Origin of the sequence: Alcaligenes phenolicus, assembly GCF_032063905.1 — a bacterium.
GTDB classification, from domain to species: Bacteria; Pseudomonadota; Gammaproteobacteria; order Burkholderiales; family Burkholderiaceae_B; genus Alcaligenes; species Alcaligenes phenolicus.
In genome coordinates this window covers 1-56,717 of the sequence record NZ_DAMBOE010000004.1, presented here as the reverse complement: position 1 = coordinate 56,717, position 56,717 = coordinate 1, and the positions used below count along the sequence as shown (strand labels likewise).

At 54.5% G+C, this 56,717-nt stretch carries 55 protein-coding genes, 1 tRNA gene, 1 pseudogene and 2 riboswitches (1 of these 59 running past the window's edge); of the genes and pseudogenes, 25 read left to right on the top strand and 32 right to left on the bottom strand.

Annotated elements, in window-relative coordinates; genetic code table 11:
• Positions 1–468, top strand: partial view of a sulfite exporter TauE/SafE family protein gene (locus U2949_RS09860; protein ID WP_321287449.1) — the 3' portion only. It extends 237 nt beyond the left edge of the window; only the last 468 of its 705 coding nucleotides appear in the window; its start codon lies beyond the left edge, outside the window; the stop codon is at positions 466–468.
• On the opposite strand, the gene U2949_RS09855 is transcribed toward U2949_RS09860, so the two are convergent.
• The 8 genes from U2949_RS09855 to U2949_RS09820 form a co-directional block, all read right to left on the bottom strand.
• Positions 465–1,502: a LacI family DNA-binding transcriptional regulator gene (locus U2949_RS09855; protein WP_321287446.1), complete on the bottom strand. Its 1,038-nt coding sequence runs from the start codon at positions 1,500–1,502 to the stop codon at positions 465–467. The genes U2949_RS09860 and U2949_RS09855 overlap by 4 nt on opposite strands.
• A 183-nt stretch (positions 1,503–1,685) precedes the next feature.
• Entirely contained in the window at positions 1,686–2,144 is a 459-nt protein-coding gene (locus tag U2949_RS09850; RefSeq protein ID WP_080655460.1) for a PEGA domain-containing protein, read from the bottom strand.
• 487 nt (positions 2,145–2,631) lie between these two features.
• A complete protein-coding gene (locus U2949_RS09845; RefSeq protein WP_026482697.1) occupies positions 2,632–3,252 on the bottom strand; it encodes a LysE family translocator in 621 nt (206 codons plus the stop codon).
• A 220-nt stretch (positions 3,253–3,472) separates the two neighbouring features.
• Positions 3,473–4,807 carry an MFS transporter gene (locus U2949_RS09840; protein ID WP_321287444.1) on the bottom strand — a complete coding sequence of 445 codons (1,335 nt, stop codon included), beginning with the start codon at positions 4,805–4,807 and terminating at the stop codon, positions 3,473–3,475.
• Positions 4,808–4,877: 70 nt separating this feature from the next.
• A complete protein-coding gene (locus U2949_RS09835) occupies positions 4,878–5,648 on the bottom strand; it encodes a 1,6-dihydroxycyclohexa-2,4-diene-1-carboxylate dehydrogenase (protein ID WP_321287441.1) in 771 nt (256 codons plus the stop codon).
• A gap of 64 nt (positions 5,649–5,712) precedes the next feature.
• Positions 5,713–6,720 carry a benzoate 1,2-dioxygenase electron transfer component BenC gene (gene benC, locus U2949_RS09830; protein ID WP_026482700.1) on the bottom strand — a complete coding sequence of 336 codons (1,008 nt, stop codon included), beginning with the start codon at positions 6,718–6,720 and terminating at the stop codon, positions 5,713–5,715.
• Positions 6,721–6,735: 15 nt separating this feature from the next.
• The gene (benB, locus tag U2949_RS09825; RefSeq protein WP_026482701.1) at positions 6,736–7,224 is read right to left on the bottom strand and encodes a benzoate 1,2-dioxygenase small subunit; all 489 of its coding nucleotides are present in this window, start codon (positions 7,222–7,224) and stop codon (positions 6,736–6,738) included.
• Positions 7,225–7,227: 3 nt separating this feature from the next.
• Complete coding sequence (locus U2949_RS09820) at positions 7,228–8,580, bottom strand: Rieske 2Fe-2S domain-containing protein (RefSeq protein ID WP_321287437.1); 1,353 nt, start codon at positions 8,578–8,580, stop codon at positions 7,228–7,230.
• Positions 8,581–9,033: 453 nt separating this feature from the next.
• Between U2949_RS09820 and U2949_RS09815 the strand changes: the two genes are divergently transcribed.
• On the top strand, positions 9,034–9,972 hold the full coding sequence (locus U2949_RS09815; protein WP_026482703.1) for a LysR family transcriptional regulator: 939 nt from the start codon (positions 9,034–9,036) through the stop codon (positions 9,970–9,972).
• Positions 9,973–10,202: 230 nt separating this feature from the next.
• Here U2949_RS09815 and U2949_RS09810 read toward each other — a convergent pair whose 3' ends face one another.
• The 6 genes from U2949_RS09810 to U2949_RS09785 form a co-directional block, all read right to left on the bottom strand.
• The gene (locus U2949_RS09810; protein WP_321287435.1) at positions 10,203–11,264 is read right to left on the bottom strand and encodes an NADH:ubiquinone reductase (Na(+)-transporting) subunit F; all 1,062 of its coding nucleotides are present in this window, start codon (positions 11,262–11,264) and stop codon (positions 10,203–10,205) included.
• 15 nt (positions 11,265–11,279) lie between these two features.
• Positions 11,280–11,642 carry a phenol hydroxylase subunit P4 gene (locus tag U2949_RS09805; RefSeq protein WP_226348816.1) on the bottom strand — a complete coding sequence of 121 codons (363 nt, stop codon included), beginning with the start codon at positions 11,640–11,642 and terminating at the stop codon, positions 11,280–11,282.
• 65 nt (positions 11,643–11,707) lie between these two features.
• Complete coding sequence (locus tag U2949_RS09800; protein ID WP_021446663.1) at positions 11,708–13,213, bottom strand: aromatic/alkene/methane monooxygenase hydroxylase/oxygenase subunit alpha; 1,506 nt, start codon at positions 13,211–13,213, stop codon at positions 11,708–11,710.
• An 18-nt stretch (positions 13,214–13,231) separates the two neighbouring features.
• Positions 13,232–13,504, bottom strand: coding sequence for an MmoB/DmpM family protein (locus U2949_RS09795; protein WP_003800437.1), 273 nt, complete (start codon positions 13,502–13,504; stop codon positions 13,232–13,234).
• Positions 13,504–14,511: an aromatic/alkene monooxygenase hydroxylase subunit beta gene (locus tag U2949_RS09790; protein ID WP_257723065.1), complete on the bottom strand. Its 1,008-nt coding sequence runs from the start codon at positions 14,509–14,511 to the stop codon at positions 13,504–13,506. The genes U2949_RS09795 and U2949_RS09790 overlap by 1 nt, the downstream gene beginning before the upstream one ends.
• A gap of 23 nt (positions 14,512–14,534) precedes the next feature.
• The gene (locus U2949_RS09785; protein WP_009454452.1) at positions 14,535–14,807 is read right to left on the bottom strand and encodes a phenol hydroxylase subunit; all 273 of its coding nucleotides are present in this window, start codon (positions 14,805–14,807) and stop codon (positions 14,535–14,537) included.
• A gap of 351 nt (positions 14,808–15,158) precedes the next feature.
• Between U2949_RS09785 and U2949_RS09780 the strand changes: the two genes are divergently transcribed.
• The 5 genes from U2949_RS09780 (at position 15,159) to U2949_RS09760 (ending at position 18,524) form a co-directional block, all read left to right on the top strand.
• Positions 15,159–16,862 (top strand): sigma 54-interacting transcriptional regulator, encoded by a 1,704-nt coding sequence (locus U2949_RS09780; protein WP_321287432.1) that lies wholly within the window; start codon positions 15,159–15,161, stop codon positions 16,860–16,862.
• Between the two features lie 46 nt (positions 16,863–16,908).
• The gene (locus tag U2949_RS09775) at positions 16,909–17,226 is read left to right on the top strand and encodes a hypothetical protein (RefSeq protein WP_257723067.1); all 318 of its coding nucleotides are present in this window, start codon (positions 16,909–16,911) and stop codon (positions 17,224–17,226) included.
• Positions 17,227–17,234: 8 nt separating this feature from the next.
• Positions 17,235–17,555 (top strand): TM2 domain-containing protein, encoded by a 321-nt coding sequence (locus U2949_RS09770; protein ID WP_026482708.1) that lies wholly within the window; start codon positions 17,235–17,237, stop codon positions 17,553–17,555.
• Between the two features lie 56 nt (positions 17,556–17,611).
• A complete protein-coding gene (locus tag U2949_RS09765) occupies positions 17,612–18,148 on the top strand; it encodes a hypothetical protein (protein ID WP_321287428.1) in 537 nt (178 codons plus the stop codon).
• 103 nt (positions 18,149–18,251) lie between these two features.
• Entirely contained in the window at positions 18,252–18,524 is a 273-nt protein-coding gene (locus tag U2949_RS09760) for a hypothetical protein (protein WP_321287426.1), read from the top strand.
• Between the two features lie 152 nt (positions 18,525–18,676).
• Here U2949_RS09760 and U2949_RS09755 read toward each other — a convergent pair whose 3' ends face one another.
• The 7 genes from U2949_RS09755 to U2949_RS09725 form a co-directional block, all read right to left on the bottom strand.
• The gene (locus tag U2949_RS09755) at positions 18,677–19,411 is read right to left on the bottom strand and encodes an amino acid ABC transporter ATP-binding protein (protein WP_026482711.1); all 735 of its coding nucleotides are present in this window, start codon (positions 19,409–19,411) and stop codon (positions 18,677–18,679) included.
• On the bottom strand, positions 19,408–20,106 hold the full coding sequence (locus U2949_RS09750; protein WP_203144728.1) for an amino acid ABC transporter permease: 699 nt from the start codon (positions 20,104–20,106) through the stop codon (positions 19,408–19,410). The genes U2949_RS09755 and U2949_RS09750 overlap by 4 nt, the downstream gene beginning before the upstream one ends.
• Positions 20,106–20,840 (bottom strand): amino acid ABC transporter permease, encoded by a 735-nt coding sequence (locus U2949_RS09745; protein WP_257723069.1) that lies wholly within the window; start codon positions 20,838–20,840, stop codon positions 20,106–20,108. The genes U2949_RS09750 and U2949_RS09745 overlap by 1 nt, the downstream gene beginning before the upstream one ends.
• A 102-nt stretch (positions 20,841–20,942) precedes the next feature.
• Complete coding sequence (locus U2949_RS09740) at positions 20,943–21,752, bottom strand: ABC transporter substrate-binding protein (protein WP_026482714.1); 810 nt, start codon at positions 21,750–21,752, stop codon at positions 20,943–20,945.
• Between the two features lie 170 nt (positions 21,753–21,922).
• Positions 21,923–22,462: a lipocalin family protein gene (locus tag U2949_RS09735; RefSeq protein ID WP_257723070.1), complete on the bottom strand. Its 540-nt coding sequence runs from the start codon at positions 22,460–22,462 to the stop codon at positions 21,923–21,925.
• Positions 22,463–22,587: 125 nt separating this feature from the next.
• A complete protein-coding gene (locus U2949_RS09730) occupies positions 22,588–23,007 on the bottom strand; it encodes a GFA family protein (protein ID WP_257723071.1) in 420 nt (139 codons plus the stop codon).
• A 176-nt stretch (positions 23,008–23,183) separates the two neighbouring features.
• Positions 23,184–23,612 carry a hypothetical protein gene (locus tag U2949_RS09725; protein WP_203144732.1) on the bottom strand — a complete coding sequence of 143 codons (429 nt, stop codon included), beginning with the start codon at positions 23,610–23,612 and terminating at the stop codon, positions 23,184–23,186.
• A 345-nt stretch (positions 23,613–23,957) separates the two neighbouring features.
• Here U2949_RS09725 and U2949_RS09720 point away from each other — a divergent pair, with 345 nt between their 5' ends.
• The gene (locus U2949_RS09720) at positions 23,958–24,362 is read left to right on the top strand and encodes a RidA family protein (RefSeq protein ID WP_026482717.1); all 405 of its coding nucleotides are present in this window, start codon (positions 23,958–23,960) and stop codon (positions 24,360–24,362) included.
• A 150-nt stretch (positions 24,363–24,512) separates the two neighbouring features.
• Here the strand turns inward: U2949_RS09720 and U2949_RS09715 are convergent, their stop codons facing one another.
• A complete protein-coding gene (locus tag U2949_RS09715) occupies positions 24,513–24,686 on the bottom strand; it encodes a YegP family protein (RefSeq protein WP_021446666.1) in 174 nt (57 codons plus the stop codon).
• Between the two features lie 372 nt (positions 24,687–25,058).
• Here U2949_RS09715 and trhA point away from each other — a divergent pair, with 372 nt between their 5' ends.
• Positions 25,059–25,679, top strand: coding sequence for a PAQR family membrane homeostasis protein TrhA (gene trhA / locus U2949_RS09710; RefSeq protein ID WP_009454498.1), 621 nt, complete (start codon positions 25,059–25,061; stop codon positions 25,677–25,679).
• 533 nt (positions 25,680–26,212) lie between these two features.
• On the opposite strand, the gene U2949_RS09705 is transcribed toward trhA, so the two are convergent.
• A tRNA-Val gene (locus U2949_RS09705) sits at positions 26,213–26,289 on the bottom strand.
• Positions 26,290–26,749: 460 nt separating this feature from the next.
• Here U2949_RS09705 and U2949_RS09700 point away from each other — a divergent pair.
• The 6 genes from U2949_RS09700 (at position 26,750) to U2949_RS09675 (ending at position 35,231) form a co-directional block, all read left to right on the top strand.
• A complete protein-coding gene (locus U2949_RS09700; protein WP_035267876.1) occupies positions 26,750–27,166 on the top strand; it encodes a YkgJ family cysteine cluster protein in 417 nt (138 codons plus the stop codon).
• A 289-nt stretch (positions 27,167–27,455) separates the two neighbouring features.
• Positions 27,456–29,192, top strand: coding sequence for an amidohydrolase (locus tag U2949_RS09695; protein WP_321287413.1), 1,737 nt, complete (start codon positions 27,456–27,458; stop codon positions 29,190–29,192).
• 82 nt (positions 29,193–29,274) lie between these two features.
• Entirely contained in the window at positions 29,275–30,321 is a 1,047-nt protein-coding gene (locus U2949_RS09690) for an NADP(H)-dependent aldo-keto reductase (RefSeq protein WP_257723081.1), read from the top strand.
• Between the two features lie 204 nt (positions 30,322–30,525).
• Positions 30,526–31,665, top strand: a complete 1,140-nt coding sequence (gene nadA / locus U2949_RS09685; RefSeq protein ID WP_257723082.1) for a quinolinate synthase NadA — start codon at positions 30,526–30,528, stop codon at positions 31,663–31,665.
• Entirely contained in the window at positions 31,665–33,425 is a 1,761-nt protein-coding gene (gene nadB, locus U2949_RS09680) for an L-aspartate oxidase (RefSeq protein ID WP_321287410.1), read from the top strand. Before nadA ends, nadB begins: the two co-directional genes overlap by 1 nt.
• 223 nt (positions 33,426–33,648) lie before the next feature.
• Positions 33,649–33,736: riboswitch (glycine riboswitch) on the top strand.
• A 4-nt stretch (positions 33,737–33,740) separates the two neighbouring features.
• Positions 33,741–33,821, top strand: a riboswitch (glycine riboswitch).
• A 48-nt stretch (positions 33,822–33,869) separates the two neighbouring features.
• Positions 33,870–35,231 (top strand): D-amino acid dehydrogenase, encoded by a 1,362-nt coding sequence (locus U2949_RS09675; protein WP_321287407.1) that lies wholly within the window; start codon positions 33,870–33,872, stop codon positions 35,229–35,231.
• On the opposite strand, the pseudogene U2949_RS09670 reads toward U2949_RS09675, so the two are convergent.
• The 3 genes and pseudogenes from U2949_RS09670 to U2949_RS09660 all read right to left on the bottom strand — a co-directional run.
• Positions 35,176–36,552 (bottom strand): annotated as a pseudogene (locus tag U2949_RS09670) (ATP-dependent DNA helicase); the annotation flags it as partial. The gene U2949_RS09675 and the pseudogene U2949_RS09670 overlap by 56 nt on opposite strands.
• A gap of 797 nt (positions 36,553–37,349) precedes the next feature.
• On the bottom strand, positions 37,350–39,017 hold the full coding sequence (locus tag U2949_RS09665) for a VRR-NUC domain-containing protein (protein WP_321287405.1): 1,668 nt from the start codon (positions 39,015–39,017) through the stop codon (positions 37,350–37,352).
• 39 nt (positions 39,018–39,056) lie between these two features.
• Positions 39,057–39,566, bottom strand: a complete 510-nt coding sequence (locus tag U2949_RS09660) for a MarR family winged helix-turn-helix transcriptional regulator (protein ID WP_026482726.1) — start codon at positions 39,564–39,566, stop codon at positions 39,057–39,059.
• An 85-nt stretch (positions 39,567–39,651) separates the two neighbouring features.
• On the opposite strand from U2949_RS09660, the gene U2949_RS09655 reads away from it, so the two are divergent.
• A complete protein-coding gene (locus U2949_RS09655) occupies positions 39,652–40,521 on the top strand; it encodes a DMT family transporter (RefSeq protein ID WP_321287402.1) in 870 nt (289 codons plus the stop codon).
• A gap of 101 nt (positions 40,522–40,622) precedes the next feature.
• On the opposite strand, the gene U2949_RS09650 is transcribed toward U2949_RS09655, so the two are convergent.
• Complete coding sequence (locus U2949_RS09650; RefSeq protein ID WP_026482728.1) at positions 40,623–41,930, bottom strand: aminotransferase class I/II-fold pyridoxal phosphate-dependent enzyme; 1,308 nt, start codon at positions 41,928–41,930, stop codon at positions 40,623–40,625.
• Between the two features lie 77 nt (positions 41,931–42,007).
• Here U2949_RS09650 and U2949_RS09645 point away from each other — a divergent pair, with 77 nt between their 5' ends.
• Positions 42,008–42,811 (top strand): YggS family pyridoxal phosphate-dependent enzyme, encoded by an 804-nt coding sequence (locus U2949_RS09645; RefSeq protein ID WP_026482729.1) that lies wholly within the window; start codon positions 42,008–42,010, stop codon positions 42,809–42,811.
• Entirely contained in the window at positions 42,808–43,077 is a 270-nt protein-coding gene (locus U2949_RS09640) for a hypothetical protein (RefSeq protein ID WP_009454527.1), read from the top strand. Before U2949_RS09645 ends, U2949_RS09640 begins: the two co-directional genes overlap by 4 nt.
• Before the next feature lie 140 nt (positions 43,078–43,217).
• Here U2949_RS09640 and U2949_RS09635 read toward each other — a convergent pair whose 3' ends face one another.
• Complete coding sequence (locus U2949_RS09635) at positions 43,218–44,534, bottom strand: MFS transporter (RefSeq protein ID WP_035274317.1); 1,317 nt, start codon at positions 44,532–44,534, stop codon at positions 43,218–43,220.
• A gap of 268 nt (positions 44,535–44,802) precedes the next feature.
• The gene (locus U2949_RS09630) at positions 44,803–45,942 is read right to left on the bottom strand and encodes an FAD-dependent monooxygenase (protein ID WP_257723086.1); all 1,140 of its coding nucleotides are present in this window, start codon (positions 45,940–45,942) and stop codon (positions 44,803–44,805) included.
• Between the two features lie 413 nt (positions 45,943–46,355).
• On the opposite strand from U2949_RS09630, the gene U2949_RS09625 reads away from it, so the two are divergent.
• From U2949_RS09625 to U2949_RS09595, 7 genes are all read left to right on the top strand, one after another.
• Positions 46,356–46,835 (top strand): MarR family winged helix-turn-helix transcriptional regulator, encoded by a 480-nt coding sequence (locus tag U2949_RS09625; RefSeq protein WP_009454533.1) that lies wholly within the window; start codon positions 46,356–46,358, stop codon positions 46,833–46,835.
• Positions 46,836–46,914: 79 nt separating this feature from the next.
• Complete coding sequence (locus tag U2949_RS09620) at positions 46,915–48,078, top strand: NnrS family protein (RefSeq protein WP_321287398.1); 1,164 nt, start codon at positions 46,915–46,917, stop codon at positions 48,076–48,078.
• Between the two features lie 166 nt (positions 48,079–48,244).
• Positions 48,245–50,167 carry a PIG-L family deacetylase gene (locus U2949_RS09615; RefSeq protein ID WP_321287397.1) on the top strand — a complete coding sequence of 641 codons (1,923 nt, stop codon included), beginning with the start codon at positions 48,245–48,247 and terminating at the stop codon, positions 50,165–50,167.
• Positions 50,168–50,412: 245 nt separating this feature from the next.
• Positions 50,413–51,846 (top strand): hypothetical protein, encoded by a 1,434-nt coding sequence (locus tag U2949_RS09610; protein WP_026482734.1) that lies wholly within the window; start codon positions 50,413–50,415, stop codon positions 51,844–51,846.
• A gap of 303 nt (positions 51,847–52,149) precedes the next feature.
• Positions 52,150–52,629, top strand: a complete 480-nt coding sequence (locus U2949_RS09605; RefSeq protein WP_026482735.1) for a hypothetical protein — start codon at positions 52,150–52,152, stop codon at positions 52,627–52,629.
• Positions 52,630–52,682: 53 nt separating this feature from the next.
• Complete coding sequence (locus U2949_RS09600) at positions 52,683–53,294, top strand: superoxide dismutase (RefSeq protein ID WP_321287395.1); 612 nt, start codon at positions 52,683–52,685, stop codon at positions 53,292–53,294.
• Between the two features lie 232 nt (positions 53,295–53,526).
• Positions 53,527–54,462: a helix-turn-helix domain-containing protein gene (locus U2949_RS09595; protein ID WP_257723089.1), complete on the top strand. Its 936-nt coding sequence runs from the start codon at positions 53,527–53,529 to the stop codon at positions 54,460–54,462.
• Between the two features lie 47 nt (positions 54,463–54,509).
• Here U2949_RS09595 and U2949_RS09590 read toward each other — a convergent pair whose 3' ends face one another.
• From U2949_RS09590 to U2949_RS09580, 3 genes are all read right to left on the bottom strand, one after another.
• Positions 54,510–55,619, bottom strand: coding sequence for a class II histone deacetylase (locus U2949_RS09590; RefSeq protein ID WP_026482738.1), 1,110 nt, complete (start codon positions 55,617–55,619; stop codon positions 54,510–54,512).
• Between the two features lie 200 nt (positions 55,620–55,819).
• Positions 55,820–56,434 carry an ABC transporter ATP-binding protein gene (locus U2949_RS09585; RefSeq protein ID WP_321287394.1) on the bottom strand — a complete coding sequence of 205 codons (615 nt, stop codon included), beginning with the start codon at positions 56,432–56,434 and terminating at the stop codon, positions 55,820–55,822.
• Between the two features lie 96 nt (positions 56,435–56,530).
• Positions 56,531–56,717: hypothetical protein (locus U2949_RS09580; protein ID WP_321287392.1), on the bottom strand; the 187-nt coding region annotated here is incomplete at its 5' end.

Sequence of the window (56,717 nt, the reverse complement as noted above, 5' to 3'; positions counted from 1 at the left end):
GGGACTTTTGCCGGTTTGGGGATTTTGCTGGTGCTGTCGACTTACTGGTTAAACCAGTTCGTCGGTATCAGTACCTTGCTGGCCGTGCTGGCATCGGTCCTGGCCCCCAGCTTCACGCCCGGCAAGAAGGCCTTTATTGCTACAGGCCTGGTCACCGGCATCACTGAAACCGCCACCGGCATTGGTGGCCCACCTTTGGCTCTGGTGTACCAGCACGCCCCTGTCGCTACCTTGCGCTCGACAGTCGCCCTGTGCTTTCTGGTGGGAGAAGTGATTTCGCTGGCCGTGCTAGGTATCTCCGGCGCGCTACAGTGGTCCCACCTGAGCTACGCCGTGTTGTGCCTGCCCGCATTGCTGTTGGGGATGGGCTTGAGCAGCCTGGTGCATCACAAGCTGGATCAACGCCGTTTGCGCATCGGGGTTCTGGTGTTTGCGACCGTCTCCGGTCTGGCCGTCATGCTGACTTAATCGTCCAGCTGTGTAGAGGCACGGGCCCGAAGTTCCGGCTTTGGGCCCAAAGCCGACAGGCGGCTCTTATCACCCGATAGATGCTCGAACAGCAGTTCTACCGCCAGGGTGGCCACTTGTTCCAGATGAAGATCCACAGCTGTCAACGCCGGTTCCGCGGTACGCGCACGCAAGCCATCGTAGCGGGTGGCGATCATTACATCCTGCGGGACACGCAAACCGGCCTGCTGCACAGCCGCCAAGGCCCCAACTGCAAAGGCATCCACAGGCACACACAAGGCATCCGTATCGGGATACTGTGTCAAAAGCCGGGTGCAGGCATCAAATCCACCGGCTTCACCCAAGCTTTCCTCTACCTGCATATAGCGCACCGGCATGGCGTGCGCTGCGGCAAAGTTCTCATAAGCCTTCTTATGGCTGGCATAAGAGTCACGTGCAGCACTGCTTTGTACCAGGGCGATACGTCGCCGTCCTTGCTCCCACAAGTGATTCAATAACAAATGCGCGGTTGCGGTCGATTGCAGATCAATAAAGGGAATGCTGTCTACGCTACCGCCTTGACGCCCAATCGACACCAAGGCCACGCCACGCTCCTGTAACAAGCGCACATTGGGATCGTCCGTCATGGGCTCCAACAGAATCGCCCCATCAATATCCAGACCTTCAAGAAAGGCCTGGGCATTTTCCAAGGGCGGCACGAACACCAGAGCCAGACCGCGGCGCATGGCTGCCTCGGCCGCAATACCCGCCACTTCCATCATGAAGCCCAGACGCGAAACGCCGCCCGACACGGCAAAAGGCATGGACGATACCAGGGCAATACTGTTGGCCGCCCCCGAGCGTAAACGCTGCGCTCGTACATTGGGCCTATAGCCCATATCAGCCGCGATCTGTTTGACCTTGGCACGCGTTAACGGGTCCACCACCCCTCTGTCATTCAAGGCATGCGAAACCGTAGTCAAAGACACCCCTGCCGCTTTGGCGACATCGCGGATGGTGATACGACGAGAGGGGGTAGCAGAGGAACGTGGCAAGGCTGGATCAGTCAGAAAAGGGAAAGAGAGGAAAATAGCATAGCGCTGGGAGCTTGTTTACGTAGAGCAAAACTGTGGATCAGCCAAGATCAGCCAAATTTAAAAACAAAGAGTCTTGACCAGAGTAATTGGCCAAGCTCGCTCAGAGGCAATATTACAAGTTAATACCTACCCAAGGGGACACTAACATTTCGACTTCCCCTCCAGCAGACAATTGGTTTTACGCTGCTCTCGCAGTTGAGCTTGCATCAATCTGCGGTTTTCTTCTTGCTGCTCCCGCATCTGACGCAGCGTCTGCACACGCAAACCGTAATCCGCATCTTGTGCATAGCCGTCACCCAGAGGCCGTTTAGCCATTTGATAGCCGAAAACCGGAATCGGCGGTAGAGGCACCCGATTGGTATACGAGACCCGGTATCCGCTGAGCCACTGCGCATAACAAGGGTCTGTGTAAAGAATGCCCAGGCGTTTATCCACATCCCTAAGCTTGTAGCTAATTGTCAGTGGTGTCTCGCCATAGACACTGCCATTACAAACAACAGTAGCTCCTTCGGGGTCGCTATGATAAGTAACGGCAATACTGGAGCAAGCACCAAGAAGTAGGGAAAAACACAAAACAAACAAGGCCTTGATGCAATTCATTCTTTTCTGCTCCGTATTTTTCTACACTACCCAATGCATTAAAACGCAATAAAACTTAATTTAAAGTAGCCCTGTGAAATTTCCCAGTCTTGCACGATTCAGAATTTGAACATTATCAATAAACAGCCAGCTCAATCTAAAGGCATATCGATCTAAAAACCAGAACAATAAGGCGCCAATGAAAAAGCCGCCCTTAGGGCGGCCTGGCTAGTTAACGGTCTCCGTTTTTTTTGAGGTTTTATATTGAATCGTGTTTGCTCGGAAAATCACTGGGCCAGTTCATGGGCGTGTCATTCATATCCAAACCTCCTGCTGTTCATTTAATCGAGAAAGCCTAGAACGAATTTTTATCCTAACAAAAAATTTACAAACTTCAAGTACTAAATAGCATATTCAGTGTTTACCCTGTACAAATAGAAACATCAAAAAGGCCCTCGCAAGGAGAGCCTTTTATTTTCCGACTTGTGCCGCCAGATCGGGGCTTACATCAGGAGCGTCGAGCCATGGCCAGGATCACGCCAAAACCTATCATCATGCTGCCGCTAATACGGTTCACCCAACGCAGACCACGCGCATTTTGCATCACGCCAGACAAACGAGTGCCTACATAGGCATACGCCGCAATCGCGATCACTTCCAGCAGCAGGAAAATCGCACCCTGTGTCATGAAGCTGGCCCAATAGTTGTTCTTATCTACAAACTGCGGGAAGAAGGCGGTGAAGATCAGAATGGCTTTAGGATTGCCGATAGCCACAAAGAACTCCTGGCGCACCAGGCCCCAGATATCTTTTTTGCTCACCTCGGTTTGCTCTGCTGATGTTTTGCTACTGGCACGCAGCACCTTGATACCCAGCCAGATCAGATACGCCGCTCCCGCAAGCTTGACCACGGTAAAGGCCGTCTCCGAAACCATCAACAAGGTTCCCATTCCCAAGGCCGCCACCACAATCATGATGGCAAAGGCGACCAAACGCCCCATGGCCGCTACCATGGCAGTCGACACCCCTTGCTTCGCCCCTACCGTCATGGACAGCAGATTATTGGGTCCGAAAGCCATATTCAGGGCAAAACAGGCGGGCAGAAACAACAAAAGACTACTAGCGGTCATGATTCCGGCAGGCTCCATAGATAATGCCAGCCATTCAATTTGAAAGGCTGGCATTGGTCGATTGAAAAACGGTGTAGATAAACTTTACTCTTGGCAGCTTTAAAATCAAGAAACTGCCAGGAAGAGCAAGTATAACGGCCCGGAATCTATAGGTACGGCTCAAACCGGATGTGAACTTGGCATGATGGCGCCCTCACCTGTCCTACCGGTTTCAGCGCTCTTAACCGACCACGGCATTCAGCACCACTTTGGGCGATGAACGCAAGGACACCATAAACATCAGGAAAGCCAGCATCGCCACGACACCCGGCACGGCAAAAGCCATGAAGTTCATCTGCAAGGGCAACTTGGCCGCCATTAGCGTGCCGCCCAGGAAAGGCCCGGCAATCGCACCGATTCGCCCCACTCCCGACGCCCAGCCCAAACCCGAGGAGCGCATGGACAAGGGATAGAACTGCGCCGTATTGGCGTACAGCAGAATCTGCGTACCAATCGTGGTGGCACCGGCAATCACGATCAAGACGTACAACACCAGAGTCGGGCTCTTGAAACCGAGCAAGGTAATGGACACGGCCGACACCAAAAAGAACCAGGCCACCACTTTAGGCAAGCTGAAACGATCCCCCAGCCAACCACCCAGAATCGCACCAAACATGCCGCCCAGGTTCAAGGCCACCAGGAAGGACAGGCTGGAACCCAGGCTATAGCCCGCGTTGGCCATCAATTTTGGCAACCAGGAACCCAGGGCATAGACCATCAAGAGGCAGCAGAAAAACGCCAGCCAAATCATCAAGGTGCCTAGCAAGCGCCCTTCCTTGACCAGATCCAGCATGGGCACGCCCGCCTTTTTCTGCTCATGCAAGGTCAAGACGGTATCATGGGACACGCCCAATTCAGGAGCCAAGGTCTGCACAATGCGGCGTGCTTTTTCCTCTTGCCCCTGACGCATCAAAAACGCCAGCGACTCCGGCAGTTTCCAGACAATAAAAGGCAGCAGCAACAACGGAATGGCTGCACAGAAAAACATGGACTGCCAGCCAAAGCGAGGCAGCATGTAGATGCCAATCGCTGCCGACAACAAGCCACCCAATGAATACCCGCTGAACATGATGGCGACCAAAGTGCTGCGCGAACGCTTGGGCGAATACTCATTCATCAAGGCCACGGCGTTAGGCATCAAGCCGCCGCAGCCCAGGCCGGCCAGAAAGCGATACACACCAAACTCGGTCGGTGAGCTCGCAAAGCCATTCAGGAAGGTAGCCAGACTGAACAAGGCAAAGCAGATCGTCACGCCCTTTTTACGGCCAATCTTGTCTGCCAACGGCCCGAACACAAAAGCGCCAAACATCATGCCAAACAAGGCGTAGCTACCCAAGGCTCCGGCTTGCACCGGCGTCAAATTCCACTCGTCCATCAGCACCGGCAAGACCACGCCGTAAATGAACAGGTCATAGCCATCGAATATCAGCAACAAGGCACACAGGCTCATCACCATCCAGTGAAAGCGCCCGAAGCGCGCCTGCTCAATCACTTCATTAACGTCTAGTGTTTTCATGATTTGTCTCCCCCAAATGGAGTTTTTTGTCTTGATGCCCTTCGCTCTACCAGCCGCGTGCATCGATTGATCAGCCCTGGTCGCCGCCTCCTACTGGCAAGACAGTGCCGGTGATATACGAAGCCTCGTCGGAGGCCAAAAACAAAATGCTGGCGGCCTGTTCATCCAGGCTGCCGTAACGCTTCATCAAACTGCTGGCCACGGTCTGATCGACAATCTGCTGATACCAGATCGCTTCCTGGGGATCTTCCTGGTTCTGGGTATTGCGAGGAATGCGCCGTGGCGGTGCCTCGGTCCCGCCGGGTGAAACAGCATTGACCCGAATGCCGCGCTGGGCATTCTCAAAAGCCAATGAGGCGGTCAAGGCATTGACGCCCCCTTTAGCCGCTGCGTAAGGCACGCGGTTGATGCTGCGAGTGGCAATCGAGGACACATTCACAATGGCCCCACTGCCCTGCGCCTGCATGCTGGGCAACACGGCATGACAGGACCACAGGGTTGGAAACAGGGAGCGGTGTATCTCGGCCTCGATCTGCGTCGGCGTGTAGTGCTCGTATGGGCGGGTCCAGATCGTGCCCCCGACGTTATTGATCAAAATATCAATACGCCCCCACTTATCCAGCGCCGCCTGGGCTGCAGCCTGAGCGCCTTCAACGGTTTCCAGATCCACTTCCAGCGTCAGGACCGCCTCGCTGGCCAGTTCCCGCACCAGCTCGGATCGGTCTACGGCCAGCACCCAGGCTCCTTCAGCCTGCAAGCGCTCGGCAACGCGACGGCCAATGCCTTGGGCCGCGCCCGTCACAATGGCCACTTTTTGATGAAAACGCAGAGGCGCATTCATGATCTTTCCTTGTAGGAGTCAACCAGCACAGGGCGCCCAGCATAGGGGCGCTGCCTGAATACCTTTATTGGCTGGTGATGAATTTTTCGTAATAGAAATTCGCGGGAGCATGGGCTTGCGCATCAATGAACTGGCTGACGGCATCCACCATGGGTGGCGGCCCGCACAGGTAGACATCCACCTGCCCTTCATGCCAATGCGCCGGATCCAGATGCTGGGTCACGTAGCCTTTGCGCTCATGGCTGGATTGCGGGTCCACCACGCAGGTGGTGTAGCTAAAGCCGGGCAAACGCTGGGTATAGGACTCCAACTCTGCCAGCATCACCAGATCCTGATCACGGGTGACGCCATAGACCAGATGCACAGGCTGCGTACAGCCTTGCTTGACCAGGACTTCCAGCATGGACAAGAACGGAGCCAGGCCCGTGCCGCCAGCCAGGAACAACAAGGGGCGCGTCACCTGTCGCAGATAAAAACTGCCCAAAGGCCCGGTCATTTCCACCTGCTGGCCTAGCGGCTGCGCCGCCAGCCAGGAACTCATCAGGCCGCCCGGCACTTGCTTGATCAGGAAACTCAAACGCGGCTCTCCCGGCGCAGAGCTGAAGGAATAGGAGCGATGCGCCTGTCCGCCAGGCACCGTGATATTCACGTACTGCCCAGGCAGGAAAGGCAAGGCTTCATCAGTCGCATCAATCTTCAGTTCGTAAGCCGCATCCTCATACTGACGGCATTCCGATACCTGCCCCTGCCACTTGGCCACGGCCGTCTTGCACACACCCGATGAAATCGGCACGGCAATCACGCAGTCCGACTTGGGGATCATCTGGCAGGTCAGAACCAAACCCTTGTCCGCTTCCTCTTGCGTCAGGGCATCCTCGATATAGTCATCGCCCTGCTCATACTGACCACTTTCGGCCTGACATTTACAAGTGCCGCACACCCCGTCCGAGCAATCCATAGGCAGATTGATCTGATGGCGATACGCGGCATCCAGCACTTTTTCGTGTTCCCCACAGTCCACGAAACGGGTGACGCCGTCCTCAAAATTCAGCGCAATACGATAGCTGTTCACGACTAACCCCCAGCTTTAAATGTGATACACATCAATCACTTGACGGATGTAGTCGTTCTTTAGCACTACCTTCTTTTGCTCGATCAACCAGCCCTTATCCTGAGACGACAAAGTCAGATAAATGGTGCCGAAGAACTGATCCGTCACCCGGTAGCGATGGTTCATCGTCAAAAAGTTGTAGCGGACGTCCACCTGCCCATCGCGCTCGGCCAGAATCTCGATATTGCTGAGCATGTGAGCGGTACGCGGCTCAGGGGTGGAGGCACCGGAGCGCTCGGTCTTGATGCGGAACACTCGATCTTCCAGACCGTTACGGTTGGGATAGAAGATCAAGGAAATCTCGCTATGCGGATCTTCGGTCAGCTGATCATCATCGTCCCAGCAAGGCATCCAGTACTGAGCGTTGGGGCTATAGCACTCCAACCATTCATCCCACTGGCGATCGTCCAGCAAGCGGGCTTCGCGATACAGGAAGGCGCAAATTGAGTGATACGTTGCGTTCATGGTTTAGGCCTCCCCGTTTTCTGCTTTTAACGCCTGGCTCATGGTCTTGGCCCAGTACTCGTGCTGGCAGACAAACAAGCCTTCATCTTCACTACGTCCGCCACTGATCAAAGGCTTCATGCCCATGGCTGTGGCATTCTCATCCGGCCCGTGCACCCACAAAGGCGCACCTCGGCTCAAATCATTCCAGGGCGCCGCAATACCGGCATAGCCTTCCTGACAGGCGCGGAACTCTTCCAGATCGTCTGCCGTTCCCATGCCGGACACGTTGAAAAAGTCTTCGTATTGACGGATACGGATGGCACGCTGCTCAGCGCTTTCCCCTTTGGGGCCAAAGCAGTAAATCGTGACTTCAGTCTTGTCCACACTGATAGGACGCGTTACCCGAATCTGGGTAGAGAACTGATCCATCAAATAGACGTTCGGGTACAGGCACAGATTGCGGGTCTGGTTGACGATGAACTCGGCACGGTCCTCGCCCAAACGCTGCTTCAGCTCCTCGCGGTGCTCGTAGACCGGACGCACGGTTGGATTCATGGTCTTGGTCCACAGCAAGATATGACCGTAATCAAAGCCATACACGCCACCCAGGCTCTTGCTCCAGCCGTTCGCATCCACCGCTTGCGTGCCGCCCTCTTTGCGGCGGCCCATGGTGGCGGAGTAATTCCAGTGCACGCTGCTGACGTGGTAGCCATCCGCCCCGTTTTCCATCTGCAGCTTCCAGTTGCCGTCGTAAATATAGGAAGAATTACCGCGCAGCACTTCCAGGCCTTCGGGGGCTTGATCGACGATCTGATCGATGATGACTTTGGTTTCACCCAGATACTCGTCCAGAGACACCACATCCGGATTCAGGCTGCCAAACAGGAAACCGCGATAGTTCTCAAAGCGCGCAACACGCTTCAAATCGTGCGAGCCTTCGGTATTGAACTGCTCGGGATACTGGGTGCTCTTTTCGTCCTTGACCTTGAGCAGCTTGCCCGCGTTATTGAAAGTCCAGCCATGAAAAGGACAGGTAAAGCTGCCTTTATTGCCATGCTTGCGGCGGCACAACATGGCGCCACGGTGAGCACAGGCATTGATAAAGGCATTCAAGCCACCGTCTTTACCACGCGTCAAAAACACGGGCTGACGACCGATATACGTAGTGAAGTAATCATTCACATTGGGCAACTGGCTTTCATGCGCCAGGTAGACCCAATTGCCTTCAAAAATATGCTTCATCTCCAGCTCGAACAAATCCGGATTCGTGAAGATGTCACGACGGCAGCGATACACGCCTGTTTCTTTGTTTTCTTCCAGGGCGGTATCAAGCAAGTGCCTGATATCTTTGGTTTTATCCATAAGGACTGACATAATGTGGCCTTTATGAGAGTTGCAGCCGTCCCTGCCCATGCCCATGAAGGCATAGCAAGTACGCGTGATAGAAAAGAAAAATCGCTCCGGATTGAGACCGGACTGACTCGTGGCAGCGTATTGCTGACTTAGCCTTGAGCCTGATTCAAACCCGATAGGGACACCGTCGGGCCGATATTGCCCAGCCCACTTTCACAAGAAAATTCGGGGCTGTTCTGCATGACGTTCATTACAGTCTTTGCTCCAGCAGGCTTCCAATACAATATCGGTCCCGCTCTATAGCAAAATGCTATAGTTTGTTTTTTTTCCAATAAAATCAGCAGCTTGCAGGGCATGAAAAACAAAACCTATCGTTAACCCTAGAGCTTGTCAGGTATATGTTTGAAGCTTGGATGGTCGAGATAGGTGATATATTGGTCCGGATTTTCTGGACCTGGACCACGGGCAAAGCATATGGACTTGAAACAAATCCGCTACTTTGTTGCGGTCGCCAAAGCGCGCAATTTCACTCGCGCTGCCGAGCAGTTGCACATTGCCCAACCTGCGCTCAGCAGACAGATTCAGTTGCTGGAACAAGAACTCAATGTCCTGCTGCTGTCACGCGAAAGCCGCCCCCTGCAACTGACCGAGGCGGGCCGCATCTTTTACGAGCAATCCCTGCAATTGCTCAATCGTGTGGAGGTCATGAAAGCGGCGACCACCGAAGTCGGTCTGAACCAACGCCCGCAATTGTCGATAGGCTTTGTAGCTTCCACCTTGTACGGCGGTCTGCCTATCCTGATTCAGAAGTTCCGCCACGCCTACCCGGATATCCGCTTTCACTTTCTGGAGCTGACCTCCAGCCAGCAAATTGCCGCATTGCGCGCCGGACGTATTGATATTGCATTTGGGCGTGTGCGTATTCATGACAGCGCGGTGTGCCGCACTGTCTTGCGTGAAGAACGCCTGGTACTGGCGATCCCGCCCAAGATTGACCTGGCCAAGGACCGGGGGCCGGTGTCCTTGCAGGTCATTGCTGATCACGCCTTTATTGTGTATCCCAAGTCCCCGCGCCCCAGCTTTGCCGATCATGTGCTGAATATTCTGCACGACAACGCCATCTTTCCCACCGAAGTGCACGAGGTACTGGAACTGCAAACGGCCATGGGACTGGTCGCCGGCGGCGTGGGCTTGTGCCTGATACCTTCAGCGGCACAGATACGCAGTGATCTGGTCTACCGGCTGATTGACGACGAGAAAGTGACTTCACCCATCATTTTCAGCCACAGGAAAAACGACAATTCTTGGTACATCGCCCAGATGCATGCCTTTATTGAGGAAATGTACGCGGAGAAACCGCCCTGGCTGATTCCGGGACACAGCGCCTTGAGTAACGGGCCGCCACCCTGTTGATGGCTGCAAGCCTATGAGCAACTGGCCTGCTCAGGCCTGCAGCGAAACCTTCTGCCTCACCTGCTTGTGCTGATACGGTCAGACGGCAAAGCTGTCACCGACTAATACAAAAAGGCCCTGCAAAGCGTCGTTAACGCTTCTTGCAAGGCCAGATAGATGCGGCGTTCACGACCACCAGCCGCAGACCTTTTCACTGAAAAAAGGTCTGCTCGGCAGTCAGTTAAAACCGCTTAGATGCGCTTGAACAACGCCGAACGCACCTTGCCAGTAGCACCATCTGCGGCTGTCAGGAACTGTTCCATGTGAATATCGCGCTCGAAGAGGCGACTTTGCATCAAAGTGGAAATGGCCGCCTCAATCATGGGGGGCGGGCCACACAAGTAGGCCTTGTTACCCGAGCAACGCTGCTCAAAGAACTGCCCCACGGCTTCATGCACAAAGCCCACAAAGCCGTCCCAGGCATCATCCGGCAAAGGCGCATTCAAGGCCGGAATGTAGTGGAAATTGTCGTGCTTTTCAGCTAGTTGATAGAAATGATCCGCATGATACAGCTCGGCTTTATTGCGCGCCCCCTGGAACAGATAAATAGGACGAGTATCACCCTCTTCCAGCAAATCCATAATCATGGATTCGGGGCTGGACAGGCCCGAGCCGCCAGCGATGAAAATGGCGCCTTGCGGGTCGGACTTGCGCACAAAGAATTGGCCGTAAGGGCCGGATACGTCCAAAGACTGCCCCACTTCCAGTTCCTCGTGTAGCCATGTCGTACCTGCGCCCCCCTCTACCTTGCGTACGTGCAAATCAATAATGCCGCTCATGGACGGCGGATTGGCGATGGAGAAGGCACGGGTGCTGTCAATGGACGGCACATGCAGGTTGATGTATTGCCCGGCCTGGAACGCCATTGGGCGATCCAGTTCCAGACGGATGTGCTTGATCGTGGGCGACAAGTCTTCAATCAGGACGACCTTGCCCTGATAGTCCTCCACCGGCAGGCCCTGGAAGTCCGGGTCTACGTCGATATCGGCCTCGATGACCATATCGGATTCGGGCAGGCAACAGCAAGCCAGCAGCTTGCCTTCGTCCCGCTCCGAATCCATCAAGGCAAAGCTGGACGCATCACCTGCGTCTGCATAGCCTTCCAGCACCTGCACCTTGCAGGTGCCGCACGTGCCATGTCCACAGGCAAAAGGCAACCAAACCCCTTGTCGCAACGCAGCGTCCAACAAGGTTTGTCCATCTTCCACCTCTACCACATCACCTGTGGGTTCTACGGTTACCTGATACGTCATTGCTGCCTCCGCCTCTTATACGCCCGTACCCTTGTAGCCATTCAGGCCCGGGGTCTTGAAACGCAACAAGGATTTGTGATCGAAGCCCTTGGCACCCAAGGTGTCGTCAGGATTCAGTTCAACCGCCTCGCCATTCAAATTCCATTGCACCTTGCTCCATTCGATCTGCTCAAAGTCAGGGTGCTGGGCAAAGCCGGCAGGCAACAGTTGCTGGATCATCTGGGACACGGTCATGTCGGGCTGAACCAGAAAGGCCTTGGCCGAGCAGAACAAAAGGTGCTCGTCCCAGCCTATATACAGCAACATGCTGTCGCCATAGTGCGACTGCTGGTCGCGCGCATAGCCTTGGTAGTCCGGGGTAATTGCAGTAACTGCCATATTGATCTCCAATTTTTATAGGTAGTGGCAGTGCCCACCAAGGCACTGCCCTTTTTCTCGTGTGACTAGGCCGTCACTCCTTTCCATTCGTTCCAGCGCGCTTCGTCCACCGAACCCTTGAAGTCCATATTGTCGACACCTACGTTCAACTGGTAGTAGTCGCTCAGGATCTTCTCCAGCTCCGGGCCACCGCAGCCACCTTGCAGGATCTGGTTCACTGGCAGCCAGGCCTGGATGTACTTTTCAGGCTCGTGCTCGAAAATGTCGCGGCAACCGTCCGAGCAGGTGTGATAGCGCTCGCCCTTGTACTGGCTTTGACGGTAGGTAATTTCGTCGGGTTTTTCCATGTCGGTAAAGGTCATGGGCACCTGACATACCTGGCACAGCTGCGGCAGACCGCTGGAGTAGAAGCGCTTGCCTTCGGCTTCCATCTTCTTGGCCATTTCCCAGCGTGGGCGGTAGTACTTGTCGAAGGTATCGGGGTACTTGGCGCTCAACCAATCCAGTTCCTCGTCGCTGGGGATCCAGGTGTGGAAACCGGCAGCGTGACCGAAGTTGTAGAAGATCCACCAGGCCTGGTGCGAGATGTGCTCTTTCTCTTTTTCGATCACTTCGCTGTACTTGGGCATGCGGATGCCGTAGCGGGCCAGATCCTTGAACAGTGCACCACCAGCCTGTTCGAAATAGACCTCCCAGGCTTCTTTCCAGGACATGACCTTGTTGGGCAGCATGTAATCCATCATCATGCCGACCACGGACAGCAGGCGGGTGCCGCGCCAGAACCATTTGTCGATCCACTGCTGAACGATAGGCACGTTGTCCTCGTGCTGCTCCAGCAGGAACTTGATCACTTCCAGGCCCAGTGTCATGTGGCGTGCTTCGTCAGACTGCGAGCTGAAGCCGAAAGTCACCGTAGCCATGTCGCCGTTGTAGGCCGCACCCGACATGAAGGGCACGAACAGCAGGTTGGTCAGCACGTACTCGAAAGAGAAGCTGATCGCCAGCAGGAACTCGAAGGGGCCGGCAGCACGGGCATCTTCAAAGAAGGACTTGGGCACGGACAGGTACCAGACACGGTCGTGCATATGGCTCCAGTCCTGGAAGCCATTGAAAAACTTGTTGTAATGGCTCATGGCGTGAACCTGCGTCTGGACGTGACGCAGCTCGTCAATCGACTGCATCTGACACGCAATACGTGCGCCGATGCCGCTGAATTGACGTCCCACATGGGAGTAGCCCTGGTAAGCCTGGTATTCCAGCGGGGTCACCGCGGTCAGAAACACCTTGATCGCGTTCAAGTAACGCGGGTCGGAAATATTCATCTGGCCATTGTTCTGCGCGAAGGCATCAAAAATGGCGTACAGCTTCTTTTCTTTTTCGGCCTGGTATTTCCAGTACGCGTCCATTGTCAGACGGAACGGATCTTCCCATTTGGACCAATCGGTAATCTTGATGCCCTCAAACTCCTCGTAGGGGAAGGCGTCCTTGCGATCCTGGTAGCTGAATTCCCAGTCCAGATCACGAGTCAGATAGCGATATTTGTCTTTGATATTTAGTTTTTTCGTGGCCATGTTGCCCCCTTTTCTGATTTAGCTGTTCCAGTGCAAAAACAAGCGGTCTTCATCTTCATCCACGTTGCCACCCAAGGTGATCAGATTCAGATGCAGCTCCTGCATGTCCCACTGCTGCCCATACTTTTCTTCCACGGTCTCGCGCTTGACGGTCAGCTGGCCCACGCACTCAATGCGAATCATGGCTGGCTGATAAATCACCGTGGCGTCCGGGTTGTCTTCTTCGATGGCCTCGACGATGTAGCGCGACATGTCGTTGTCTTGCAGACCGATATAAACCTTGGATGTCATCAGGCTTCTCCACCCAGGCTCAAGCCTGATTTAGTGACGCGTTTGGCAATGGTTTCCTGCGCTTGCTCCCAGACCTGATCCGCCTGGTCGGCAAAGGCAGCCTGGATGTACGGCATGAAGGCGGCTTGCACTTGTGGCAGCCACTGATTCAACCAGCTTTGCAGTTGCTGCTTGTTTTCCTCGCTTTCAGCCGCCGCGATCTTGAAGACGCTATCGCTCCAGTTGGACAGGTCTTTATGGCACTCCAGCATGAACTCCAGCAGCATATCCAGATCGCGGCCGCCCTCCTTGGCCAGATCCGCGACCAGACCCTGATACACCACTTGATGCACCACGGTATTGATCAACAAGGACTGCACCAACAGCAGTTCAAACCAGTCTTTCTGGACCAGCGTTTTTTCGCACAAGGCGCGCAGACCTTGCCAGGCCTGATCCTGCATCCACGCCTCTTTGGCTTGACTCAGGGAGTCGGCACTATTGCCATCAATCAGCAACCCGATACGGGAGACGTATTGCGCCATACCCAGCGAGTCCATCCCGGCATAGAGACAGGCTTGGGTAATGGTAGTGCCATACCCGTAAGCCGAGCCGGACATGAAGTTCAGGTTGGCGGTTTGCTCGATGTGACGCAAAGGCAGCAGCAAGCGAGTGACCTTGGCTTTGACGTCCTCGCTCAGATACTGAGCCAGTTCACGCTTTTCAAAGAAACCGTAATTGGTTTCAGCCGATTCCTGCATGCGGGCACGGTTTTGCACGTAAGCACCGTAGTAGAACTGACGAGGGTCACGGAACACATACCAGTCCTTCATTTGAATGGCGGTGTGTGTGGGGTCGTTCAGGGTCTTGTCCGGCATCCACAGGGGTCGGTAATGGAAGTTGGCCGTCGCCTGGGCGTCGTATGTGGCTTCCTGGTAGCGCGTGGCCGGTTTTTCGCCAAAGCGGCGGGCCACGTTGGCAAAGGTTTGCCGCACGGGCTGCAAACTGGCCGTTTTAATTTCTAATGTCATCCTCTTGTTCTCCTGAATAAAACCTACTGGGCTTCAGCCTGACGACTGTTGCCGACCAAAGTGTCATAACCAAAACGCCATTTCTCTTCGTTCTCGTCATTGACCCGCATCTGCTCATCGCTCATGGGCTGGACATTGTTTTGCAGACAGAACTGCTCAAACGCCGCCGGGGGCATGACCAGCTCCACAAACAGGTCCGGCTGGCCGATAGCAAAATCAAATTCCACAAAACGGGCGTTGGCCGGACTGCGTACGCGTACGTACTTTGTCAAAGTGGGCAAGCTCGTGTCTGACATCTGTTCTCCTCCTGATCAAGCTGTTGCATGAGTGTCCACAGCCTGTTCATAGCAAACCGCGTGCCAACTTTAAATTTGAAGGATTTAACCCTTTAGGATTAAAGAGATAGCTGAAACCCGGCCTAGAAGGAATGCGGCCTGCGAAGGGGTGGCGGCAGGAAAATTGATCATTTGATCAAGTGCTTAGCGCCGTTTTCATCAAATGCTGAGTTAGGGTAAAACCTTAGAAAAATCCGTTTTATCCGTCCTCTGGACACTATTATGTTTTCCTTGAGTCACTAGAAAGACAGGCGGCATACTGGTTTTAGAACACTCAAAACCACAATAAGAAATCACAGGATGGAGACAGCCATGGGGGCTACTGAACTCACACTGCCATTAAGTCAGGACCTGATCGACGCCATTCGTTTTGATGCGCGGGAAGGCAAAATATGGTTTGGCGAGCAGCGCATGCTCTTGCTGCACGCCAGCGGTTTTGGCCAGCTACGCAAGGAGCTGATTGCCTCTTTGGGCAGCGAGCGCGCCAAATACTTTCTGATGCGCTTTGGCTACCACGCGGGTATGAAAGATGCCGAGGTCTCGCAAAAAGTGCGCCCGGACCTGTCACTGAAAGAGACGTTTTTGGCCGGCCCGCAAATGCACACCATCCGCGGCATGGTCAAAGTCGTGCCCACCGCCCTGACCTTTGACCGCGATGCAGGCCAGTACTACGGTGAATTTGACTGGTTTGACTCTTACGAAGTCAGCAATCACCAGAAAGAGCATGGCCAGTCCAGCGAGCCGGTCTGTTGGAGCTTGCTGGGCTATGCCAGCGGCTACACCAGCTTCTATATGGGCAAGAGCATCATCTACAAAGAAACCCAATGCGGCGCCATGGGTCATAGCCACTGCAAGATCGTGGGCAAGCCAGCCGAGGAATGGGAAGATGATGACCCCGAGATTGACCGTTTCATGCTGCCCGATCCCGTCCAGGACGAACTGTTTGCCTTGCGATGTGAGCTGGTGAAGTTGCGCGAACAGGAGTTCAAGCACTCCAGCGCCAACTTCACCTTGCCCAACTCCATTGGTCAGTCCGCCGCTTACCAGGCCGCCTGTCATCTGCTGGAAAAGGCGGCGCAAAGCAAAGTGTCCGTGCTGCTTCTGGGGGAAACCGGCGTAGGGAAAGAAGCTTTCGCACGCGGCCTGCACGCCGCCAGCGACCGGGCGGATCAACCCTTTGTCGCAGTGAACTGTGCGTCCATTCCCCCCGAGCTGATTGAGTCCGAGCTGTTTGGTGTCGAGAAAGGCGCTTATACCGGCGCACATAAATCCCGCCCAGGTCGTTTTGAGCGTGCCCAGAGCGGCACCATCTTTCTGGATGAAATCGTGGAGCTGTCGCCACGCTCCCAAGCCGCCCTGCTGCGTGTCTTGCAAGAACAGGAACTGGAACGCGTGGGTGATGAGAACACTCGCCATATCGACGTGCGCGTGGTGGCGGCCACCAACGAGGATTTGGCCGAAGCCGTACAGAAAGGCACCTTCCGTGCCGACCTGTACTACCGCCTGAATGTCTTTCCCATTCACATTCCGCCGCTGCGCGAGCGTAAAGAAGACATTCCGCTGCTGACCGAATACTTTCTGAACAAATACTCAAGCATGTACAAAAAACACGTGCTGGGAGTGAGTGACCGTAGCCGGGAATTGCTGATGCAGTACGACTGGCCAGGCAATATCCGCGAATTTGAAAACATGATCGAACGTGGCGTCATCCTGACCGAGCACAATCACGAAATCGAAACTCACCACCTGTTCCCGCAGCAGAAAAGCGCCTTGCAGTATCTGAGCAGTTTGGATACGCAAGGTTTTATGGCGAAGGAGCCCTGTTTCAGCGCGAACCAGACGCAATATCTGGAGCATCTGCTGGAAACGCCCTTCAATCTGGATGATCTGGAAGAACAGATCATCCAGCTGACACTGAAGAAAACGAACGGAAATATTTCAGAAGCAGCACGACGACTGGGGCTGACACGGCCGGCGTTGGCGTATCGCTTAAAAAAGGTGACGATGCCAGCCTGAACAAGGCATCAATAAGCCCGCCTTGGCGAGCAGTTGAAACCTTTAATTGAGTCCGCCTAATCAATCCGAAAACCCGGGCAGAAAATTATTCGCAAGACAAAATCATCAAAATTTTATAGAAACCAACAGGCTTAAAAACCACAACCCAGCACACAAAGACAATACAGACGGCCAAGTCGCTATAATCGCCAAGACAATTTTTAAAAACAACACCAGAAAAACTGATTTTTTTAAAAATAATGCGGATTTCAGGAACAATAAAAAATCCAAAAAATTCGTGGCAAAGCGAATAGCAAGCAGAGAAATCAAGGAGCCTTATGGCTCCTTATTTTTTATTAATCAAGTAATTTTACTTTTACCGTGAGGCCTGATATGTCTACAAATAACTCAACTGCTCAAGCCATGCTTTATGATGCCAACAAAAAAAGCCTGGGCGTGACCTACCTGCTCTGGTTTTTCCTGGGCACGCTAGGTGGCCATCGCTTTTACATGGGTAAAACGGGTAGCGCCATTGCCATTTTGGTGCTGACCATTCTGGGCGCACTGCTCAGCGTGATGGGGGTTGGGCTGATCATGTTGGGGGTTGCACTGGTATGGGTTCTGGTAGACGCCTTCCTGATCCCGGGCTGGGTACGCAACAAAAATACCTTGCTAGCCACTTCCTTGTCTAACAATGCAGGTCTGCCCGGCTAAACATGATATGAGCCGTCCTGAAAAGGTTTTTTTAAAGACGGCTCAGTGATACACAAATGAAACGCACACTACTCATCGCACTTTTCCTTATCACTTGCACACTGAGTGCTTTATTCGCCTGGAATTATTTTTCCATCTGGAAACCCGTTTCCCAGAGTCTTGATAAAGACCATAGAAACAAAACAATTGAAGTCAGAGCCCATTATCAGTACGCCCTCAACCCAAATGTCCTGGTATTTGATCTACGATCGTTCTCGGCAGAGACCAGTCAAATCGATATCATGCGCGTACTTTTTCAGACAGCAGACAGCTTGCGTGAAAAATCATTTGAGCAAGTTATTCTGGCCTATCAAGGAACAGAGAAATTTGCTCTATCGGGAAAATACTTCAAGAAAATCGGCAAAGAATACGCCTGGCAAAACCCCATCGTCCTGACCCGCACCTTTGCCGAGAACGTCACGGATCTACAAGGAAAACCGGCTTTCGGCACCTGGACCGGGGGAATATTTGCGGTCATGAAAAACCAGCTGGACGACCTTGCTACCTTGCATCGTCGATGGTATTTGGACGACTGGATTGCCAACATACGCTGACAGACATTTCAGCCCCTTTACCTGACTTGACTGCAGGCTCCTGCCCCTTGCGCTGGCCTGATTTCCCCCACCCATTACAATGGGGGCTTATCTAAGGAGTCGTATGTTGGAATTTCAGCCCCGTGAACGGGCGTATTTAGAGAGTATCCATGCCCTGTCGCAAGATCAGGACAACAATGAAGTGTTTGTAGGACTGAGCCTGACCGAGTCCATCTGGTACGCAAACTATGTGAAGCAGTCCTACCAAGGGGACGTGGCACGCGGCGATGAGGCCGAAGCTCGTTACCTGAGCCTGCATGAGCAGCACGAGCAGGCACGTTGTGCCGTTCTTGCCGCGGAGTCGCTACTGCACTCGTTTGACACAGCGGCACAGTAGGACCCCGTATAGCGACACGCCTCTAGCTGGCGCATCGCCCATAAAAAGCCCGCCCATGTTTCAACAGGCGGGCTTTTTTATTACATGTGGATTCGCGCGTTTTTCAGGCTGCCCTCACGCCCCAGCAAGCTCGGCGACAACCGGGAAAGACGCTATAGACGCAGTTCTTTGGATAAAAAGGTTTGCACCCGCTGTGGCCTGCCGTCCAGATCCCCAAAGAATACATCCGTGGGCACGTCTTCCAGAATCTGGCCCTGATCCATGAAAACCATCCGATCCGCCACCTTGCGGGCAAAACCCATCTCATGGGTCACGCACATCATGGTCATGCCCTCTTCCGCCAAGCTGACCATCACGTCCAGCACCTCGTTGACCATTTCAGGGTCCAAGGCCGAGGTAGGCTCATCAAACAGCATGCAGACCGGATCCATGCACAAGGCCCGCGCAATGGCGACACGTTGTTGCTGCCCGCCCGATAAACTGGCTGGATAGCGATCCGCCATCGCTTTCAAGCCCACGCGATCCAGATACAGCAAGGCCCGCTCATTGGCTTCATCACTATTCCTGCCCAGCACTTTACGCTGCGCCAAGGTCAGATTGGCCAAGACATTCAAATGTGGGAACAGCTCGAAGTTCTGAAAAACCATCCCGACCCGACTGCGCAAGTCTGGCAGATTCGTCGCCGGGTCGCCAACGGAAATCCCATCCACAACAATCGTGCCCTGCTGAAACGGTTCCAGGCCATTAACGGTTTTCAACAAGGTGGACTTGCCCGAGCCTGAAGGCCCGCACACCACCACAACTTCCTGACGGTCCACCTGGGCCGTGCAGTTCTTGAGCACCTGAAACGTGCCATACCACTTGGAAACACTATCGATACGGATCATTTGCCATCCAGTCGCAGATGTTTGTCATAACGTCGGGCCACACGATTCGCAATCAACTCCAGCGTTGCGCAGATCACGTAGTACATCAGCCCGACAAACAAGAAGATTTCAGTGGGGTGCACCATGACCCGATTACTGACCTGAGTGGCCACAAAAGACAGTTCCGCCACGCCAATAACGTAGGCCAGCGATGTATCCTTGATCAAGGCAACCCACTGATTAATAAAAGAAGGCAGCATCACCGGCAAGGCTTGCGGCAGGATGATGGACTTCATGATTTGGGCAGTTTTCAGGCCCAGGGCCTTGCCCGCTTGCCATTGCCCCGCGGGCAAGCTGCTGATGCCCGCAAACACCGAGTGCGCCAGATACGCACCGCCAATCAAGGACAAGGCGCAGACCACGGTAAACAGGCCCGGCACATCCACCTTGAACAAAATGGGCAGTAAAAAATACACCCAGAAAATCAGCATGATGACGGGGATAGCGCGGAAAAAGCCCAGGAACAGCAGCAAAGCGGTATGCGCGACACCGCGCGTCAAGACCAGAGCTATACCAAAAGCCAGCCCCAGAACGGCCGACAAGCTTGCCGAGAGCACGCTTAGCAAGAGCGTCAACGCAGCACCGCCTAAAGGGCCATGCGGATACGCCCCCACCAGGAAGTACAGCAGATTGTCATGGATTACGTCGAAGTTCATTACAGCCCACCTCGTACTTGCAGACGGTGGCGTTGTAACCACTGCCCACCCACTTCAACCAGCATGACCAGCAAGACATACAACAGCGTCGCAATCCCAAAAGACTGGAAGGTTTTGAAGGTTTCAGTCTCCACCTGACGAGACGCATAGGACAGCTCTGCCAAGCCAATGGCCATGGTCAACGAGGTGTTCTTGATGACATTCATGTACTGCCCGATCAGCGAGGGAAAGGTATTACGCAAGGCCTGCGGCATCACTACATAGCGCCAGACCTGCATGGAAGACATGCCCAAGGAGGCTGCTGCGGCCCACTGCCCTTTGCGCACTGCCCTCACACCAGAGCGAAATTCTTCTGCAACAAAAGCCGTGGTGTAAATCGTCAAACCTACAAAGGCGGACAGCATCTCGAAACTGGGCCAATGCACATCGAACAAGACCAGTTGCAAGACGTGCTGGGTGTTCAACCATTGAACCAGCTCCGGCGGCATCAATGCCGAGGCACCGAAATACCAGAAAAACAGTTGCACCAACAAGGGCGTATTACGGAACAGACTCAGGTAAGCACGTACCGGCCAGGCCAGCCAGGCAAAGGGCGACAACCTGGCAATACAAACCAGAAAACCCAAAACAGTTGCAGCGAAGGAGACGACTAAAGAGAGCTGGATCGTGACCCAGAACCCTTGCAGCAACCAACCCACATAGTGGGGTGCCAGCCAGAAATCAGAAGACGGCATAGCAAACACCAAAAAGCAGGATCAGGCGATCCCGCTGTTAAAAACACAAACAGGAAAAGGCCAGCCTGAATATTCAAGGCTGGCCTGCAAGCAAGTGATGACTTACTGTTGCTGACCGATGCGGTACAAACGCTCCAGCGGTGTTTTTGACTGAGGACCAAACCAGACGTCATAAATGGCTTGTGCCTTGCCCTGGCTTTCCAGCTCCAGCAAAGTTTCATCCACAAAAGACTTCAGTGCTGTCTCGCCTTTGGGGATACCAATGCCGATCAAGTCCTCGGAAATGCTGAAGGCCGGGATTTCATAGTTTTCCTTGTCCGGCACATTGGCCAGCAAACCAATCAGCTTGGGACCATCCTGAGTGATGGCCTGCACATTGCCGTTACGCAAAGCGGTAAAGGCGAAGGGCGTATCGTCATAGGCAACCAGCTTGGCCTGAGGGTATTTTTCACGCAGGACGATCTCATTGACCGTACCTTTATCCACGCCAATACGCAGCGAGTTCAACTGCTCGGGCGAGGACAAGACGCCTTTTTTAGCCAGGAACTGCTGGCCTGATGCAAAGTACGGAATGCTGAAATCAACCTGCTTGGCGCGCTCTTCCGTGATGGTGAAGTTGGCCAGAACCAGGTCTACTTTATTGGACGTCAACAGCGGCACACGATTGGCCGGGTTGGTTGGCAAAACTTCCAGCTTCACGCCCAGCTTGTCAGCCAGAGCCTGGGCAAAATCCACATCCAGACCGGTGATCTGGCGGGACTTCTGATCCACAAAACCAAAAGGTGGATTGCTGTCGAAAGACGCTACTTTCAAGACACCCGTTTTCTTGATGTCATCCAGACGATCAGCCTGGGCCACTCCAGCCACCAACGCCAGGGTAAGGGTCGCGGCAATGCTTAAAAACGACTTCATGATAAAAACATTCCGATAAAAAAATGGCACGTCCGATACATACCGTCGTGCCATTCGACCACAGCCGCAAGCTCTTCAAAACGATCTAATTTCCCCATGCTTATAACTAAAAACGCTAAGAGGATATGCTGTTTTATGCAGGCGCAGAAGCATCGATCATCGAATGCACGCTACTGCTTGGTGGAAATCACCTTCTGGACCGCAAAGCCCTGGGATGCCGCGTAATCCAGCAAGTCACTGACAAGCTGCGGATCAGCCTGTTTTTCTCGGGACAAGACCCAGAGATATTTCCGATCCGGCGTACCGACCAAAGAGTACTGGTAATCCCCTTCCAGCTTCATGATCCAGTAGTCACCCCACACCATAGGGAACCAGGACAGCCATTTCGGAGCAAAACGCACTTCCAGTATCGCCGGATCAGCAGGCTCCACACTCGTCGACAAGCGCCCCTGCCCGATGGCTTCCTTCACCTCACCGTCCGTACCCTGACAACGATTGGTAACAGTAATCGTCTTGTCCGCTTCCATCACGTAATTAGCTTGCACATCTCCGGCACATTCACGCTGAAAGTTATTGGGTAGACGCGCCTGCTCGTACCAGGTGCCCATGTACTTACCCAGGTCTACATCTTCCTGGGTCGCCAGATCGGCATTGGAAGAAGCGCAAGCGACCAATAACGTAGACAGCGACAGGAAAAGAATTCTTTTCATCACGAAGTTCTCCTTATAGATGACCCAAGATCGAGTTTCTGGAATCGTCCTTTGATAGATCGACAGGTCCAGTTTGCAGCAAGCACCGCCCCTGGCCCTGCTTATGCATCCGGCCAGGCATAGCATCAGGAAAACAGCTTAACCACCTCTTCGCCCGTCATCTCTCGCGTTTTGTTAGCGAATGCGTAGTTGTCAGGCTTGTCATCAATAAAGACCTGCAGCTCGAACGGCCAGCTCCCGCTGTCCTTGAACAAGCCAGCAGAAACAGCATGGAAACCACCGGCCTTGAGCTTGTAAAACAAGTGCGTACCGCATACATCACAGAAACTGCGCTCCGCCCATTCCGAAGAGGCATAGGAACGCACATGCTCCGCGCCTTCAATCACTGGGGCTTCATGGGACTCCAGCGACAAGAAGGGGCCACCGGTCCAACTGCGGCAGATGCCGCAATGGCAAGCGCTGATCGAAGGCTTTTGCTGCTGAAAACTGATCGAGACGGCACCGCACAGACAGTTGCCGTGAATCGTGGATTTATTGTTTGCCATACGAGCCTCTGTAGGTAGATGGATAAGCAATTCTAACGGCTGAATCGTACCGTAATGGAAATTCGATATGAGGCTTTCCCAAGGCCAGGTGCAACAAAACCTGGGCCCCAGAAACAACATTGCCCGCTACAAAGCGGGCTTATCCGTGCAGTCCGCCATAACGGACCTTTACACATTTACTGCTGCTTGATGCTCATGTTTTCTTCAAGGCTAATCGTGCAAGACTTCCCTTTGCCAATCGTCCTGATACGGCCTTTAATTGTCACCGTGTCACCCATATTGAACACATTCAGTTGCTCGGTGCGGCGGTTGATCAAGGAAGAAAAGACGATAGGCCCGCTGCTGACTCGAACGTCAAACTGCTTGGCACTGCCCCATACTTTTGAGTTCATGCCACTCATGGCCTCGGCCAGTGTGTTTTGCTCCATGGCCACCAATTTGCCAGTCACCTCAACGGTTTTCCCACTGTACTTGTTCACAGCACGCGCATGATTGGAACGCATCTCTGAACAAATTTGTGCCGGAGTGTCAGCAATCGGGCCTGCACCCATCGCTTCATTGACACTGGCAAACGCATCATCAATGCCTTTAGTCATGGAGTTCATCGTTTCACATCCGGCCAAGCCCACTGACAGGGCAGCTATAAATACGATCTTCTTCATTTCCCGCTTCCTTTATTACCAAAAAAAATAAGCGGCGAGTATAGCAGGGAGGGTCAGCATATTCCGGACAAAAAAGCATAAAGCCAGACGATGGACACTTTAAATAAAATTTAATTAATTTTAAAGAATTTTTTTCCGCCCATTGCCGTTGGAGACTGGGCTCAACACTCCCTTATCAAACACACAAAAAGCCTCCTCAAAGGCAAGCCCTTGCTTTCCGGCGTAACGCCCCAAAGTAGGAGTGTGGTGTGTAAATACACCCACTCAACTTTTCATGAATTTATCAAGATGACAAAAAGCGCTATTAATCCCTCCACCGTATTCAATTCCTTGCAATACGGTTTCAGCCAGGGCCTGGTGGTCACAGGCAACCGCCGTGTCATGCTCTCTGGCCAAGTAGGTGTAGATGCTCAGGAACAAACCGTAGCTGGCGGAATGCGCGAGCAAACAGAAGCCGCCTTGGACAATATTGAACTGGTCCTGGCCGAGGTTGGCGGCAAGATTGACCAGGTAATCATGCTGCGGATTTTTATCCGGGAAGATGCAAGCTCACCACAAGAGCAAGACGACATAGCCGCTGCGCTGCTGAAACGATTTCCCGTCAATCCACCACCCTCTTCCTGGATCTTGATCAGTGGATTGGCCAAGCCTGAGTGGCTGATCGAGATTGAGGCTGAAGCGATGCTGGATTGATTGCTGCTGTTTAGTCGCCTCCCGTACGGAGTCGACATAAAAAAAGACCTCGGATCTTGACGAGGTCTTTAGGCTCCCTTTTCGCTGGGGAGCTTTTTTTTGATTCATAAGCCTACAAGTTGCGCGTAAAAACTTAAAGAAAGTCTCTGCTTACTCCTCGACAACCGGAGCATCAGCCATCCCTTTTTTCACAGACTCAATACTGTGTTGTGCGCTCTGCTTACTGCTGTAGCCTTCGGAGCTAACGCAAATAATGTTCCCATTCGCGGCCTTGAATCGCCACCGCCATTCACCACTTTTGTCCTTGTAAAGCACAAATTTCATGATGACCCTCTTTAGGTATGAGCGCACGTCGCGCAAACCGTATCCTAAAACTGGAGTTGATCAGCAGGTATTGGGGTTTACGTGGCAGGCCAACAAGTGACTGAATTGCCATCAAACCACACCTCTTTTACTGACAGCGCAAGAGATATGCCATCAAGTCAGACAAGAACCCAAGCAAGGAAAAAAGTGCAGCTCATCAGGTTTTGTGTGGTGGACAGATCGACCGGCATTCCTCATCCAAAGCGGCGAACGGATGTCCCGCATTGACCTAACAGAGATCAATACGAGAGCTTGACTTATGCGCTAAGCTTTTCCGACCAAAACGACAGTCTTGCAATCGGCGTGCCGAATGTTCGGAGAGAAAAAAGCATCATGTATTACGGTGAACGTTTCAATGCCTGGTCACATCTGATCGGTGCAGTTCTGGCTGTAGGCGGCGTATCCTGGCTAATTGTCATGGCGAGCTTTACCGGGGACCCTTGGCGCATCACCAGCACGGCCATTTACGGCGCCACACTTATCCTGCTGTACCTGATTTCCACCTTGTACCACTGCTTCAAGGGACGGGCCAAAAACGTCTTCCGCAAGCTGGATCACTTTTCCATCTACCTGTTGATTGCTGGCAGCTACACGCCCTTCTGCCTGGTAACGCTGCGAGGCCCTTGGGGATGGAGTCTGTTCGGCGTGGTCTGGGGTTTGGCATTGATTGGCATTCTTCAAGATATCCGCCCACGCTCGCCGGCACGCATACTATCGCTGGTGATCTATGCCGTTATGGGGTGGATTGTGTTGCTGGCACTGGGTCCGCTGGCAGACAATCTGGGCTCGGAAGGCTTTTCCTGGCTGGCGGCAGGAGGAGCAATTTATACCGCCGGGATCGTGTTCTTTGTGTTTGACGAACGCTTCCGGCATTGGCACGGCATTTGGCATTTGTTTGTGCTGGCCGGCAGCGCAGCGCATTTTCTGGCCATCTCCCAGTATGTTGTGATGTAAGGCAAAGCACCGGGCGCGAACACACAAAAAGCCTCTACCGAGGCTTTTTAATCGACTGACATAAGCTCTGTTATATCTGATGAAGTCTGATTACATCTAAAGATACAGACCTGTGGCGAAGATCTTTTCCTGCTCCTAGAATAAAGCAACGCAACTAGAAGCGAGGCTTGAATGATCACACTAGAGACGGGACTATATCTTCGTGTTCAAGAGCTGAAGGATGGGCCCAAGCCCTCCCCGCTTCAAAGCGGATTCAATATGCAGACCGCTTACCGTGCCCTGGGGATGTTCAACCCGTCAGAGACATCAGACGCCTTCTTTATTTTGGCTAACGACAGGGACGAAATCTGGTTTATCTGTAATCGCCATTTACGGGCCGTTGGGGTCAGCCCTGAGCCTAGAGAGCTTAGACGCGCGCTGGATTCAATATAGGCATTGATAGTGCAGGCTACAGCCGTAGAAAACAAAAAAGCCCCAAAGCATTGATCTTTGGGGCTTTTCTTGGCACAGCTTGGAGCTGTGTGCATGTATTCTGGTAGGCAGTACTGGATTCGAACCAGCGACCTCTACGATGTCAACGTAGCGCTCTAACCAACTGAGCTAACCGCCTGCGGTGAAGAAATGAAATAATAGATCTTCCCTATGGGGCTGTCAACACTATTTTGCGTTTTTCTATAAAAAAGATGATCTTTTTTATATGTCTTAGCTGGAAAAATAGCTCCCCAAGGCTGGAAAATCTTGTAATTCATTGTTTTATAAGTACTAAACAAAAAAACTGGCGAATTTCCAGAAACCTAGGCCATTCTTGGCAATGCAGAGCTACGAAACATATAGATACACCCAATCTGTCTCCAGCCAGCATCAAGCCAACCCACTGTCGCACGATTTTTCTATTCAAGTTCTTCGGGCAAAAATAAAATAATTGCTTTACGCCTGCAGATCATCAATCTCGTCTGAAGTTGATCTGCAGCTGCTACGGGACACCTACGCACATGACTTGCTCTTCTCTCCCGCCCACCCCGACTCCACTACTGGATTTACCCGGCGTTCAGGAAACTACGCTGGAAGCGGTGCTTTATACGCCGCCCAATGACGAGATTTTTGATGAAAACCCCTGTTTAAGCTGCGGCGTGTGCTGTTCGCACTTTCGGGTGTCTTTCTATAGTGGTGAGTTAAGTGGCGAGACTGGCGGTACGGTGCCGGTCGAGTTGACCACCAAGGTTGGGCCGCTGCGCGCCTGTATGAAAGGAACCGAGCAAGGTGAAGGTCGCTGTATTGCCTTACGTGGCACCTTGGGCCAGCCTGGGATTCATTGCGCTATTTATCCGGATCGCCCTACCCCCTGTCGTGACTACCAAATCTGGGAACTGGATGGCAGCCCAAATGTGGATTGCCAGCGTTTGCGTAGCAAACACGGTTTGCCTTTGCTGCCTAACCGCCCGCTGCCTGCTCCACCCGCCCTGCCGGAGCATGATGAGGCGGCCTGACACCCGTAGCTGAGCCTCTCTTGGAAAGCCTTCACTGCTGATGCGTGAAGGCTTTTTTGTTGGCCACCAATTGACACATAAAGCTTCTTTCACACGTTCAGAGATATTTTATTGCTTGAATAACTTTAGACATATTCGTAGATCTCTCATTGTGTTTTTACCTATAGAAACCCCTGCTCCAGACCTGTAGCCTTGAGGTGTTGGCTATCGGTTTTTTAACTCTTAAAAACACAAGAAAGCTATATCCAACACCCCAAACATAGTCATAACAATACTGGAGCAAAGAGACATGCGTTTTAGTCGTTCACGTTTAGCAGTTGCCTCATTGGCATGCCTGGCTGGGATCAGTACCATCAGCCCGATAACATTGGCGGCCTCACCTGCCGCCGACCTGCTAGTCGTGAATGGGCGTATTTATACGCAGAACCCGGAACAGGTTTGGGTTGAAGCCATTGCGATACGTGATGGGAAAATTGAAGCCGTGGGCAGTACAGAGCAACTGCAATCCAGACGTGGAGACAAGACTCAGCTGATTGATCTTGGCGGGAAAATGGCTATGCCCGGTGTCAATGAAGCACACTCCCATCCTGTATGGGGTGGCTTGAAGCATCTGTTCCAGTGCAACTTCCCTTTCACGGTAACGCCGGATGTATTGGCAAACACCTTGAAAGCCTGCGTGGCGCGTAGCGAAACGCTGTGGATTCAGGGAGGCCAATGGGACAGTGATTTCTTCAAGACTCACAAAATTGCTTCGCCGCGCGCATGGCTGGATGCCGTCTCTGGCGACAAGGCTATTGTGTTGACCGACGACACGGGGCACAACGCCTGGGTCAACTCCAAGGCGTTGGGCCTCTTGCAGATTGATGCCAACTTTACGCCTCCTGGCGGCATGACCGTCAGGCACGAGCTTGATAGCCGCGAACCCAATGGGGTTTTAGTCGAGGCCAATAGCTATATCCGCTCTTTTGTACCGGACTGGACAGAGGATCAGTATCTGAAAGCAGCGCGGTATGCCATCCAGGAGTCCAACCAATTCGGGATTACGGGTTTAAAAGATGCCGATGCCAGCGAGGCTGTTGTGCGCTCGTATTACAACCTGGCCAAGCAAGAGGGTTTGAATGCCCATATCGCCACCGCCATCCGTATCTCGGGCAAGGACAGCAAGCATGTTTTTGATTTTGCTGAAATTGACCGCATCAGCAAGCAGTATGCCCTCCCTGATCTGAAGACCAACTACGTCAAGATCTATACCGACGGGGTTCCTACCGCGGCACATACAGCCGCCATGCTGGAGCCCTACGCGGATACTCACCAGGATGATCCTTTGTCCTTGGGGGCCTTGGTCGTTCCTGAAAATGAACTGAATCGCGTCGTCTCTCACCTGGATGCAGCCGGTTATGGTTTGAAGATGCATACCGCGGGTGATCGGGCTATTCGCGTGGCGTTGAACGCTATTGAAAAAGCACGCAACGCCAATGGTCCTCAAGGTTTGATGCACGAGCTTGCACACTCGGAGTTTGTGGACGATCAGGACAAACCGCGCTTCAAGGCTCTGAATGTAGCCGCCGACTTTTCTCCCTATATCTGGTACCCCTCCGGTTTGACTGACGCCATCAGCTCGGTAGTGGGTGAGCGCAGCAGGAACATGTTCCAGGCCCGTATGTTGTTGGATCATGACGCCACTATTATTGCCGGCTCAGACTGGCCCTCTGGTGTGAAGGACAACAACCCTTGGCCCGCGATTGAAGCTCTGATGACGCGCGCCAATCCCTTCGGACAGCGGCAGGGTGAACAACTGGGCGCTGAACAAGCCTTGAATCTGACCGAAGCACTGCAGATTTTTACGCAAAACGGTGCCAAGGCTTTGGGCCGCGAAACAGAAACAGGGTCTTTGGAAACAGGGAAATCTGCTGATCTGATTGTGCTGGATCGGGACTTGTTCAAGATTGAGCCTGGCGAAATCAGCGACACCAAGGTGTTAATGACTATTTTCCAAGGACGTCTGGTGTACACAGCTGCAAAATAAGCTGCCCGGCAGGCTGGCTAAATACGCTACCATGCACGGTTTGTAGGGCCGCCCGGCCCTGCGCTTTCGGGAGTCGAAGCAAATGAAATACCGCAAGCTGGGCAATACAGACCTGGATGTCAGCCTGATTGGCTTGGGCACCATGACATACGGGGAACAGAACAGCGAGGCCGATGCGCACGCTCAACTGGACCTTGCCTTGGAACTGGGTGTGAATCTGGTGGATACCGCCGAAATGTACCCTGTGCCCCCAATGGCGGCTACACAAGGTTTGACCGAGCAATATATCGGCACCTGGCTGGCTAAAACCGGCCGCCGCAAGGACATTGTTCTGGCCAGCAAAATTGCTGGCCCCCAACGTGACCCCAAACGCCCTGGTCATATCCGCAATGGCGGTACCAGCCTGGATCGCAAAAATCTGGAGCAAGCCCTGCATGACAGCCTGCGTCGACTGCAAACGGACTATCTGGACCTGTATCAGTTGCACTGGCCAGATCGCAGCACGGTGACATTTGGGCAGCGCAGCTACCCGTGGAAAGAAGAAGACACTATCCCAATCGAGGAAACCTTGACGGTATTGGATGACTTTGTGCGTCAAGGCAAGATACGTCACATAGGTGTTTCCAATGAAACGCCTTGGGGTGTTTCGCGCTTTCTAGAGTTGTCGCGCTCCCGCTCTCTGCCTTTGATTGCCACGATCCAGAACCCCTACAACCTGCTGAATCGCGTGTTTGAAGAGGGGCTGTCCGAATTCTGCCGTTATGAAGGCCTTGGTCTGCTGGCCTATTCACCTTTGGCGATGGGTGTGTTGACGGGCAAATATGACAACGGAGCTCGTCCCGAGAAAGGACGATTGACACTGTACGACCGTTTCACCCGCTACGATGCCCCCCGCGCTCGTGAAGCCGCGTTGGCCTACAACGAACTGGCTCGCGAATACGGTTTGACGCCTACCCAACTGGCCTTGGCCTGGGTGAACCAGCAAGCCTTTACCAGCAGCAACCTGATCGGTGCGACCACGCTGGAACAACTGCGCGAGAACATCGCCAGTGCAGATGTTCAATTAAGTGATGAGTTGGTCGCCAAGATCAACGCTATTCATCACCACACCCCGAACCCTGCGCCTTAACTGGCTTTCACCCCGCCTTGGGCCCAGGCGTCCAAGGCGGAGTACCCCTCTTTTTTCTTTCCCTACCCTGTTCTTGTGCTTGCAGTGTGCTGTTTTTTTATTTATGCTCAAAAAAAGCATAACAATAGAGACGCGCTTCTTTCCGATCAGAGATTCATATTCCCCATTTTTTTATTCTATTTATGCTCAAAATGAGCATCAAGGATGAACATGATTCAGCATTTCCCCGTTGATGTCTGTCAGCCCGACGCCAAGGACGCTTTGAGCCGTCAGATTACCTGGCATGAAGTTCCTTCCAAACTCAATCTGCAAAGCGATAAGGCCACTTTGAAGCAAGCTCTGGCCAAGCAGTTGAAGGAACAAGACGCCGTACTGGTGGCCCACTACTACACAGACCCGGATATTCAAGACCTGGCCTTGGAAACCGGGGGCTGCGTGGGTGACTCTTTAGAAATGGCGCGCTTTGGGCAGGAGCATGAGTCCAGCACGGTCCTGGTAGCCGGCGTGGGCTTTATGGCTGAATCCGCCAAAATTCTGAGCCCTGAAAAGCGCGTACTGGCCGTACATGACGAGGCGACGTGTTCTCTGGATCTAGGTTGCGCCCCCGAGGATTTCAAGCAATTCTGTGCTGCGCATCCGGATCGGGAAGTGGTGGTATATGCCAATACCAGCGCAGCCGTCAAAGCACAGGCAGATTGGGTTGTGACGTCTTCCATCGCCCTGGACATCGTGCGGCATTTACATGCCCAAGGAAAAAAAATTCTGTGGGCACCGGATCGTCATTTGGGCTCTTATATTCAGAAGCAAACCGGCGCAGACATGCTGCTTTGGCAAGGCTCCTGTCTGGTCCATGACGAATTCAAGGCCGATGGTTTGAAAGCCTTGATAAGCGAGCACCCCCATGCCCAGGTGCTGGTGCATCCTGAATCACCCGCTTCAGTGGTTGCGCTGGCGGATGTGGTTGGCTCGACAACGCAGCTGCTGCGCGCTGCCATCAATCGTTCTACCGACACCTTTATCGTTGCTACCGATCAAGGAATTTTGCATGCCATGCGCCAGCAAGCGCCGGGCAAAACCTTTTTGGCCGCCCCTACCGCGGGCGAAAGTGCTACCTGCAAAAGCTGCGCCTTTTGCCCCTGGATGGCCTTGAACAGTCTGGAAGCACTGCATCAACGCTTAAGTCAACCAGGCCCTGGCATTCAAGTAGATCCTGACCTGCGTGAAGGCGCCCGACGTTCCTTGCAACGCATGATGGATTTTGCTGCCGCTCAGCAGAACAATTTGCGCGTAAGTGCTGACCTGGCCGAGCACAGTCAGCAGTTCCAGCATGTAGGAGCTGCTTGATGCAATCAGGCTCAACACAGACGGAGTTGTTAATCATCGGTGCGGGGCTGGCTGGCACCAGTCTGGCTCTATCCTTGCCCTCCACCATGAAAGTGACTCTGCTCAGCAGCGCCCCCGCTCCCTGTGGGGCCAGTCCGATGGCCCTGGGAGGTCTGGCCGCCGTACTCAGTGCCCAGGACAGTCTGGAACAACACATTGAAGACACGATGAAAGCGGGTGCTCGGCACTCGGATAAAGAAGCAGTGCGCGGGATCTTGCAAGCCGCGCCAGAGGCCGTGCATTGGCTACTGGAAAAGCAAGTTCCTCTGGACAGAACGGAAGATGGCCAATTGCACCTGACTCGCGAGGGTGGGCACAGCCAGCGACGCATCGTACACGCGGCCGATGCCAGTGGTTACGCCATCATGCAAGCTCTGCTGCCCCAATTGGCTCAAACCTCTCATATCCAGCAGCGTACAGATTGCCTGGCATTAGCCCTGCGCCGCAATGAACAAGGCGCGGTGGCTGGCGTGGATATCTACGACAAGCACACTCGTCGCTACGAAACTATGTTGGCGGATCATGTCGTGTTGGCAACTGGTGGGCTAGGTAGCCTGTATGCGCACAACACCAATCCCGACAGCGCCTTGGGAGAAGGGATTGCGCTAGCCTGGCGTGCTGGTGTGGCGATACGCAATCTGGAGTTTGTGCAGTTTCATCCGACCTGCTTGCATGCGGACGGTCCCACCTTCTTGCTAACCGAAGCCTTGCGTGGTGAGGGCGGGCATTTGCTGGACAAGCAAGGTCGCCGCTTCATGCCGGACTACGACGCCAGAGCGGAGCTGGCTCCACGCGATATTGTGTCGCGTGCTATCGCCGCAAAGATGCGGCAAGAAGGTAGCAGCCATGTCTGGCTGGATGTACGCCATCTTGGTGCGGACACTTTGCAGCAGCATTTCCCGAAAGCATTGGAAGAAGGTTTGCGGCGAGGACTGGATTTACGTCAGGATTGGGTGCCGGTAGCGCCTGCCGCGCACTACAGCTGCGGAGGAATTGAAACAGACTTGTCAGGCCGCTCGACGGTAGCTGGTTTGTACGCCGTGGGTGAAGTAGCCTGCACAGGTTTGCATGGGGCAAATCGATTGGCCAGCAACTCCTTGCTGGAGTGTGTCGTCATGGGGCGGGCGGCTGCCGAGGCGATTGCTGGAAGCAAGAGAAACCAGCGTTCAGCTTTGATCCCTGAGACAGACATTGAAAATACAAGTTCGATGTCACGTTCATGTTCATACAAGAACTCCAATCCAAACTCCAGTTCCAGTTCCAGTTCCAGTTCCAGTTCCAGTTCCCAAGCTAGTGTCAGCCCGAATTGGTGTTTGAGTTTGAATGCTAGTTCTCGCTCGACCCCAAACCCAAGACCTTCCCTTATGACTGCGACGGCAACCAATGCAGTGGAAAACATAATCAGCAACAAAGGACGTCACTATGGCAAAAACAATAGCCATAGCAACGACAACAGTAAAAACCGCAGCCCATCCACAAACAATCCACCCTCCCTGCCCGCCTTGCGCAACTTGATGCAAGAGCATGTCGGCCTGTTGCGCAATCGCCAAGGACTGATGCAAGCCTTGCACACCCTGGACCAGTGGCGCAGGCAAATTAGCCTTCTCCCCCCCAGCCTCGACCAACGAACCCTCAGCCTGCAACTGGACACTGCCTGGCTGCTAACCCAGGCAGCCTTGGATCGGCCACACAGTCTGGGTGCACATTACCGCTTGGACTGAGTCCATAAAGAAACAAGCCCCGCTCCGGAATCAACGAAATATCGGACCCAAATTAGACGAACAGTAAGTAATAACTCGGCATCAAGGACGGGCAGTCTCAACAACTTCCCGGGCTTAGCCAACAATCGCATCTATCCATGGAAACCCTCCAAGCGCTGCATGCAGCTCCCGGTTTACCCTGATTGCAAACTTTTGTAAGCACAGCTACTGTAGTCGCGTCACTACAGGCGGTATGAAAGAGACCTGTTCAGTCAGGCGCCGACGGAGCAACCACCCCGGAATCTCTCAGGCAAAAGGATCGTACCAGCCCGACACTCTGGAGAGCGGCGCATGACGCCCACCGAAGGAGCCCAGCCTGATACATCGGTTGGATAAACTCTCAGGTCACAGGACAGATGGGGTATTGCCACTACTCGGTGGTAATTCACCTGTCAGGAGCCTGTTATGTCGCATATTGCCGTCATTGGCGCCGGTATTTCCGGAATCACCACCGCCTACGCCCTCAGCCTGAAAGGCTATCAAGTTACCGTTATCGACCGTCTGCGCTACCCCGCGATGGAAACCTCCTTCGCCAACGGCGGGCAGCTGTCCGCTTGCAATGCCGAGGTCTGGAACAGCCGCAGCACTATTCTCAAGGGTTTGAAGTGGATGATGCGCAAAGACGCCCCACTGCTGTTCAACCCCAAACCAAGCTGGCATAAATACAGCTGGATGGCGCAATTTGTGGGCGCGATTTCCGGTTACGAGCGCAACACCGTGGACACCGTCAAGCTGGCCATTAGCGCCCGCGAGAATCTGTACCAGTGGGCCAAGGACGAAAACATTGATTTCGACCTGGAACAGCGCGGCATTCTGCACATCTACCACACACCCGGCGGCTTTGAATCTGGCAAGAAAGTCAGCCAACTGCTGCAAAAAGGCGGTCTGGAACGCCGCACGGTCACCAACGAAGAAATCCACCAGATCGAACCTGCTCTGCAAGGCACCTACTACGGCGGTTTCTTTACGCCTTCGGACGCCACAGGGGATATTCATAAATACACACGCGGCTTGGCCAATGCCTGCGCCAAGCGCGGCGTGAAATTCCTGCAAGATACAGAAGTCCTGGGTATTGATTGCGGCCCACCGCACCGTATCCAGCTGCGTACCGGTGAAGGCGCTGAAGCCCACACCCATACACTGTCTGTGGACTCCTTGGTAGTTTGCGCTGGCGTGGGTAGCCGTCACTTGGCCCATATGCTGGGCGACTACATCAACATCTACCCGGTCAAGGGCTATTCGATCTCGGTGTACCTGGATACGCCGGAAGCCCAACATGCCGCCCCTTGGGTCAGCTTGCTGGACGAAGAAGCCAAGATTGTGACTAGCCGCCTGGGCAAGGACCGCCTGCGTGTGGCCGGTACGGCGGAATACAACGGCGCCAACAAGGACATTCGCGCCGACCGTATTGCTCCGCTGACCAACTGGACCCGTCGCAACTTCCACGATGCGGCGACCGACCGCGTTGTACCGTGGGCAGGTTTGCGTCCCATGATGCCGGACATGATGCCGCGCGTAAAAGCAGGCAGCCGCCCTGGCGTGTACTACAACACCGGCCACGGTCACCTGGGCTGGACGCTGTCAGCCGCTACCGCACAAATCATTACCGAAGTGATTGCCCAGAACGAGCGTCAGTCCGCACCTGCTCAATTTGCCACCAGTCCGGCAGCAGCTGCTGCACCCGCCGCTGCCCATAGCGCTCGTCCAGCAGATACACAAAGCCTTGATCCTGTTCATCGCGAATCACACGACCCGCGGCCTGTGTAATCTTGCGTAGTCCCGGATACAGATAGGTATAGTCATAGGCTCGCCGCTCCCCAAAGAGCCGGGCCATGACTTGCCGCACCGACTCATTGGCCGGGTTGAATTGCGGCAAGCCCAAAGTGGCAATAAAAGCACCGATCAAGCGTTTACCGGGTAAATCTATCCCTTCTGAAAACGCCCCTCCCAGCACTGCCAAACCCACTCCCTTCCCGTCCAGCGTAAAGCGATCCAGAAACTGCGTTCTTTGCAGATCGTTCATGCCCGGTTGCTGATGCCAAAGCGGCATATCCGGCCAGCGCTCCTGCAAGGCCTGACTGACCTGCTGTAGATAATCAAAGCTGCTCAAGAACAAGAGGTAGTTGCCCGGCTGCTCCTGATACGCCTGCCCGACAATATCGCAAACGCCGCTCAGGCTCTGGGCCCGGTCGGCATAGCGCGTGGATAGACCGACATATTGACGTACTCGCAACTGCTCGGCCCGATAAGGGGACGCCACGTTCAACTCTGCTGTGCTGGGCGGCAGACCCAAGACATCACGATAAAACTGTGAGGGGTTCATGGTGCCGGAGAACAGAACCACACCGTGCGCATCGCCATAGCGTTCGGCCAGAAATGGAGCAGGCACGATATTGCGCAGGTTCAGGAGTACACCATCGCGCTGCGCCAAAATATCAAACAAGGAATGCGAGCCGAACTGTCCGGCCAGGTCCACAAAGTACAGCAACTCGAAATAAAACTGCAGCAAGGGGCTGTCTTGTGGCATGGGGTTCTCAGCCACATAGGCCCCTAAACGGGCAGCCAGATATTCGCACTGCTCCAGCAAATCCTCCGGGATTTTTTCCAGTCCCCATTGGTCGCCGCCTTCCTCGGGTATCAAGTCCTCCATCAAGCGAGTCAAGGGAGCGAAATAACGCTTCAAGGCCGAAGGCGCGGCTTTACGCGCCATGCGCAACTGCACTTGCGAGAAAGACGCGGAATACATGGAACGGGCGCGTTCTACCAAGTTGTGTGCTTCGTCCACCAGAACAGCGCTGCGCCATTGCTGGACCAGAGTCTGGCTATACAGCACCGCATGCGTGTCGAAAAAATAGTTATAGTCGCCCACAATGGCGTCCGCCCAGCGCAGCATTTCCTGGCTCAAGTAATAGGGACAGACCTGGTGTTCACTGGCCACTTGCTGCAAGCGCTGGCTAGTCAGCATGGGTTGTTCCAGAGCTTGCTGACGAGCAGCGGGAAGGCGATCGTAAAATCCTTCGGCCAGGGGACAGGATTGACCATGACAGGCTTTATCCGGATTGGGACACTGCTTGTCACGAGCCACCATTTCCAGCACCCGCCACGCGCCCTCACCGTCCGGGCTTAAGCGCTGCAAGGCGTCCAGCGCCATTTGCCGCCCCGAGTTTTTAGCCGTCAGATAAAACAGCTTGTCCAGCCCCGCCTCCGGCATGGCTTTCAGGCCAGGAAATATGACTGCCAAGGTTTTGCCGATACCCGTGGGGGCTTGCGCTAACAGGCACTGTGCATCGCGCTGAGCCCGGAACGCAGCGACAGCCAGTTGCCGCTGACCCGCACGAAACTGCTCATAGGGAAACTGCAGGGCTGTACAAGCCTGATCGCGTGCAAGCCTGTGCTTTTGCTCCTGCCGCCCCCACGCGACATACGCGCGGCATTGCTGCTCAAAAAAGGCCCACAGATCCACGCGCTCCAGATACTCCGAAATGCTGGTCTCTTTGTGCTTGTCCACGTGGTAATACACCACGCTGACTGTCATCCCCGGCAAATCGCGTTCCTGGCACAACATGGCAGCGTAGACTTTGGCTTGCGCCTGATGCAGGCGTCTATGGTGCTCGGGGATGGCCTCAAAAGCACCCCGATAGGTTTTCAGCTCTTCCAGGCAATTGCTGACGGGATCAAACCCATCGGCTCGGCCACGCACCAAGAGCCCTTCCATCTCATATGACAGCGGCACTTCAGCTTCATAGTGCTCGGGGCGGCGCAGCTTTAACTGCTGGTGGCCCAGAATACCTTCTTGTGCCGTGGCCGCAGGTGTAAAACGCAGGTCCAGATCCCCGCTGCGGGCGGTAAATTCACATAAGGCGCGTACGCCGACCGTCCAGGCCTTCATAGTGATTCAGGCCGGGTCACGTAGCAGACACGTGCAGGGATGGCGTGCTGCTCGAAATAACTTAACCACCGCCGCTGATTGTCCTGTAAGCGGTCTCCGGGGCCTTTTACTTCAATCAATTCATAGCTTTGTTGGGCAGGCATGAAGCGCACCAAATCCGGCAAGCCGGAACGGTTGTCCCGCCAATCCTGCAAGATGCGCTTGAACACCAGCTGTAAATGCTGAACGGGGATGCAATGCAAGGCCTGTTCGATCAAGGATTCATCCAAGGCGGGCCAGATCAGCAAGGGGCACTGTATGCCGCGCTTTTGCTGCCAGCGTTGCCAGATCACGGTTTTATAGTCTGCACCGTCCAGCACACTTAAAGATTGATCAAACAAGTTTTGTCTGCGCGATACAAAGTCCGGGTTCCCCCAATCCGCCGGACAGGCTTGGTAAGGGTGGAAGAACGCACCGGGCAAGGGAGCGAAAATGGCATCCCAGCTCAACAATCCCAATAAAGCCGGGAACAAGGCATTTTCTACGTAAAAAACCGGAGCCAAGGGACTATCCCAATGGGCCAGCACCTGGGACTCGACCCGATTGCCGTCATCAAACAAAACCAGATCACTACGTTGCGTGCGGCTTGTAGGCTTAGTGGATGGCAAGCTGGGCGGAGCTTCTACCGCCAGTTTGCGACGCAGACGGGGCAGCATACGCAGCAGCTTCTGGGTTTCACTCTCATTTTCAGGCTGCTCCCACGCCTGACAAAACAAGGGCCAGGCCCCTTGATGCTTGTCCTGACGCTCCAGCACCCGCAATTGACGGTAACGGGCGCCCGGCCAGTTGGAGTGCACATAGGCCTGCTCGGCCAAAGGCCACCAATGTTGGCGCTCGGCTTGCTGGCCGAGCTGAAACAGGGTTTTTGCCTTGCGCCGTTGAAGCCAATCACTGTCGGTCTCTATGGCCTGGACGGCCGCAAAGCGTTGGGCCCACAGATCTGGATCGGCTTCGTCTTGCGCATCACGCAGCTCGGACAAGGTTTCATACAGGCGCACGTCCTCATTATGTCGAAACGCCCGACTAGACTGATCCAGAATCACAGTTTCGTATCTATACAAGCCAAGATCGCTGAGCACGAACTCGGACCAGTCCTGGTAATGATTGCCAAAGAACAGCAGTTGCAAACGCTGCGCCCAATGCATGACTTGTGGTGAGAGACGAAGCGTCGGGGCTTGCAGGCCAGGATCTGTGCACCACTGCGTAAAAGGCCGGGCCTGTTCGCCCTGCGTCTGGCCAATCCATTCCAGATAGTCTGACTTGCGCCCGGTGGCTGGCAGCTCACTGAACAAGCGGCGCAGCTCGGGCACCGTATGGACGGAAAACAAAGTTTCCAGATCCAGTTCAGGATCAGTTTCTATCAGTTCGCAGGCCGCCAGCTCTTGCACGGCCGCATCCAGGTTTGCGATCTCGGCATAACGCAGCTTGTCGATACGAAACACCGGGCCTTTACGCATCAGCAAGCGCACCAACAAAGCTTGCGCGGGCTGAGAAGCATGCACAAAGCGATGGCCACATTGGACGTGTTCAGGCTCCAGCAGGTCGGAACTGGCGTGCTGTACCCACTGCAAAACCTGGTGGAAATTGTGCAGATAATAAAAAGGAGGAAGCTCGGGCGGAATCATAAGCAGGCTGTGTATATATCCAGCTACTTTAGCACTCCTTCAAGCCGGGCGCGACTCCAACAAGCGCATCCAGTCCCGTAACAAGGTATTCAGGTTCTGGCGCTGCGTGGCATCCAGCCCTTCCAACAAATTTTCTTCATTGGCCAAATGATCCACCACGACCGCATCCACACAGGCCAGACCCGCAGGGCTCAAACGCACCAGAATACGGCGGGCGTCTTCCGGGTCAGCAATGCGTTCGATCAAGCCCTGCTTTTCCAGGCCCTGCAAGCGATGCGTCATGGTGCCGGAGCTGACCATCAAGGTGGAAAACAAAGCGGTAGGCGCCAAGGTATACGGCGGGCCGGAGCGGCGCAGACTGGCCAGCACATCAAATTCGCCCAGCTGCAGGCCGTGACGCCTGAAGTTCTCGCTCATTTGTTTTTGGACCAGTTGAAAGCAGCGTGTCATGCGGCCCAGCAAGGCCATGGCGTCCAGGTTCTGCAAGTCTGGCCGCTGCTCGCGCCATTGATTGATGATCAGGTCTACCGCGTCGTGTTCTTCGCTCATGATTTCTCGATTTCGATATTTATCTTGATATTAAGATAAATCATCCCTACACTGGCATTTATCTCGGCATCAAGATACTTTCATCATGAACCGACTTTCCCTTTGGCTGGTGACGGCCTTGACCGCACTAGGCCCCGCCATCTGGGGTTCCACTTACATTGTGACCACAGAAATTCTGCCCCCCGACCGCCCATTTATCGCGGCCTTTTTGCGCTGCTTTCCCGCTGGCGTGATGCTGCTCTTGTGGAGCCGACGCATGCCCGCCCCAGGCGATTGGGGCAAGACCCTGATTCTGGCAGCCTTGAACATCGGGGCATTTCAAGCCTTGCTATTCGTTGCGGCCTACCGCCTGCCGGGTGGGTTGGCTGCCGTTGTGGGTGCAGCTCAACCCTTGATCGTGATTGCGCTGGCTTGGGCTTTGGAAGGCAAACGCCCGGTCACCATGGCCTTGGTCGCTTGCATGGTCGGCATTATCGGCATGGGTATTTTGCTGCTATCGCCAGAGAGCCAATGGGATACCTGGGGTATGGTCGCGGCCATTGTCGGGGCCCTGTGCATGGCCTTGGGCACGTACCTGTCGCATCGCTGGCGTAGTGGCATGCCCATTCTCGCCTTCACGGCTTGGCAATTGATGCTGGGTGGATTGATGCTGGCCCCTCTGGCCTTGTGGCTGGACCCACCGCTGGACAGTTCCTTGAGCGGCGTGCAAATCGGTGGCTATCTCTACCTGTGTCTGGTCGGTGCACTCCTGGCCTATACCCTGTGGTTCCGCGGGATTGCCGTTTTACCCTCTGTGGCCGTGTCTTCGCTGGGTCTGCTTAGCCCTTTGACCGCTGTAATTCTGGGGTGGCTGATTTTGGGTCAGGCCATGACAGGCTCCAGCCTGCTGGGCATTATTCTGGTGATGGGCAGTGTGCTGGCGGTGCAGTGGATCAGCAATCGTCACGCCAAATAAGCATCTTGCGCCCATAAAAATAGCGCCCCTATTAACTATCTGGATGGGCGCGTAAGAGAGTTCACTATCTTGCTACTCCGCTAGAAGCAGCAAGATAGTGACTAATAGCGTTCTTGCAGAACTTGAGCCAAATCGGTTGCAAAGCGCTGAGCGTCTTTGGCATTCAGATTCGCAAAACTGACACGCAAGCCTTGAGCGGGATTGCTCACCCCAAAGACTTGTCCGGATCGAACCAGCCAACCACGTGCGGCCAAACCTGCCAGTACCGGCTCGGCTTCCCGATCCAGCGGAATCCACAGATTGAAGCCTTCCTCGCTATCCCAAAAAGGAATGCCCTGCTTTTTCAGGGCTTGCATCAGATCGGCGCGAGCCTGCACATAGGCGGCTTGTGCAACACGCGTCTGTGCTTTGATCTCGGCATCGGTGAGCCCATGAACCACCATTTGCTGCAACAGATGGCTGACCCACTGCGCCCCTGAAGCCAGACGTTGCGACAAGCGCTCGCTGGTTTGCAGGTCTGAAGCCACCAAGGCTACGCGCAAATCCGGGCCCAGGCCTTTGGACACCGAGCGGATCAAGGCCCAGCGCAAATGATCGGCAGGAATCACATTTCGATAAGGGCTGCTGGCCAGCATCCAGAAGTGGTCGTCAATCATCAACAACAATTCGGGATACTGTTTCAGGATTTGCTCGATCTGCTTGGCGCGGGCACGGCTTAATGAACATCCCGTAGGGTTGTGCGCACGCGGGGTCAGAATCAAGGCGCGCAGACCATCTTCCAAAGCCGCCTCCAGCGAGGCTGGCACAATCCCTTCACTATCAACAGCAATACCCACTGGCTTGTAGCCCAGCGTATGCACGGAGTTGATGCTGTTCAGGTAGCCGGGATCTTCAATCCCGACCTTATCGCCCGCCAGCAAAAAGGCTTGCAGCAAGCGCTCGATCGCGTCGACTGCGCCGTAACTGACGTGGTAATCGGTATCGGGGGGGGTGTCTTTATGAAACACCTGCTGACATACGGCGCGCAATTCGGGCACCAACGGGTCGGCGCCGTACAAAGCCTGGGTTTGACCGCGCACCCCGGCTATCAATTGGTTAGGTGCAGGCAAATAGCCCGGCGCCGGATTGCCACTGGCCAGATCCTGCAAGGCCGAGCTGGCCCCATGCCCTTCCCGCGCCAGCTCCCGGATCGCTTCACGGATCCGTGTACCGCGACGGCCTTGTGCATCGGCCACCCCGGCCGAGACCAGGCGCTTGTATGCCAGGGCAACCGTATTGCGGTTCAAGCCCAGTGTTTGAGCCAGTTCGCGTACCGGCGGCAAAATCTGGCCCGGAGCGATTCGCCCCAGTGCCACTTGCTGTCGGATATCATCGAAAAGTTCCTTCGCATTGCTTCCCTGGATATTCATTTTGACCTATGACATAATGGTTTATGCGCGACCCGCAGGGTCGAGTTTATCTTTTTTTTCTTCCTTACTGGTGCGCCATGTCCGAATCCGCCCCTGATCTACTTCACACCGAGCATTATCCCACCTCCACCAGTGTAGAGGCATTTCGGGAACGCATTGCCCTGGTACAACAACGAATTGATGCCGCCTGCCTGCGCTACGGGCGTGCCGCTGGCGATGTACGTTTGCTCACCGTCAGCAAAACCTTCGGGATTGACCGCATCCGCCTGGCTTACCAGGCTGGTTGCCGATTGCTGGGCGAAAACAAGGTGCAAGAGGCCGAAGGCAAGTACGAAGCCCTGCGCGAAGAACTGCCAGATTTGGAATGGGCTGTTATTGGACACCTGCAAAGCAATAAAGCCAAGTCCGTTGCACGCTTTGCTTCTGAATTTCATGCACTGGACAAGCTCAAGACCGCAGAAGCCCTGGACCGTCGCTTGCAAATTGAAGGCCGCAGTCTGGACGTTTTCGTGCAGGTAAACACCTCCAACGAGGACAGCAAGTTCGGTTTACCACCGGAAGAAGTCCATGCTTTTGTGCGCGAATTACCACAGTTTTCTGCTTTGAAAGTCAAAGGCCTGATGACCTTGGCCTTGATGGACGCTGACCCGGAACGGGTACGGCCTTGTTTTGCCCTGCTGCGCAATTTGCGCGATCAATTGCGCAATGACATTGCCCACGCGGAAAACATCCGTGAGCTGTCCATGGGTATGTCGGGTGACTATGAAGTCGCTATTTCCGAAGGCTCCACGATTGTGCGCGTTGGACAAGCCATTTTTGGTGCACGCGCCACGCCCAATAACTTTTACTGGCCCGTCTCCGATACGGCAACAACATCATGAATCCACTACGCCTGATCATCCGCCAAAACGGTAAAGAAATCGGACACTTTGAGTCCAGCCCCTGCTGCCCACCCGAGCAGCTGTTTACCGTGGCCCGCCACCTGATGACGCTGCCTGACAGCGAACTGGAACTGCAACAAGCCAAAGGTGAGCACCGCATTCTGGATAGCGGCCCGCACGGCATACGTGTTCTAAGCGCACAGGTTTTGTACGAAACTGTTGATTTGCAAGCCTGGTTGCAACAGGGCAGCAAAGTTACTGCCTGAACCTGATTGGTGTTCGGTCACAAGCCTGACACCGCGGTTCGGCAAAGCGGCGTACCCAAGACGCCGCAACCATAAAAAAACATACCCGGTTGTTAGCCGGGTATGTTTTTGTGTTTCAGACGACAGGAGCAAACAGCAACTTAGCGGTTCACCTGTTTGGCTGGCAAGGCGAAAGCCAGCAAGCAGCTCACCATCAAGCTACCGGCAAACAGCCACAGAGCGGCGCTGCCCGAACCTGTCAGGTCGGTAACCCAACCAATCAAGGAGTTGCTGACCAGACCGGCGATATTGGCCAGCGAGCAAGCCAGAGCAAAACCGGTTGCCGCAGCGGTGCCTTTCAGGAAGGTTGCTGGCAAGCTGAAGAACACAGGTACCGCACCCATAATCACAGCCGAAGCCACGGTGAAGGCCAGAACGGTCAACCAGGCGTGATGCGCCACAAAGGTACTGGCAACCAGCGCAATTGCACCGATGGTCAGCGGCACGATCAAGTGCCAACGGCGTTCACGGCAGCGGTCCGAGCTCGCACCAATCATCAGCATGCCCACCACACCGGCTATCGATGGAATCGCCGTCATCAGGCCAATCTGGAAAGGATCCTGCACACCCGCCGCACGGATAAAGGACGGCATCCAGAAACTGATGGAGTAGGTGCCCAATAGAATGGAGAAGTCGATCCCGCCCAGCATCCACACTTTCAGGTTGAAGAAACCATCTTTAAAGCTGTGCTTGACGCCCTTGCCTTCGGCATCGTCGGCAGCCAGGTCAGCGGCCAGACGAGATTTTTCATCATTACTCAGCCATTTCGCAGACTGATAGTTGTTTGGCAAGGCCCAGAAAGTCAGGAAACCAAGCAGCACGCTAGGAATCGCCTCCAGAAGGAACAGCCACTGCCAACCACGCCAACCGTTCATGTGATCAAAGTGACCAATAATCCAGCCGGACAAAGGACCACCAATCACGCTGGACAAAGGCAGGCCAATCATGAACAGGGCAATGATCTTGCCGCGTCGGTACGTGGGGAACCACAGGGTAAGGTAATACAAGACACCTGGCAGGAAGCCGGCCTCTGCCGCACCCAGCACGAAACGCAGGATGTAGAACTGCGTGGGTGTGGTGACAAACATGGTCAGGCCAGACAAGATGCCCCAGGTAATCATGATGCGGGCAATCCACAGCTTGGCACCCACACGTTCCAGGATCAGGTTGCTGGGCACTTCAAACAGGATGTAGCCCAGAAAGAACAGGCCTGCACCCAGACCGTAGGCCGTTTCACTCCACTGCAAATGATCGAGCATCTGCAGCTTGGCAAAACCCACGTTGATGCGGTCCAGATAAGCAGCCAAATAACAAAAGCACAGAAAGGGGATCAGACGCCAGACGATCTTCTTATAGAGATCTCCGTTTCCGTCCCGACCTGCAGGCACAGCCGTGGGACTTTGGATGGATGAATGCACCTTGTATATCTCCAGATAATTATTGGTATGCCTGGTGAACCAGAAAACTGCCTAAGAACAGCGCCTGACAGAACACAGCAGGGCCCTGAACGCGTCCGCATTCCCCCCATTGGGCTGCAGACCGTTTACAGATGAAGAATGATGTATCAACGGTGACTCCCGACTGGACATGCCTGCTCTATCTATAAAGGCAGGCCAGACACAGCGGGACCCGATCAGATTGATGCGCTGAGCCCGGATCGCTCCCGGGTTCAGCGCCGTGCACTGCTTAGCTGGACTTCAGGTCCTGACCGTACAGGTCGTAGCCGTAAACCCAGGCCGGATCTTCTTGCGTACGCAAGAAGGTGTTGGCGTTGGAGACAGACTGAACACGAGTCGCACGCTCTTTGCGGTTGAGCTCGTACAGATCGAAAGCCGTGCGGAAATCCGACAAGCCGGTCTCTTGCAAGCAGCGCGTCAACATGGCGGCATCTTCAATAGCCATGCAAGCACCTTGAGCCATGTGTGGCTTCATGGGGTGACATGCATCGCCCAACATGACCAGGCGACCACGGCTCCACAAAGGCAGCGGATTACGGTTACGCAATGGCCACTTGGTAATGCTCTCAGTCGATTTGATCAGGTTCTGAACCGTGGAATGATAGCCTTCAAATGCGGCCAGCATCTCTTCTTGCGAGCTGTCTACGTAAGCGCCCTGGAAATCCCAGGCGGGATGTGGCACACCAGTCACAAAATAGTATTCATCGCGCTTGCCGGTGGTGTAGTACACCATCATGTGACGGTCTTCTGTCCACCATTTCACACAGTCCTCGAACTCGTCGGCAAAGCGGGCCAGGTTTTCGCCACGGATCAGGGCACGGTGTGCCACCCAGCCGCTGTAAATCGGGTCTTCTACGCCAAGCAGGGTTTCGCGGATCTTGGAGTGAATGCCATCGGCACCAATCACAATGTCAGCCGTCACGCTGGTGCCATCGGCAAATTCCAGCAAAACGTCATCACCACGGTCCACCAGGTTTTGCAAACGCTTGCCAAAGTGCACGGTGCCCGGCTTGATGCTGTCAATTTGCAAGGCGTGCATATCGCCACGGTGCACAGTAATGTACGACGCACCGTATTCTTTCTTGGCAAATTCACCCAGAGGGATACGGGACAGGTAGTCGCCCGTTTCGCCATCACGACTGAACCAGAAATCAGGGTGCGAACCCATATCGTCCAGCGCCTCTTCCAGACCCATGCGGCGGAAAATCTTCATCACGTTGGGGCCCACGTGGATACCGGCACCCAAACGCGAGAATTCTGGCGCCTGTTCAAATACTTCCACCTCAAAGCCAGCTTGCTGCAACAGAGTCGCCGCAGCGGCTCCGCCAAGACCGGCACCTACAATCGCAATCTTGACTGTTTTTTCCATCGTTAGCTCCAAATCACGGCACTCATCAAAAGTGCTCACCACATGTTTTTTAGTAGTGTACACACTAAGTTTAAGCATGAAAACAGGTGATTTAGCTAGGGTTTATACCTATCCAATGGGAACTTAAATAGCTTGCAAGACGACTTTTAACAATACATTAAAACAACAATATCAATGAGTTAAATGAAAAATCAAAAACAAAAACCAGCCTTGAATATCTAGGCACCAAGTTTATTTAATTTTCAGATTTAACAGTGTGTAGACTCATTTATTGCGGTGCATACCCTGAAATAGCAGATACTTTAAATGCAAAAGAACTGATCTGGATCAGGCGTGAACAGGCCCCTGGACAGGTATACTTGCCCAGTTGTTATGCAACTGGCCTGCCCATTCCACAACAAGACAGAAAGACTATGCAGCCTACCTCCCCCGTTTCTGAGCCTCAAACCTTGTCCTACGATGTCACCGAACAAATCGGCCACCTGCTGCGCAAGGCGGGCCAGCGGCATACGGCCATCTTTCAGCATTACGTGGGCGATAGCCAACTAACTGCGATTCAGTTCGTGACGCTCTGCGCTTTGCGCGACCATGGGCCCAGCTCGCAAACCGAGCTGGTCGAAGCCACTGCAGTCGACCAGGCCACCATACGGGGTATTATTCAGCGCCTGAAATCACGTAACCTGATTGAACTGGCGCCGGACAAGGACGACAGACGCAAGGTCATTGTGGAGCTGACCCAGGAAGGACTGGACCTGCTCGATCGTGTCATCCCTCGTGCCCATACCATCAGCGAACTGACCATGGGCAATCTGAACCCCGCAGAACGCGTGGCCATCGTCTATCTGCTGCGCAAAATGATAGACAGCACCCTGGATATGAGCGACAAAGAATAAGGCTGAACATCACTTGAAGAGACTATGTTTTATTCGGCCTTTAAGATATATTTAAAATACATCTTATAACTGATCTGCCATGACTCCTTTGACTGCCTCCCCCGCCTCTACCCGCCCAGAATGGCGCGCATTCCTGGAACTGGGATTTCGTCCCCTTTATCTTTTAGCTACGCTTTGGGGCGCTGCCAGCATTGCGCTTTGGCTCTATACGCCCGGCTGGCTGGCCAATACGGCCATCCCTTCCCTGTACTGGCATGCCCACGAAATGCTCTGGGCCTTTATCGGCACCATTGCCGTGGGATTTTTGCTGACTGCCAGCGCCACCTGGACGGGGCAACCTACCTTGCGTGGCCCCTCTTTAGGGGCTTTGTGTCTGATCTGGATTCTGGCGCGTTTCAGCCTGCTACTTCCCAATGGCCTGATGGCGGCATTGCTGCTCGATGCCCTCTTCTTTGCCATTGCCGCAGCGGAACTGGGGCGCGTCATTCTGATCGCCCGCAACAAGCGTAATTACGGTATTCCGCTAGCCATGCTGGCCTTGGGTCTTAGCCATGCGCTGTTCATGTACAGCCTGATGCAGGGGCAAGATCCCATGCCCTACTTCTACAGCGGCTTCTGGACCATGGGCTTGATCACCTTGCTGATTGCCCGTCGCATCATCCCCTTCTTTGCGATGCGCGCCTTGCCGGGCCTGAGCCTGCCTGCTCAAACTCGTAGCGGCCATTGGCAAATGGGCTTGAGTGCCATCGCCATTGCCTTGTCGCTGAGCCCCTGGCGTTTGCCATTAGCCCTGGTTCTGGCTGCTTTGGGCTTGATCGCCTGCTTCCAGTGGGTACGCTGGAAACCCTGGGCCAGCCGCAATACGCCGCTGCTGTGGATTCTGTACCTGGGCTATGCCGGTCTGGCGCTGGGTCTATTAAGTGCTGCGGCGTATGAAGCAGGCTGGATTCTGCGCGCAGCCTGGCCGGTGCATATTGTGGGTCTGGCAGGTTTCAGCGTGATGATTATTGGCATGCTGACCCGTACTGCCCTGGGTCATTTAGGCCGCCCCTTGCGTGCCACACCCAAAGTGGTGCTGGGTTACGGTTTCCTGATTGCCGCCTGCGTCTTGCGCTTGCTGGCCCTGATCCCAAGCAGTTGGAGCCTGCCCTTGCTGCATGCGGCTGGCCTATGCTGGATTCTGGCCATGCTCAATTACCTGCATCAGTTTGCCCCCATGTTGATTCGCCCCAGATTGAACTGATCGCAGCGTCGGCGCCACACTTTAAAAACAAAGTCCCTGGCGCCGTTTATCCTTATTTTCTGCCTGACAGTACCTGCTTATACTAAGCAGGCACGTTGTTTGCACCCTCTGCAAGCAACGCGGGACGGATCGTTCTGATCCTTGTTTATTCCGCGCTCTCATCCCCATGTCTCTCGCCTTTTCGGCTGGTCCTGTCCTGAAACACATTCTGCTTGGCGGACTGTGTGCTTTGCTCTTACCGTTTTCTATCCAGGCCGCCGACACTTGTCATGGCAGCCGGGATCTGGTCGTTGTGGGCCATATGGATGACGACCTGCTGTTCATGAACCCGGACCTGTCCAGCAATATCCAGGCAGGTGGATGCATGCAGGTTCTTTATCTGACCGCCAGTGAACGCAAAGGCGGGCTGGAATATATGTACAGCCGCGAGCAAGGTGTGCGCGCCGCCTATGCCTATATGGCCGGGCTGGTCAATGAATGGCAGCAAACCCGCTTGATGGTCGGCAGTGTCTCGATCGCGCAATTTACCTTGCGAGCCAGGCCGGGCATTCAGCTTAGTCATTTGCGTCTGCAAGACCCTTGGCTGGGCCCCGGCTGGGGAAGCCTGACTCCCTTGAGCCGTGCAGAATCCGTACCTGGCCAAACCGTACAAACACTGGATAGTCCTCAACAGACGCTGAACCGCGAGCAGCTGGTTCAAACGCTGGCGGCCCTGATACGGCTGTATCGGCCTACCAGCGTTCGCTATCTGGATGACACCAACCCCGTGCCTTACACCCAGCTGTGCTGGCGTTGTAGCGGACACGGGCACCCGGACCATATCGCCAGCGCCCGACTGGTTCGGGAAGCCATGCTGGCCGCCCCCGGCAATTACGCGCAAATTGGCTATGTGGACTACCCGATTCAAGAACAGGCCCGCAATCTGACCTTGAATGAAATTCACAGCAAAACCGAGATTTTCAGGCGCTACGCCTGGCACGATCAACACGCCTGCAAAGGCCCTGCTGTGTGCCAGGAACCCGCTGGTCCTGCCGCCGCCTGGGTACAACGTAGTTACTACACCAGCCGTGCCGACTATCCGGCCAGCCTGTTAAGTGACAAGGAAGGCAGGCTCAGCTTTTTCGTCTCGGGTGAACAAAACGACGCCATCAATCAATGGGAGGTGCAAGAACAGCGCTGGACCACCCTGGGCGGACGCACGGCGGATGCCTTGAGCGCGTTCCAATATGCAGACGGTAGCCCCGGCCTGTTTGCACGCGATGCAAGCGGACAAGTCTGGTTCAGCCGTGCCCCGGATGAGGACGACTGGCTGGCCTGGCAAAAAATACCCGGTCCACGCGTACTGCACACACCGATGGTCAGCCGCCGCGACAGCCAGGCCTTGGCCATGGGCACCGATGGCCGTTTTTACTGGAGCGCCGCCCGTCAGCCTGATTACGGCTGGAGTGCCTGGAAAGCCCTCCCTGCACTGGAACAGGCCGCCTACCCCGCCACTCTAAGCCTGGATAAACAGGGGCGCGCCCATGTCTTTGCCAGCAATCTGCAAGGCCAGCTTTTCCAGACCTCTCAGCAAAATGATTCGACATGGCAGGCCTGGCAAGCGATTCCGGTCCCTCCCATCAGCGGCGGACTGGCTTCTATCCTGAATGCACACGACCAGATTGAGCTGTATATGCGCGATCGCCAGAGCCAGCACTTGCAGCGTCTGAGCCAAGACAGCCAGCAACGCTGGTCTCATCCCCAAGATCTGGGGGTGAACTACGTAGGCACGCCCGCTCTTAGCCTGGGCGAAAAAGAGCAGGTTGTGGTGGCGATTCAAAAGAGTCCGGGTGGTCCCATCGTGCTGCTTGATCAAGGACAGAAACAGGAAGTAGACAAGCAATCCGCGTCCCAGCCCGTTCTGTACAGACTGAACGGCACCCTTTACCTGGCCAGTCGCCCCATTGGTCCCGAGCAGCGCTATCGATTATTGGAGCGCCGTCACGGCAAATGGGTGCAAGTAGCCCTGACCCAGGCTCCGCCACCAGGAGGCGGACAGTCCTTTAGCGAGGCCCCTGCCTTCATCAGCCAAGCCTATGTGCAGCCTTGAGGTGCGAAGTACCCGGTTAAAACGTAACAAAATACGCAGGCACGCGCCGGGCTTTCAAGACGAAGCCGGACCAGGAAACGAATCCAGTTATTGATCCAAGCCCCAGCCATAAACCCGGAATCCAGGCCCATATCGTAGTATCTTGTTGCAACAGTGTGCGCTGGCTCTCTCAGCTCCAGTACAATCGCCCGCTAACGGCCGCCGGCTTATCGGTGCCTTACTCTTTTAGCTACTCTTCAGAGATCATGAAGCCAACTACCTTATTTGCAGCCCTGTTGGGCGTCGTCATCGGCGCCGGTGGCGCGATTTATTACGCCAAAAACGTACCCGTACCGGCCAGCGGCCCGGTCAGCAGCGCCCCCAGCAGCATGGGTGCTGCTCAAACCCTGGTATTGGGCCAATCCGTCTCCGGCGAATTGACCAGCAAGAGCTTCTTGAACCTGAGCGATGGCGTACGCAGCAGCCTGTTTGATGTGAAGGCTGAAGCCGGCCAGATCATCAAGATCAGCGTAAGCGGCCCCCTGCGCCCGCAAATCAGCGTGCTGCGCAACGGCGAACTGGTCACTCGTACCCAGCGCTGCGAAGATTGCCCCGATAGCGAAACCAAAGGCCAGGCCACCACACTGGGCTTCAAGGCGGATTTCAACGACACCTACCAAGTGGTTGTCAGCGGCTTCAACACCAGTTCCTACGGTCCGTTCCAGGTCGTGGTCGATACCCTGAAAGCCTACACGGGTGACCCGCTGACCCAAGACCAGACCATTCATGACTGGGCGCTGGGCGGCCAGAAGCGCTACCGACTGAATATCGAAAAAGACGGCTTGTACAGTATTGCCATGAAGGCCGAACAAAACAGCATGGACGCCTATCTGAAGCTGATGGATCGTCGCGGCATGGAATTGGCCTCGGACGATGACAGCGGTGGCGGTACCGATGCACGCTTGCAGGTATACCTGAAAGCCGGTGAGTACATTGTTCAGGCCAGCTCGGCCATGGGCGCACAAAACTTCCAGGGCGGCTTCTCGCTGGAGATCAAGCCCGAAGAAATGACCGGCGAGATCGAGCTGAAAAATGGCGACAGTCTGACTCTGGACGGTGATGGCAAAACCGGTCTGTTCACGGGTGAAACCCAAACCTACAGCTTCACCTTATCCGAGCCCAAGCTGGTCACCGTGCAAATGGACGCCCAGGGCTTCCAGGCCACGATGGAAGTAGACTCCACCAGTGCCAACCAATACGGTGATGAAGCCGGCCAGCAACGCGTCCGCGGCGTACTGGCTGCAGGCGAACACCAGGTGAAGATTTCTGGCTCCAACCAGGCCGGTCTGTTTGCCCTGTCCGCCTCGGCTGATGAAGTCCCTGCCAATGCCGGCGGCGGAACCATCCGAGTGGGTGAGCCTCGCCAGGCTCTGATGCTGCAAGGCATCACCAGCGACAGCTACCAGTTGACCGTACGTCAACCTGGCAGCTACGTCATCGACATGACCTCGCCTATCTTCGACACCTACCTGGTGCTGCGTAAAGACGGTCAAACCGTTGCTGAAGACGATGATAGCGGCGGCGACATGAACGCACGTCTGGAAGTCCAGCTGGAAGCGGGCGAATACGAAGTCAAAGCCATGTCCTTGGGTAGTTACGACCAGGATATGGAATATGAGCTGTCGGTAAAACGTCGTTAAGACCATTCAGACAAGCTGATATCACGGCTGAAAGCTCCCGGGCTTTCAGCCTTTTTTCTTGCCTGGCGACCATCCTGGCCTTGATCTGAAGCAAGGGCCTACACGCTACAGGGTATACACCTAAGCACGTTCACCCTGCCCGCAAAGCCGCGCTGATACTGGCTTTGACAAGTGCTCTCCTTCCTTTTTTGCCTGACGTTTGATCTGCTTACGATTTGCTTTTGGGATTATCTTGATAATATAAATGCAAATCATTATCATTAATTTCATTATTGATGCGCTACCTTTTATCAGGAGCAATGCATGCAGACACTCGCCCAACAGTCCCAACACGCTCTTACCCAACGCGACGAACTGGCCTCCTGGCGCAATTTGATCACACAGGGCAACCAGGCCTTTCAATCCCACAACTACACCGATGCCATCACGCACTATCAGCAAGCTCGTGCGTATGTGAAACCACTGCTGTTTGGCGCTTGCGAAGGGGCCGACGCCACCATTGCCGCCTGGGTCATAGCCCACTTGAATCTGGCCGATGCCTGCGAGCAACTGGGTCAAAGTGACGAACAGGGTCTGCACCTGTGCACAGCTCATGAAACCTTGTGCTGCGCCGCTGCCAATACCCGTCTGGCAGACGACTGGCGCATGGCCGCCTGGCAACATAGTCGCCGCACTTATGCCGAACTGGCCCGCTATGCGCGGCGGTACCCCCATCATGTCCCTACCTGCTCTGCCCTGTTCTTAGGTGCGGTCAGCCCGCAGGAACGCTCTTTTTCTCATTAGTTTCATTCTGTCCCCCAGGCGCCACCGGCCTGGGGTTTATCGAGGAGTGCGTTTTGTCTTACACCTTACCTGCCCTGCCTTATGCCTACCATGCTCTGGAGCCGCATATCGACACCCAGACCATGGAGATTCACTACAGCAAACATCATCAGACCTATATCAATAATCTGAATGCAGCACTGGAAGCAGCCAATTTACCCTACCCGCCTATTGATGAGCTGGTAGCCGGGCTGGATACCTTGCCTGAATCCCTGCGCAATGTCGTGCGCAACAATGGTGGCGGTCATGCCAACCACAGCTTGTTCTGGACCGTCATGACGCCCGATGCCGATAGCACCCTTCCCAACGATCTAGCTTATGCCATAGACCGGGATCTGGGTGGCTTCGAGAAATTCAAGGATGCCTTTACCAAAGCGGCGATCTCACGTTTTGGTAGTGGCTGGGCTTGGCTCAGTGTCACCCCGGAAAAGAAGCTGGTGGTTGAGAGCACCGGCAATCAGGACAGCCCGCTGATGCACGGCAACACGCCCATACTGGGCCTGGACGTGTGGGAACACGCCTACTACCTGAAGTATCAGAATCGTCGGCCTGAATACATTGCGGCCTTTTTCAATGTGATTAATTGGCCCGAAGTGCTGAGAAGATACCTGGAAGCCGTTAAATAAAGCGGTTTTATGCCCCGTCGAACTCTGTCGCCTTATTCGGAGACAGGTAGCAACAAGCACTGTAGCTTGTCGCCTTTCCAAGCAACCCTCCACTATCGGAGGGTTTTTGCTTTAGGGGCACATCCCTACACAGTCCAGCAACCACGCCTGGGTTTGGCCCAATTGCGCAGTGCATCACCAAACGCTATGTTGATTGTTAGCGCCCTTATCACACACATCCCCAGGCCCCCACATGTTGAGTCTCTGCGATCGTATCCAATCCCTACGTTCCCTGTTTCACTTCGATGCGGTGCAGCTTCTGGGCTGTGCACCACAAAGCCGTACGCATCTGGAATTGCATTGTGAAGGCTATAACCTGAACTGTGCCTCTGCCTTGGGGACGGGCTTTCCGCAAATCTACGCACCGGGTTTTACGGCGCAAGCCTCACCCCACGATTTGCTGCCCCCCTCCATTTCCGAATGCTCGGACACCATGGACCCTCCTTTTCGCAGCACTGCTATCTATACCGATGCTCTGCTGCGTGGCGGATTTCAGGATGGCATGACGGTAGAACTGCAGCGCGGGGATTCGTATCTGGGGATGATTCACTTTTCTTCCCAACAGGCAGGCAGCTTCAATCGCCACGTCCGCACGCTGGCGCTGGGCGCAAAAATCTTGCTGGAAGAGGCCATGCAGAACATGGTCGCGCAAAACGGCATCGTCTTGCATTTGGTGCCCCAAGCAGGCGGCCTGATCATGCGTGAAGACATGCTCTCCAATGCCTCCCAATTCAGCCCCGCACTGGCTAAAGCCTTGTCCTTCATGGGCCAGGAGACCTCGACCTTGCAAGCGTTCTGGTTGGAAGGCAAACGAAGCTATCGACTGCAAGCACAGCGTTTTCCCAAGGGGGATGTTCTGGTTCGACTGGTCCCTGCTCCCTTGCCCGCCGCGCTCAGTGCCAAGGAAATGCAAGTACTGGGCTGGCTGGTAACGGGCTATACCGACCGGGAAATTGCGGCTAGTCTGTTTTTAAGCGAACGCACTGTGCATTCGCATGTCACGTCCGTGCTGCGCAAGCTGGGCATTACCAGACGCACAGAAGCCGCTGTTAAAGCGGCTCTGAATCACTGGTATGTGCCGGATACACATGGCGCTATCCTGGCTGCCGTGCCCGGACTCTGCCACTGAACGGCAGACTCCGGGGTAGCGGTTCAAGCCATGAACATCACGGCGTACTAGCGTAGACCGCTTAACAAGCCTGCGGCTTCGTCCACGCAAGCACGTTCCGCATCCAGTAGGGTATCGCCGCCCATCCCGCCCAGGAAGTCCGCATAAGGATCAGCCAAAGTGCGTACACCGGTCAGTTCCTCAATCACAGCCTGACCGCAAAATGGCAAGTAGTGCGGGCTGTACCCCCCTTCCTGCACAAAAGCGATGCGACCTTCACACACCTCTTCGGCGCAGTCGATGATTTGACGCGCCATCTGACGGAAACCGGAAGCCGTCACCATCATGCGTGCCAGCGGGTCCATCATGCTAGCATCAAAGCCCGAGCCCACGATAATCAGCTGCGGTTTATAGGCCCGCAGCGCAGGCAACACCACTTTTTCCATGGCATAGAGGTAAGCGGCATTCCCACCACCGGGAGGCAATGGGATATTCAGGTTGTAGCCCAAGCCTTCACCCTCGCCGCGCTCAGTCGTAAAACCGCTATTGGCCGGAAAGCATAGATGTTGATGCAGGGAAATGGTCAGAACCGAAGGGTCATTCCACCAGATATCCTGCGTACCATTACCGTGGTGCACGTCCCAATCCAGAATCGCGACACGATCCAGGCCCAGTTCTTCGCGAGCGTACGCCGCCGCTACCGAAGTGTTATTGAAAATGCAAAAACCCATCGCACCAGCACGGGGCGCATGGTGGCCGGGTGGGTTCACCAGTGCATAGCCATTGCTGACTTCACGACTGACCACTTTCTTGACCATCTCAATGGCGCCACCGGCAGAAAGCATGGCAATTTCAAGACCGCCATTACCCATGGTGGTGATGCCGTCGCCCGTGTCACCGCCGGTTGGCAAGGCACTGACACGCTTCATGTTTTCCAGATGCTCCGCCGTATGCACACGCAAAATATCCTTGTCGCGCGCAGGCTTGGCCTGGATGCTGATCAGATGATCAATTTGCCCGGAGGCGCAAACCAGCTCGTGAAAGCGGCGCTTCGTATCGGGGTGGGCCAAGTGGTGGCTGATCGGCTGTAAACGGGCCCCCAGATTGGCCGAGGCAAGGCTGCCTGTCCCTGTATCTACCCAGCCGTAAAGAGTGTTCCAAATATATCCTGTTGCCATGTCGTCTCCTTTCTTTTGGTTTGTTTGGCAGAACCATAGTAGGGATCTGGACGACTGAAAGAATCCGTAGGATTGCCGAATTTATGGGCTGATCAGGAAACACTCACGGCAAAAGAGGCAGAGGACGCTTGTTTTCCAAAGCGTTCTCCGCCTCTTTCTTCAGGCTGATTAACTTGTAGATAGCGGGCACTGCCCAAGGTCTAAACCAGCTCGGCAATATTGATTATTTCTGCTCCGCAAGCCTCAAGCAACTCGGCATCGTAGCTGGCGAACAGCACAACACGGTCTTGTGACCAGATCTCGAACTGCTCAGCCAAAGCAGCACGAGCTTGCGTATCCAGCCCATTGCCAGGGCCATCGGCAAGTATCACAGCCGGGTCACCCAAAGCCGCCGCCGTCAGAAAAACCTTGCGGCGCGTTCCTGTCGACATCTGCTCAAAGCGCTTGTCCAAGTGTGGCTCCAATCCTAATCGGTAGGCGAAATCCAGCGCATTATCATCCACGCGGGTGTTCTTTTCTGCGGCGATTTGCGCCAACAGTTCACGGCCCGTTTGGGACGGAAACAACATGCAGTTGTCGGGTACATAAGCCATACGAGCGCGGGCTTGTCGGGGCGTTTTCATCAGCGAGTGCCCGTCTATCCACACTTCCCCCGTATCCGGTTCGAGCAAGCCTGCAATGATGTTCAGCAAGGTGGATTTACCAGTGCTGTCTTCTTCACAGAGCGCCACGCAGCCAGGCTGAAATGTATGAGTCAGTCCCTTGAAAACGGGGTAGTCGCCATAGTTTTTACTGAGATTGTCTATGCGTAGCATGCTGGAAATCACTGCCAAAGAAGCGCCTGGACAGACAAAAGATGCTCTGACGAGGCAGGATAAAAAACAAGTACGGGACTGCCCCGAACAGAGGCCTTAGTATAGGTCTTTATGGGCTGATGTTTGGACTGCTTGCTGCGCCGTGGCCATGCAGGGTTCAACAGCTACGGAGCAAAAACCTTGTCGGGAACAATCTTGCCAGGCGTTCATGCGCGGGTCTACAGCCAGAGCCAAAGCCAAAGCCAAAGCCAAAGCCAAAGCCAAAGCCAAAGCCAAAGCCAAA

What these genes read in the sequence shown, in the direction of transcription:
- U2949_RS09850 (WP_080655460.1), bottom strand. Translation starts at nt 2,144, where the DNA reads ATGAATTGCATCAAGGCCTTGTTTGTTTTGTGTTTTTCCCTACTTCTT.
- U2949_RS09845 (WP_026482697.1), bottom strand. Translation starts at nt 3,252, where the DNA reads ATGACCGCTAGTAGTCTTTTGTTGTTTCTGCCCGCCTGTTTTGCCCTG.
- U2949_RS09840 (WP_321287444.1), bottom strand. Translation starts at nt 4,807, where the DNA reads ATGAAAACACTAGACGTTAATGAAGTGATTGAGCAGGCGCGCTTCGGG.
- U2949_RS09835 (WP_321287441.1), bottom strand. Translation starts at nt 5,648, where the DNA reads ATGAATGCGCCTCTGCGTTTTCATCAAAAAGTGGCCATTGTGACGGGC.
- benB (WP_026482701.1), bottom strand. Translation starts at nt 7,224, where the DNA reads ATGAACGCAACGTATCACTCAATTTGCGCCTTCCTGTATCGCGAAGCC.
- U2949_RS09820 (WP_321287437.1), bottom strand. Translation starts at nt 8,580, where the DNA reads ATGTCAGTCCTTATGGATAAAACCAAAGATATCAGGCACTTGCTTGAT.
- U2949_RS09815 (WP_026482703.1), top strand. Translation starts at nt 9,034, where the DNA reads ATGGACTTGAAACAAATCCGCTACTTTGTTGCGGTCGCCAAAGCGCGC.
- U2949_RS09810 (WP_321287435.1), bottom strand. Translation starts at nt 11,264, where the DNA reads ATGACGTATCAGGTAACCGTAGAACCCACAGGTGATGTGGTAGAGGTG.
- U2949_RS09805 (WP_226348816.1), bottom strand. Translation starts at nt 11,642, where the DNA reads ATGGCAGTTACTGCAATTACCCCGGACTACCAAGGCTATGCGCGCGAC.
- U2949_RS09800 (WP_021446663.1), bottom strand. Translation starts at nt 13,213, where the DNA reads ATGGCCACGAAAAAACTAAATATCAAAGACAAATATCGCTATCTGACT.
- U2949_RS09795 (WP_003800437.1), bottom strand. Translation starts at nt 13,504, where the DNA reads ATGACATCCAAGGTTTATATCGGTCTGCAAGACAACGACATGTCGCGC.
- U2949_RS09790 (WP_257723065.1), bottom strand. Translation starts at nt 14,511, where the DNA reads ATGACATTAGAAATTAAAACGGCCAGTTTGCAGCCCGTGCGGCAAACC.
- U2949_RS09785 (WP_009454452.1), bottom strand. Translation starts at nt 14,807, where the DNA reads ATGTCAGACACGAGCTTGCCCACTTTGACAAAGTACGTACGCGTACGC.
- U2949_RS09780 (WP_321287432.1), top strand. Translation starts at nt 15,159, where the DNA reads ATGGGGGCTACTGAACTCACACTGCCATTAAGTCAGGACCTGATCGAC.
- U2949_RS09770 (WP_026482708.1), top strand. Translation starts at nt 17,235, where the DNA reads ATGTCTACAAATAACTCAACTGCTCAAGCCATGCTTTATGATGCCAAC.
- U2949_RS09765 (WP_321287428.1), top strand. Translation starts at nt 17,612, where the DNA reads ATGAAACGCACACTACTCATCGCACTTTTCCTTATCACTTGCACACTG.
- U2949_RS09760 (WP_321287426.1), top strand. Translation starts at nt 18,252, where the DNA reads ATGTTGGAATTTCAGCCCCGTGAACGGGCGTATTTAGAGAGTATCCAT.
- U2949_RS09755 (WP_026482711.1), bottom strand. Translation starts at nt 19,411, where the DNA reads ATGATCCGTATCGATAGTGTTTCCAAGTGGTATGGCACGTTTCAGGTG.
- U2949_RS09750 (WP_203144728.1), bottom strand. Translation starts at nt 20,106, where the DNA reads ATGAACTTCGACGTAATCCATGACAATCTGCTGTACTTCCTGGTGGGG.
- U2949_RS09745 (WP_257723069.1), bottom strand. Translation starts at nt 20,840, where the DNA reads ATGCCGTCTTCTGATTTCTGGCTGGCACCCCACTATGTGGGTTGGTTG.
- U2949_RS09740 (WP_026482714.1), bottom strand. Translation starts at nt 21,752, where the DNA reads ATGAAGTCGTTTTTAAGCATTGCCGCGACCCTTACCCTGGCGTTGGTG.
- U2949_RS09735 (WP_257723070.1), bottom strand. Translation starts at nt 22,462, where the DNA reads ATGAAAAGAATTCTTTTCCTGTCGCTGTCTACGTTATTGGTCGCTTGC.
- U2949_RS09730 (WP_257723071.1), bottom strand. Translation starts at nt 23,007, where the DNA reads ATGGCAAACAATAAATCCACGATTCACGGCAACTGTCTGTGCGGTGCC.
- U2949_RS09725 (WP_203144732.1), bottom strand. Translation starts at nt 23,612, where the DNA reads ATGAACTCCATGACTAAAGGCATTGATGATGCGTTTGCCAGTGTCAAT.
- U2949_RS09720 (WP_026482717.1), top strand. Translation starts at nt 23,958, where the DNA reads ATGACAAAAAGCGCTATTAATCCCTCCACCGTATTCAATTCCTTGCAA.
- U2949_RS09715 (WP_021446666.1), bottom strand. Translation starts at nt 24,686, where the DNA reads ATGAAATTTGTGCTTTACAAGGACAAAAGTGGTGAATGGCGGTGGCGA.
- trhA (WP_009454498.1), top strand. Translation starts at nt 25,059, where the DNA reads ATGTATTACGGTGAACGTTTCAATGCCTGGTCACATCTGATCGGTGCA.
- U2949_RS09695 (WP_321287413.1), top strand. Translation starts at nt 27,456, where the DNA reads ATGCGTTTTAGTCGTTCACGTTTAGCAGTTGCCTCATTGGCATGCCTG.
- U2949_RS09690 (WP_257723081.1), top strand. Translation starts at nt 29,275, where the DNA reads ATGAAATACCGCAAGCTGGGCAATACAGACCTGGATGTCAGCCTGATT.
- nadA (WP_257723082.1), top strand. Translation starts at nt 30,526, where the DNA reads ATGAACATGATTCAGCATTTCCCCGTTGATGTCTGTCAGCCCGACGCC.
- nadB (WP_321287410.1), top strand. Translation starts at nt 31,665, where the DNA reads ATGCAATCAGGCTCAACACAGACGGAGTTGTTAATCATCGGTGCGGGG.
- U2949_RS09675 (WP_321287407.1), top strand. Translation starts at nt 33,870, where the DNA reads ATGTCGCATATTGCCGTCATTGGCGCCGGTATTTCCGGAATCACCACC.
- U2949_RS09665 (WP_321287405.1), bottom strand. Translation starts at nt 39,017, where the DNA reads ATGATTCCGCCCGAGCTTCCTCCTTTTTATTATCTGCACAATTTCCAC.
- U2949_RS09660 (WP_026482726.1), bottom strand. Translation starts at nt 39,566, where the DNA reads ATGAGCGAAGAACACGACGCGGTAGACCTGATCATCAATCAATGGCGC.
- U2949_RS09655 (WP_321287402.1), top strand. Translation starts at nt 39,652, where the DNA reads ATGAACCGACTTTCCCTTTGGCTGGTGACGGCCTTGACCGCACTAGGC.
- U2949_RS09650 (WP_026482728.1), bottom strand. Translation starts at nt 41,930, where the DNA reads ATGAATATCCAGGGAAGCAATGCGAAGGAACTTTTCGATGATATCCGA.
- U2949_RS09645 (WP_026482729.1), top strand. Translation starts at nt 42,008, where the DNA reads ATGTCCGAATCCGCCCCTGATCTACTTCACACCGAGCATTATCCCACC.
- U2949_RS09640 (WP_009454527.1), top strand. Translation starts at nt 42,808, where the DNA reads ATGAATCCACTACGCCTGATCATCCGCCAAAACGGTAAAGAAATCGGA.
- U2949_RS09630 (WP_257723086.1), bottom strand. Translation starts at nt 45,942, where the DNA reads ATGGAAAAAACAGTCAAGATTGCGATTGTAGGTGCCGGTCTTGGCGGA.
- U2949_RS09625 (WP_009454533.1), top strand. Translation starts at nt 46,356, where the DNA reads ATGCAGCCTACCTCCCCCGTTTCTGAGCCTCAAACCTTGTCCTACGAT.
- U2949_RS09620 (WP_321287398.1), top strand. Translation starts at nt 46,915, where the DNA reads ATGACTCCTTTGACTGCCTCCCCCGCCTCTACCCGCCCAGAATGGCGC.
- U2949_RS09615 (WP_321287397.1), top strand. Translation starts at nt 48,245, where the DNA reads ATGTCTCTCGCCTTTTCGGCTGGTCCTGTCCTGAAACACATTCTGCTT.
- U2949_RS09610 (WP_026482734.1), top strand. Translation starts at nt 50,413, where the DNA reads ATGAAGCCAACTACCTTATTTGCAGCCCTGTTGGGCGTCGTCATCGGC.
- U2949_RS09605 (WP_026482735.1), top strand. Translation starts at nt 52,150, where the DNA reads ATGCAGACACTCGCCCAACAGTCCCAACACGCTCTTACCCAACGCGAC.
- U2949_RS09595 (WP_257723089.1), top strand. Translation starts at nt 53,527, where the DNA reads ATGTTGAGTCTCTGCGATCGTATCCAATCCCTACGTTCCCTGTTTCAC.
- U2949_RS09590 (WP_026482738.1), bottom strand. Translation starts at nt 55,619, where the DNA reads ATGGCAACAGGATATATTTGGAACACTCTTTACGGCTGGGTAGATACA.
- U2949_RS09585 (WP_321287394.1), bottom strand. Translation starts at nt 56,434, where the DNA reads ATGCTACGCATAGACAATCTCAGTAAAAACTATGGCGACTACCCCGTT.